The sequence below is a fragment of the Pseudomonas sp. Seg1 genome (genome assembly GCF_018326005.1).
Taxonomy (GTDB): Bacteria; Pseudomonadota; Gammaproteobacteria; order Pseudomonadales; family Pseudomonadaceae; genus Aquipseudomonas.
In genome coordinates this window covers 1,500,135-1,556,869 of record NZ_AP021903.1, presented here as the reverse complement: position 1 = coordinate 1,556,869, position 56,735 = coordinate 1,500,135, and the positions used below count along the sequence as shown (strand labels likewise).

The window sequence follows — 56,735 nt, the reverse complement described above, 5'->3', positions numbered from 1 at the left end:
GTCGGTAACATCCTGCGTCAAAAGGTCCCGTATTTACTGGCCTACGCGCTGATTCTGATCGGCATGATCTGGCTGTTCATGCGTATTCCTTCGTCCTTCCTGCCGGAAGAAGATCAGGGCGTACTGTTCGCTCAAGTGCAGACCCCGGCCGGCTCAAGTGCCCAGCGCACTCAGGTGGTCGTGGATGAAATGCGTGAGTACCTGCTGCGGCCGACCAAGGATGGCGGTGAAGGTGACACGGTAGCATCGGTGTTCACTGTAACCGGCTTCAACTTCGCCGGCCGTGGTCAAAGCTCGGGTATGGCGTTCATCATGCTCAAGCCATGGCACGAACGTGACGCCGACAACAGCGTGTTCAAACTGGCCGCTCGCGCCCAGCAGCACTTCTTTACCTTCCGTGATGCGATGGTGTTCGCCTTCGCCCCGCCGGCGGTACTGGAATTGGGTAACGCCACCGGTTTCGACGTGTTCCTGCAAGACCGCGCCGGTATTGGTCACGAAAAGTTGATGGAAGCACGCAACCAGTTCCTCGGCATGGCGGCGCAGAGCAAGGTGCTGTCGCAGGTGCGTCCGAATGGTCTGAACGACGAGCCGCAGTTCCAGCTCGAAATCGATGACGAGAAGGCCAGTGCCCTCGGCGTTACCATCAGCGACATCAACAACACCTTGTCGATTGCCTTGGGCAGTAGCTACGTCAACGACTTCATCGACCGCGGTCGGGTGAAAAAGGTGTACGTGCAAGGCCAGCCGGATTCGCGCATGAACCCGGAAGATCTGAAGAAGTGGTACGTACGCAACGCCAGCGGCACCATGGTTCCGTTCTCGGCGTTCGCCAAGGGCGAGTGGATCTACGGCTCGCCCAAGCTCTCACGCTATAACGGCGTAGAGGCGGTGGAAATCCTCGGTGCTCCGGCTCCGGGTTACTCCACGGGTGAAGCCATGGCTGAAGTCGAAGCCATCGCGGCGAAACTGCCAAAAGGTGTCGGTATCTCCTGGACCGGTCTGTCCTATGAAGAGCGTCTGGCAGGTTCGCAAGCCCCGGCCCTGTTCGCGCTGTCGTTGCTGATGGTATTCCTGTGTCTGGCGGCACTGTATGAGAGCTGGTCGATTCCGATTGCTGTCGTACTCGTGGTGCCGTTGGGGATCATTGGTGCCTTACTGGCGACCAGTCTGCGCGGTCTGTCCAACGACGTGTACTTCCTGGTGGGTCTGTTGACGACCATCGGTCTGGCGGCGAAAAACGCCATTCTGATCGTCGAGTTCGCCAAGGAGCTGCACGAACAGGGCGCCAGCCTGCGTGACGCAGCTATCGAGGCTTGCCGCATGCGTCTGCGTCCGATCATCATGACCTCGCTGGCGTTTATCCTCGGTGTGGTACCGCTGGCAATTTCCACCGGCGCGGGCTCAGGTAGCCAACACGCCATCGGTACGGTGGTAATCGGCGGTATGATCACCGCCACGATCCTGGCGATCTTCTGGGTCCCACTGTTCTTCGTCACGGTTTCGTCCATGGGCCAGCGTAAAAACGCCGACCAGGATGAAACTAAAGAAACTCCTAAAGAGGCTGGCCAATGAGCAAGTCGCTACTCTCCCTCGCAGTCGCCGCCTTCGTGCTGAGCGGTTGCTCGCTGATACCTGATTATCAGCAGCCTGAGGCTCCGGTCGCAGGCCAGTACCCGCAGGGCCCGGCGTATTCGCCGGCCCAGGCACCGGCGCAAGCCGCTGCCGAGCAGGGCTGGAAGCAGTTTTTCCATGACCCGGCCCTGCAACAGCTGATCCAGGTCTCGCTGGAAAACAACCGCGACCTGCGTGTCGCGGCACTGAACATCGACGCTTATGCGGCTCAGTACCGCATCCAGCGCGCCGACCTGTTCCCGGCGGTTTCGGCCAATGGCAGCGGCAGTCGTCAGCGTCTGCCGGCGCGTGCGTCGCAGACCGGCGAGTCGATGATCAGCAGTTCCTACTCCGCCACGGTCGGCGTCAGTGCCTACGAACTCGACCTGTTCGGTCGGGTTCGCAGCCTGAGCGAACAAGCGCTGCAACAATACTTCGCCACTGAAGAAGCGCGCCGCAGCACCCAGATCAGCCTGGTCGCCAGCGTCGCCAATGCTTACCTGACTTGGCAAGCCGACAAGGAACTGCTGAAGCTGACGCAAGACACCCTCGGTGCCTTCGAAGAAAGCTACAAGCTGACCAGCCGCAGCAACGAAGTCGGTGTCGCCTCGGCGCTGGATCTGGCGCAGTCGCGTACCTCGGTGGAAAACGCCCGTGCACAACTGGCCAAGTACACCCGCCAGGTGGCGCAAGACGAAAACAGCCTGACCCTGCTGCTCGGCACCGGCATCCCGGCCAACCTGCAAGCGGCCAAACCGCTGTCGGATGATCTGCTCAGCGACGTACCGGCCGGTCTGCCTTCGGACCTGCTGCAACGTCGTCCGGACATCCTCCAGGCCGAGTACAACCTGAAGGCCGCCAACGCCAACATCGGCGCCGCCCGTGCCGCGTTCTTCCCGAGCATCAGCCTGACCGCCAACGCGGGCAGCCTGAGCCCGGACCTGTCCGGTCTGTTCAAGGGTGGTTCGGGGACGTGGCTGTTCCAGCCGCAGATCAACCTGCCGATCTTCAACGCCGGCAGCCTGCGCGCCAGCCTCGACTACGCCAAGATCCAGAAGGACATTGGCGTGGCGAACTACGAAAAGGCAATTCAAACCAGCTTCCAGGAAGTCGCCGATGGCCTGGCCGCACGCCAGACCTACACCGAGCAGTTGCAAGCGCAGCGTGATTTCGTTCAGGCCAACCAGGATTACTACCGCCTGGCCGAACGTCGTTACCGCATCGGCGTCGACAGCAACCTGACCTTCCTCGATGCCCAGCGTCAGTTGTTCAGCGCGCAACAGGCGCTGATCACCGACCGCCTCGCGCAGCTGACCAGTGCGGTCAACCTGTACAAGGCCCTGGGCGGTGGCTGGAATGCGCAAACCGCGCAGAACGAACCGCTAAAAGAAGAAGCGCCGAAGATGAAGCTGTTCTGATCATCATCAGGTGAACACAAGGAGCCCACCGATTGGTGGGCTTTTTGTTGCCTGCCATAAAGTTGTATTGCCTGAACTGGCCCCATCGCTGGCAAGCCAGCTCCCACAGGTTTTGTGGTGTTCTCAATTTCTGCATCCAGCCAGATCACTGTGGGAGCTGGCTTGCCAGCGATGAGGCCCGCACAGCCGCCGCAAAATCATCATCAATCTTGGTTCGATAATCGCCCAGAACCCGCTTTCTCCGATTGAAACCACGCCTGCGCGCCCCGCACCATTCGTCCCACAAAACCAATAACAACAGGTTCGACACCATGCCCCCGCGCCCTGCCCTGTCCGGCTGATCTCTGCCGCCTCGTCCCGAATCTGCATAACCCTGTCTGCCCCGCAAACGGCGGCAACGGGACTCGTTCGACCCAAAAAAATAACAAAGAGATCCTGCGATGACACATCCCACTGCGCCGTACGCATTCCCCGGCCTGATCGCCCTGGCCCTCGCTGGCGCTGCCCTGCCCGCTGCCGCTGAAGAAGGCGGTTTTATCGAAGGGGCCAAGGTCAATCTCAACCTGCGCAACTTCTACATCAACCGCAACTTCACCAACCCGACCAAAGCCCAGGGCAAAGCTGAAGAGTGGACGCAGAACTTCATCCTCGACGCCAAATCCGGTTTCACCCAAGGCACCGTCGGTTTCGGCATGGACGTGCTCGGCCTGTATTCGGTGAAGCTCGACGGCGGCAAAGGCACCGGCGGCTCGCAGTTGTTGCCGCTGGATCACGACGGTCGCCCGGCGGACAACTTCGGTCGTACCAACGTCGCTTTCAAGGCGAAGCTGTCGCAGACCGAAGTGAAGGTTGGCGAATGGATGCCGGTGCTGCCGATCCTGCGTTCGGATGACGGCCGCTCGCTGCCGCAAACCTTTCGTGGCGGCCAGATCACCTCCAGGGAAATCGACGGCCTGACCCTCTACGGCGGCCAGTTCCGCGCCAACAGCCCGCGCGACGACAGCAGCATGAGCGACATGTCGATGTTCGGCAAAGCCGCGTTCACCTCCGATCGCTTCAACTTTCAGGGCGGTGAATACGTTTTCAACGAAAAACGTACGCAGATCGGTGTGTGGAATGCCGAGCTCAAGGACATTTACAGCCAGCAATACGTCAACTTGGTCCACAGCCAGCCACTCGGTGACTGGACACTGGGCGCCAACCTCGGTTTCTTCTACGGCAAGGACGACGGCAGCGCCCGCGCCGGTGATCTCGATAACAAGACCTGGTCCGGCATGTTCTCGGCCCGATACGGCGGCAACACCTTCTACGTCGGCCTGCAAAAGCTCACAGGCGACAGCGCGTGGATGCGCGTCAACGGCACCAGCGGCGGCACCTTGGCCAACGACAGTTACAACTCAAGTTATGACAACGCACAGGAACGCTCCTGGCAGGTACGCCACGACTACAACTTTGCCGCACTTGGCATCCCCGGTCTGACCCTGATGAACCGCTACATCAGCGGCGACAACGTGCACACCGGCACCATCACCGATGGCAAGGAATGGGGCCGCGAATCAGAACTGGGTTACACCGTGCAGAGCGGCACGCTCAAGGACCTCAACGTCAGATGGCGCAACTCGACCATGCGCCGGGACTTCAGCAACAACGAGTTCGATGAGAACCGCCTGATCATCAGCTACCCGATCAGCCTGCTCTAACCTCAATCCCCTGGAGCTGCCGCAGGCTGCGATCTTTTGATTTTGTTTTTAAGACCGAAAGATCGCAGCCTGCGGCAGTTCCTGCATAAAAGGTGATATCAGCGAGCCATCCGTCAGGAGCGCTGGCACTTTGTTCGACGTCGGGTAGAGTTGAAAAAACCTGAAGGACTCAGGCGTACGACCTCTCCCACTTCCGTTATCTGTTGATGTTGGTCCCCAAGACTTGAGCCAGGCTGTCATCGGAAGACAATGCTGATCACCAGAGGACCCCCTCATGATCACCCGACTCAATGTAGCTCCCGACTGGGACGCCAAGGCGTACCAGCAGTTTTCCCGTCTCAGGCAACGCCCGGTCAATGAATTGCTCGACCGTGTCGAACTGCACAACCCCAAACATATTTATGACCTCGGCTGCGGCACCGGTATTGCCACGCAGTTGTTGGCCCAGCGCTGGCCGCGTGCACAGCTGCAGGGCGTCGACAGCTCGCGACAAATGCTTGATGAAGCCCGCTGCCTGCCGATTCACGCATCGTGGAAACACTGCGATCTGCTCGAATGGCAGCCTGAACAACCGGCGGATCTATTGCTCGCGGCGGCCGTGCTGCATTTCATCGGCGACCACGACACCTTGCTGCCGCGCTTGCTCGGCCAGCTCAATCGCGGCGGCTGCCTGGCGGCGCACATGCCGGACTGGCGCGATGCGTTGTGGTATCGGCTGATGCTCGACACGCTGGACGATGCCGGCCCCGGCGGCACACCGCTGGGTTCGCCGCAATTGCGCCAACGCATGGCGGCGCGGCCGCTGTTGGCGCTGGAGGATTACTATCGCCTGCTCGCGCCGTTGACCGAATCGCTGGATATCTGGGAGACCGAGCAATTGCAGGTGGTCGACGGGAAGTCGCCGGTGTATGACTGGGTCAAGGTGTCGGCGTTGCGCCCGGTGATGCAGGCGCTGAATTCAGAGGAGCAGTCGCGATTTATCTATCACTACCTGATGCGGGTGCATGAGCATTATCCGCAAGAGGCGGATGGGCATACGTTGTTTGCGTTCAAGCGGATATTCATTGTGGCCACGGTGTGATGCATTACGGCGACTACCGCCATCGCTGGCAAGCCAGCTCCCACAGGTTTTTGGGTTGTTCACAAATTTTGGGTACACCCGAGAACACTGTGGGAGCTGGCTTGCCAGCGATGGCGTCAGCCCGGACAACACCTATTCCCGGGATTCGACACCCAGCTCATCCCACACCGATTCCGCCAGATGAAACGTCGCATTCGCCGCCGGAATCCCGCAATAAATCGCACTCTGCATGATCACTTCCTTGATCTCGCCACGGCTCACGCCGTTATTGGCGGCCGCGCGCAGGTGCAGTTTCAGTTCGCCCTCACGGTTCATGCCAATCAGCATGGCAATGGTGATCAGGCTACGGGTGTGCCGAGGCAAACCCGGGCGGGTCCAGATATCGCCCCAGGCGTGACGGGTGATCATCTCCTGAAATTCGCTATTGAACTCGGTGAGCGTGGTCAGGCTGCGATCGACGTGGGCATCGCCCAACACTGCGCGGCGCACCTGCATGCCGTCGTCGTAACGTTGTTTCTCGTCCACAGAAATCCCCTTATGAAGCGTTCAGAAACGCCAACACACGATCACTGAAATCGGCGCCGGCCTGCACGTTGGAAAGATGCGCCGCATAGAACTCGGCATACTCGGCGCCGCGTACATGCTCCTGAATGAAATGCCCGCCGGACGGCGGCGTGACCGCGTCTTCGCTGCCGGCAATCACCAGCAACGGCACGTTGATCGAAGCCAGTTGATCACGGAAATCGGCATCGCGTACCGCCGCGCAATTGGCCGCGTAACCTTCAGGCGAGGTCGCGGCGAGCATGTCGGTGATCTGCTTGGCCGCCGCCGGATGAGCCGCCGAGAAGTCCGGGGTAAACCAACGGGCAATCGAGGCATCACGCAGGGCAACCATTGCCGCCGGACCGTCGCGCAGCACGGTTTCGATGCGTGGATTCCACACTGACGGATCGCCGATTTTTGCCGCCGTGTTGCAGACGATCAGTTTGTGCAGGCGATGCCCGGCATTGATACCCAGCCACTGGCCGATCAATCCGCCCATCGACAATCCGCAGAAATGCGCGCGCTCGATGTGCAGCGCATCCAGCAGCCCGAGGACGTCATGGCCCAGTTGCTCGATGCTGTACGGCCCCGGCGTCACCAACGATTGACCGTGCCCACGGGTGTCGAAACGCAGCACACGAAAATTTTCGGTGAACGCCGGCATCTGCGCGTCCCACATGTGCAGGTCGGTGCCCAGCGAGTTGGACAGCACCAGCACCGGCGCATCGACCGGGCCTTCAATCTGAGGCCCTTGAATTTGATAGTGCAGTTCGCCATCGGCGAGTTGAACGAAAGCCACAGCCCTCTCCTTCAGACAGACAATGCGTGATGTTCGGCCACCGCACGCTCGACCCAGACTTGCGCCTGACCGAGGTAATGGGCGGGATTCAACAGATGATCCAGTTCGGCGCTGCTCAGTTCGGCGGTGACCGCCGGCTCATCACCGAGAACTGCGCGCAAGTGGCGTTGCTCGGCCACCGCGCGCTTGCAGCATTGTTCGAGCAGGTGATGCGCGGTATCGCGGCCGACCCGTTGCGCGAGGACGATGCTCACCGCTTCGGCCAGCACCAGCCCTTGGGTCAATTGGAGATTGCGTGCCATGCGTGCGGCATCGACTTCCAGGCCATCAGCCAGCAGGCGCGCCTGCTGCAGCGACCCCGAGACGACGCAGCAAATCTCCGGCAAGGTTTCCCATTCGGCATGCCACAGACCGAGGCTGCGTTCGTGCTCCTGCGGCATCGCGCTGAACAGCGTCGACACCAGCCCCGGCACTCGCGCTGCCGCGCCGATCAGCACCGCCGCGCCGACCGGGTTGCGTTTGTGCGGCATGGTCGAAGAACCGCCCTTGCCCGGCGCCGACGGTTCAAAGACTTCCGCCGCCTCGGTCTGCATCAACAGGCTGACGTCGCGGCCGAGTTTGCCGAGGCTGCCGGCGATCAAACCGAGCACCGCGCCGAACTCAACGATGCGATCACGCTGGGTGTGCCACGGTTGTTCCGGCAAGGTCAGTTGCAGTTCTTGCGCCAAGGCTTCGGCAATCGGCAACGCCTGCTTGCCAAGCGCCGCGAGGGTTCCGGACGCGCCGCCGAATTGCAGCACCAGCAGGCGCGGCTTGAGTTCGCGCAGACGCTGACGGCTGCGAGTCACTGCGCCAAGCCAACCGGCGATTTTCATGCCGAGAGTCACCGGGGTTGCGTGTTGCAGCCAGGTACGGCCGGCCAACGGGGTCGCGGCGTGACGTTGGGCCTGAGTCGCAAGAGCATCGGCCAGTTGTGCCAGATCGTTTTCGATCAGTTGCAGCGCCTGACGCAATTGCAGGACCAGCCCGGTATCCATCACGTCCTGACTGGTCGCGCCCAGATGCACATAGCGCTCGGCCTCGGCATCCGTGGCGGCGATCTGCTTGCCCAGGGCCTTGACCAGTGGAATCGCCGAATTGCCCGCCGTGGCAATCGCCTCGCCCAACGCGGCGAAGTCATACAAACCGGCGCGGCAGGCATTTTCAATAGGCGCCACCGCGTGTGACGGGATCACCCCGACCCGCGCCTCGGCCCGGGCCAGCGCCGCTTCGAAGTCGAGCATCGCCTGCACGCGGCCCTGATCGCAGAACACGTCGCGCATATCGCGGGCAGTGAAGTAGGCATCGAACAATTGATTGCCCGGTCGCTGAGTCATAAACAGTCCTTGCCGGCGCGGGCCATGACGGCCCGCGCGCATCGGTTTAGAGATCGTGGTGCAAATACGCCGCCTGTTTCGGCAAGCGCAAACTGAACAGGAACGCGACGGCCATCATCACCGTGACGTACCAGTAGAAGGCGTTTTCCATGCCCCCGGCTTTCAGGCTCAGGGCCACATATTCTGCCGAACCGCCAAAGATCGCGTTGGCCACGGCATAGGCCAGACCGACGCCGAGGGCGCGGACTTCCGGCGGGAACATTTCGGCTTTCACCAGACCGCTGATCGAGGTGTAGAAACTGACGATGGCCAGCGCCACGGTGATCAGCACAAAGGCCAGGATCGGACTGCTGACGCTTTTCAGGCTCAACAGGATTGGCACGGTAAACAGCGTACCGAGCGCGCCGAACCAGAGCATCGAGTTACGTCGACCGATCTTGTCGGCGAGCATGCCGAACAGCGGCTGCATGCACATATAAAGGAAGAGCGCGCCGGTCATGATGTAGCTGGCGGTCTTGGCGTGCATGCCGGCGGTGTTCACCAGATATTTCTGCATGTAGGTGGTGAAGGTATAGAAAATCAGCGAGCCACCAGCGGTGTAGCCGAGCACGGTGATGAACGCGGCTTTGTGGTCACGGAACAACGCACGAATGCTGCCGGCGTCCTTGTTCTCGCGCATTTCCTTGCTGGTGGTTTCTTTCAACGAACGGCGCAGGAACAGCGAGATCACCGCCGCGACCGCACCGACCACAAACGGAATCCGCCAGCCGTAGGCACGCAGTTCGTCTTCGCTGAGGAACTGTTGCAGGATCACCACCAGCAATACCGCCAGCAGTTGCCCGCCAATCAGCGTCACGTACTGGAACGAGGCGAAAAAACCGCGCTGGCCCTTGAGCGCGACTTCACTCATGTAAGTCGCGGTGGTGCCATATTCACCGCCGACCGACAGGCCTTGCAGCAGACGTGCAAACAGCAACAACAACGGCGCCCAGACACCGATGGTGTTGTAGGTCGGCAAGCAGGCGATGAGCAACGAACCGAAGCACATCATCAGCACCGAAATCATCATCGAGGTCTTGCGGCCCTTCTTGTCTGCCAGACGCCCGAAAATCCAGCCACCAATCGGGCGCATCAGGAAGCCGGCGGCGAACACGCCTGCGGTGTTGACCAGTTGCACCGTCGGGTTATCGGAAGGGAAAAACGCCGGGGCGAAATAGATCGCGCAAAAGGCGTAGACGTAGAAGTCGAACCATTCGACGAGGTTGCCGGACGAAGCGCCGACAATGGCGAAGATGCGCTTGCTGCGCTCTTCGCCGGTGTAATGGGAGGTGATGGTTGTCATTGTTTTTCACTCGATAGGGACAGTGAGAGTCTAGACATACTTTGCAACAGTCCCGTTCCACATCCTGTATTGATCGTTCCCACGCTCTGCGTGGTAACGCATCCCGTGACGCTCCGCGTCACACTGGACGCAGAGCGTCCATGGCGGCATTCCCACGCAGAGCGTGGGAACGATCAGTAGGCAGCGATCAATAATCGAAGAACACCGTCTCTGCGTCAGTGCCCTGCAAAATCACATTCCACTGATACACCCCCGCCGCATCCGGCTTCGCCAGCAAGGTCGCGCGGCGCTCGGCCGGCACACACTCCAGCAACGGATCATTCACGTTCGCCGGCTCCCCTTCAAAGTAAATCCGCGTCAGCAAATGCTTCACCAAACCCCGCGCAAACACCAACACCACCAAGTGCGGCGCCTGGGTCGAGCCCTTCAGGCCTTCAACCGTGCCCGGTTTGATCGTGGTGAAACGGAAACGCCCTTCGGCATCCACCGGTACCCGACCGAACCCCTCGAAGTGCGGGTCCAGCGGCTTGGCCTGCTCATCTTCCGGGTGGTCATATTTGCCGGCGGCGTTGGCCTGCCAGACTTCGAGCATGGCGTCGTTGACCACATCGCCGTTGCCGTCAACGACTTGGCCGGTGATCGCCACGCGCTCGCCGAGGGTTTGTTCGACCGCGAGGTTTTCGCGGTTCAGCCAGGTCAGACCGATGTGGTAGTACGGCCCGACGGTGTGGGACGTGGTGGCAGTCAGGGTCATCTTATTTCTCCATCGGCGTGGCGTCGCGGCCACGCAAGACGATGTCCCAGCGGTAACCGAGGGCGTAGGACGGAATGGTTTTTTCCAGATCGAAACTGGCGATCAGGCGTTCCTTGGCCGAAGTGTCCGGCACGCAGTTGTAGATCGGGTCGTAGGCCAGTAGCGGATCGCCGGGGAAGTACATCTGCGTCACCAAGCGAGTAAGGATGCTCGGCCCGAACAACGAAAAATGAATGTGCGCCGGGCGCCACGCGTTGTGGTGGTTGCCCCACGGATAGGCGCCGGGCTTGATGGTCTGGAACTGATACCAGCCATCGGCGTCGGTCACGGTGCGGCCAGTGCCAGTGAAGTTCGGGTCCAGCGGCGCGTCGTGCAGGTCGCGCTGGTGGTTGTAGCGGCCGGCGGCGTTGGCCTGCCAGATCTCCACCAGAATCCCCGGCACCGGCAGACCGTTTTCGTCGAGCACACGGCCGTGAATGATGATCCGCTCGCCCAACGGTTCGCCGCTGTGCTGCGCGGTCAGGTCATTGTCTTTCTCGGCGACGCGTTCGGCACCGATGGTCGGGCCGGTGATCTCCGACAACGAATGCGGCAGAAACACCAACGGCTTCGATGGCGAGCGCAGATTGGTGGATTGATACGTCGGGTGCAGGTACTCAGGCTGAGTGCCTTCCTGCGGACGACGGTAACCAGGCTTGTCAGACATGTCGCTTTCCTCTGTTCTTTTTCGTCACGGCTTGCGTCAGACGCGTTCGATGGCCAGGGCCAGACCTTGGCCAACACCGACGCACATGGTCGCCAGACCTTTCTTGCCGCCGGTCTTTTCCAGCTGATGCAGCGCGGTCAGCACCAGACGCGCGCCGCTCATGCCCAACGGGTGACCGAGAGCAATCGCGCCGCCATTCGGGTTGACCTGCGCCGCGTCATCCGCCAGCCCCAGTTCACGCAGCACTGCCAAGCCTTGGCTGGCGAAGGCTTCGTTGAGTTCGATCACATCAAAATCGCTGACCGCCACACCGAGACGCTCGGTAAGTTTGCGCACCGCCGGCACCGGGCCGATGCCCATCACCCGTGGCGCGACACCGGCGCTGGCCATGCCGAGCACTTTGGCGCGAGCGGTCAGACCGTGTTTTTTCACCGCTTCGGCGGATGCGAGAATCAGCGCGGCGGCGCCGTCATTAACCCCGGAAGCATTGCCGGCGGTGACGGTTTTGTCCGGGCCGTTGACCGGTTTCAGTTTGCTCAGCGCTTCGAGTGTGGTGTCGGCACGTGGATGTTCGTCCTGGCTGACCACGGTTTCGCCTTTTTTGTGGGCGATGCGCACTTCGACGATTTCTTCGGCGAAGTAGCCAGCGGCCTGCGCGGCAGCGGTGCGTTGCTGACTGCGCAAGGCGAAAGCGTCCTGATCCTCGCGGGACACTTCATAGTCATCGGCGACGTTGTCGGCGGTCTGCGGCATCGCGTCGACGCCGTATTGCGCCTTCATCAACGGATTGATGAAACGCCAGCCGATGGTGGTGTCTTCCAGTTTCATGTTGCGCGAAAACGCCGCGTCAGCCTTGCCCATCACGAACGGTGCGCGGGACATCGACTCGACGCCGCCGGCAATCGCCAGCTCCATTTCGCCGCTGGCGATGGCACGGAATGCGGTGCCGATCGCGTCCATTCCCGAAGCGCAGAGGCGATTGAGGGTCACGCCCGGCACGCTGTCCGGCAGACCCGCCAGCAGCAGCGCCATGCGTGCGACGTTGCGGTTGTCTTCGCCGGCCTGGTTGGCGCAGCCGAGAAACACCTCGTCGATTGCATTCCAGTCCACCGATGGATTGCGCTCCATCAGCGCCTTGATCGGCACAGCGGCCAGATCATCGGCACGAACGGCAGACAGTCCACCGCCGAAACGGCCGATGGGGGTACGAATCGCGTCGCAGATATAAACGTCACGCATCATGCTTCTCCCGGTGCCTGACCATGGGCCGCAGCGGTGCGCGCTTCGAGATCACGCAGTGCGGTCAACTCGACTTCCGTCGGTTCAGCGGTGGTGGCTACGTCATCGGCAAAACGGATCGCCCAACCGGTAGCGGCGACCACTTGCTCGCGGGTCACGCCTGGGTGCAGTGCGGTGACCACAAATTCGTGGGTGCCTTCTTCCGGCTCCATGATGCACAGATCGGTGATGATCCCGACCGGCCCGGCGCCCGGCAGGCCCAGACGTTTACGCGAATCGCCGCCCTCGCCATGACCGACCGAGGTGATGAAGTCGAGCTTGTCGACAAACGAACGCGCCGACTGTTTAAGGATGATCAACACGCTTTTCGCCGAACCGGCAATCTCCGGCGCGCCACCGGCACCCGGCAGACGCACTTTCGGCGCATGGTAATCGCCGACCACGGTGGTGTTGATGTTGCCGAAACGGTCGACCTGCGCGGCGCCGAGAAAACCGACGTCGATGCGTCCGCCCTGCAACCAATAGCGAAAAATCTCACCGGTCGGGACGACAGTGTCGGCGGTCTCCGCCAGTTCGCCGTCACCGATGGACAGCGGCAGTACGCTCGGCTTGGCGCCGATCGGGCCCGATTCGTAGATCAACACTACGTCCGGCGACGACGTCAGGCGTGCCAGGTTCGCAGCTTTCGACGGCAGGCCGATGCCGACGAAGCACACCGAACCGTTCTTCAGGCGACGGGCTGCGGCGACGGTCATCATTTCATTGGTGGAGTAAGTCATTATTTGGCCTCCGAAGCAGCGGCCAACTTGGCCTGAAACTCGCTGAAGTCAGCGCAGCCATGGATGTATTCGTTGATCCACGCGGTAAACGTCTCACGGTCGCGGGCGATCGGGTCCCACGCCTGATAGAAACGGTTGTCGCGTTCGGTGTAACCGTGGGCGTAGGACGGATGCGCACCGCCGGGTACATGGCAGACCGCGCTCAAGGCCCAGGTCGGCAGTACGCAGGCGTTCATCGGCGCGTTGAGGTTGTCGACGATTTCCTCGACGGTGACGATGCAGCGCTTGGCGGCCAGCGCCGCTTCTTTCTGCACGCCGAGAATGCCCCACAACAGCACGTTGCCTTGGCGATCGGCTTTCTGTGCGTGGATCACGGTCACGTCCGGACGCACCGACGGCACGGCCGCCAGCACTTCACCGGTGAATGGACAGGTGACGCTTTTGATCAGCGGATTGACCTTTGGCAGGTCGGAGCCGGCGTAGGCACGCAGCACCGCGAACGGCAGGCCGGAAGCGCCAGCTACGTAGGCATTGGCCAGATCGGCGTGGGAATGTTCTTCGATTTCCAGCGGGTGCGGCCATTGCTTCTCGACCGCGTCACGCAGACGGTGCAGCGAACCTACACCCGGATTGCCGCCCCAAGAGAAGATCAGTTTGCGAGCGCAACCGGCGCCGATCAGTTGGTCGTAGATCAGGTCAGGCGTCATCCGCACCAGGGTCAGATCTTTCTTGCCCTGACGAATGATTTCATGACCTGCCGCCGTAGGGATCAGGTGAGTGAAGCCTTCGAGCGCGACGGTGTCGCCGTCGTTGACGAATTGCTTCACCGCGTCGTGCAGCGAAAGGATCTCAGCCATGGAGCGGGCTCCCGTTTTTGTAATGAATCGCCAGTGATAAAAAGGCGCGAGGTTCAGCGCCGGAGTCACTGCAGATTAAGCCGCTGAAAATCACCAAACAATCCGATAATCGACTGAGTGTTCGTTTATCGAACAGATTGTTATCAACCTAACAATGATCGTTCCCACGCTCCGCGTGGGAACGATCATGCGCTGAAATTCAGGTGGCATCCGCATGACTGACCATGCCCTTGATCACCACCGCCGTAGTCGCTAACGCCGCCGGAATCACCAACGCCGTCAACACCTGCTCGAAATTCCAGCCCAGGCCCAACAACGTCGCGCCCATCCACGCCCCGAGAATCGCGCCGAACCGACCAATCCCGAGCATCCACGACACCCCGGTCGCTCGCCCCTGAGTCGGATAAAACCGTGCTGCCAGCGACGGCATTGCCGATTGCGCACCGTTCACACACATCCCCGCCACCAACACCAGGGTCGCCAGCAGCGTGATATTGCCCAGACTCTGCCCCACCGCGTAGGCAAACACCCCCGCCAGCAGGTAGAAAATGCCAATCACCTTGTGCGGATTGAAACGGTCCATCGCCCATCCCACAGCGACCGCGCTCAATACCCCGCCAAACTGGAACAACGCGCCAATGAACGCGGCCTGCTCCATGCTTGCGCCGCTGTCACGCATCAGCGTCGGCAGCCAACTGGTCAGCAGATAAACAATCACCAGGCCCATGAAATAGGTCAGCCACAGCAACAAGGTGCCGGTGCTGTAGGTGCCCGAGAAGATCACCGCAAACACATTGCGCGCCTTGACGGTTTTCTGTTCCGGCACGCTGAAGCTGGAAGCCTGAGCGACGGTGACCGGGTCAATCGGCGCGAGGGTCTTGCGCACTTTGTCGGTACCGCGGTTGCGCACGACCAGGTAACGCGCCGATTCCGGCAGCCAGAACAGCAGCACCACGGCGAGGATCAGCGGCAGGATTCCACCAATCAGCAACAAACTGTGCCAGCCGAACGCCGGAATCAGCTTCGCCGAAATAAAACCACCACCGGCCATGCCGAGGTTGAATCCACAGAACATGCTGGTCACCAGCAGCGACTTCTTGCGCTCCGGGGTGTATTCCGACAGCAGTGTCGTCGCGTTCGGCATCCCCGCGCCGAGACCGAGGCCGGTGAGGAAACGCAGCACCAGCAGTTGCTCGACATTGGTGCTGTACGCCGAGGCCAGACTGAAAGCACCGAACAGCACCACCGCCCCCACCAATACGACTTTGCGCCCGAAACGGTCAGCCAAGGGCCCGGAACCGAGCGCGCCGAAGACCATGCCGATCAGCGCGGCACTCATCACCGGGCCGAGGCTGGCGCGGTCGATGCCCCAGTCCTGCGACAGCGCCGGGGCAATGAAACCCATCGCGGCGGTGTCGAGGCCATCTAGGAAAACAATCAGGAAACACAGGATCACCACCCGCCACTGATAGCGCGAGATTGGTTGGGCATTGATGAAGGTCTGCACGTCGAGGCAGTTACCCACAGCGGACTGAGGCTGGTTCATTATTTTTATTCCACGCAAAAAAACGCAGTCGAACGGCGGCCGGCCAAAGAGCGGCACGGTCACAAGAATAGAAGGTCTGGATCAGGCGTTGCGCTGAACCCGGCAACAGGGGATGGGGCGGAGACAGTCGGGGAGCATGCGCATGGTGAGTTGCCTCTTGTCATTATTATGGGAGTCGACAATCCGGCGGGCTCATACAAATCAGCGCCGGATGACGCTGTCGCGACATTAATGATCCGAGGGTTTTAGCGTCAATTCGATAAACGCAACACTGTGCGTTTATCGAACAGCTTCATCAGGCGAACAATTGCGCACTAAGGTCGCGGCTGGCGCTGAGCAGGCCCGGCAGGAAGCGTTGTTCCAGCTCGGTACGACTGACGCGACCGGCGTGAGTACTGACGTTCAGTGCTGCAACCACTTGCCCGGAAGCATCGTAGACCGGCACGGCAATCGAGCGCAGGCCTTGCTCCAGTTCCTGATCGACGATGCACCAGCCTTGTTGCCGCACTTCTTGCAGGCATTCGAGCAACGCCTCGGGCGTGTGCAGGGTGCGGCTGGTCTTGGCAACCAGTTCAGCGTGGTCGAGGTATTCCCCCAGCGACGTGTCGTCCAAAGCTGCCAGCAGAATCCGCCCCATCGACGTGCAATAGGCCGGCAAGCGCCCGCCCACCGAAAGATCCACGGAAATCAGTCGCTGGGTGGTTGCCGAACGGGCGATATACAGAATGTCGTCACCTTCCAGCGTGGCCATGTTGCAGGCTTCGTGCAGTTGCTCGCTCATGCGGTCGAGGTACGGCTGCGCGGAGACGGCCAACGGTGTCGAGGATAGATAGGCGTGGCCGAGGGTCAGCACTTTCGGCAGCAACGAGTAGGTACGACCGTCAGTCGTGGCGTAGCCGAGCTTGATCAACGTGTGCAGGCAACGGCGCACGGCGGCCCGGGGAATTTCCGTACGGTGGCTGATCTGGGCGATGGTCAGATGACGCTTTCGCTCCTGAAAGGCCTGCACCACCGCCAGACCACGGGCTAGTGAGGTCATGAAGTCCGGATCACCGGTCAGCGCCTGGATCCGTTTGGCCGGCGAGGCAACAATCGGCGGCGCCACTGAGGTGAAGGAGTTGCGCATTTGATCGTTCATTTCTTGTCCTTGGTTCCGGCACGGATCAATGGCTATACAAGCGACTCCCGGGAAGATGCACAAGAGTGGAGACGCCAAGATTGGGCGATTATCGAACCGCCGACCGATTATCGCAATGGCTCCCGGCTGGCCGCTCGGGCGCCTTATTAGTGAGGATTGAACTTCGGTGCATCATTGGCTCTGCGCATAGTTGTTCGACTAAATGGCGCCAGAAACTGATCACCTGACAAACAAGGCAACACCCCACCGACAACTTCTGTTAAAAGTTGTGAGTCACAAAACAATCACACATTCGGAACCGTTTTTAACTTGGCAGAGATAGTCAATTCCAAATCGACCGCTATAATGCAAGTCAGTGGTCTGTCGTTTTTTCCTTGATAACGACGCCACCCGCTGCCGCGATGTCCATCGCGGTCAGCCCGGCCAGCGCCTGACGCTCATACTCATGCACCGCCAGCACGCTTGCTGATTACTGGAAACTGATGCTGCGTCAGTTTTAATCTGGTGACGTAGCCGCCTGCAACATGGAAGTCTTGAACGTTCTGCCGACACCACCAATGTCCATTCTGGCATTGAGCCTCGGCGGGTTCGCTCAATCGATTTGTTGCCGTGCGATTCGCCAGACATTTAACTCAACTCAAACAGGTAGCACTGTGACGAAAGACGAACTGCGCGCGGAACTTGAGCGCCAGGAACAACGTTACAAGGATGTTTACGGCGGGGAAGTCACCACCTACGCCGCTCAACCCGAACCGGAACGCAAGGCATGGCGGAAACGACCAACTGTTCAGGATCAGGTTTTCCAGCAAGAACTGAAAAAGATGGAAGAAGAACTCAAAACCGAAGAGCCATAAGTCACGGTTTTTGCTTCTTTGAAGGTTTGCGCCAGCACCGGCTACAAGCGCGGTGTAACGACGAAGCCTTGCGCGCCCGCTACCCGCGGGCAGCGGCTATCTCCCCAGCCGGCAGGCTGCAGGGACGATTCAGACAGGTTTCACAGATATTTCAGACAAGCGTTTGAACCCTTTACGTGCCTGCGAAACTCACGGGCTAGAAGGACTTTTTCCAAGTAATTCAATGACTTGAAAAACCCTGCGCGACGCTTGGTTTTAATGCGCTGCAACAAATTAAATCGAAGAAGAATGTTACCGATGAGCAGGTAGGGCATCGATTTCGAGACTTTTCTGGCATAATCGCGCCCCCTTACGACCGGGTCAGAAAACCTTCATGATCGATTTATTCAGCGGACTGGATGCTTGGGTGCTTGTGAGCCTCTTGCTCGCCCTGACGTTTGTCCTCGCCTTCGAGTTCATCAATGGATTTCATGACACCGCTAACGCGGTAGCCACTGTTATCTACACCAAAGCCATGCCGCCTCACCTGGCGGTGTTCTTTTCCGGTGTGTTCAATTTCCTCGGCGTGCTGCTGGGCGGGGTTGGCGTGGCGTATGCCATTGTCCACTTGCTGCCGGTTGAACTGCTGATCAACGTGAACACCGGCCATGGCCTGGCGATGGTGTTCTCGTTGCTCGCGGCGGCGATCACCTGGAACCTGGGCACCTGGTACTTCGGTATCCCGGCGTCGAGTTCCCACACCTTGATCGGTTCGATCCTCGGTGTCGGCCTGGCCAATGCCCTGATCAACGATATCCCGTTGGCCGACGGCGTGAACTGGCAGAAAGCGATCGACATTGGCGCTTCGCTGGTGTTCTCGCCGATGGCTGGCTTCCTGATCGCGGCACTGGTGCTGATCGGCCTGAAATGGTGGCGCCCGCTGTCGAAGATGCACAAGACACCGGAACAGCGCCGCAAGATCGACGACAAGAAGCACCCGCCGTTCTGGAACCGTCTGGTCCTGGTGATCTCGGCCATGGCCGTGAGCTTCGTGCACGGCTCCAACGATGGCCAGAAAGGCATCGGCCTGATCATGCTGGTGTTGATCGGTATCGTTCCTGCGCAGTTCGTACTTGACCTGAACAGCACGACTTACCAGATCGAACGCACCCGCGATGCGACCCTGCACCTGAGCCAGTTCTACCAGCGCAACTCTGATTCCCTCGGCGAGTTCCTGGCCCTGGGTAAAAGTGTAGAAGGCGACCTGCCGGAGAAATTCCGCTGCAACCCGCAGCAGACCGAACCGACCATCAGCGCCCTGCTCCACACCCTCAAAGGTGTAGCGGACTACCATTCGCTGTCGTCGGAAAGCCGCGTAGAAGTTCGTCGCTACCTGCTGTGCCTGGACGACACGGCGAAGAAAGTTGGCAAGCTGCCAGGCCTGGAAGCCCGTGAAAAGGCTGATCTGGACAAACTGCGCAAAGATCTGACCACCACCACCGAATACGCCCCGTTCTGGGTGATTCTGGCGGTCGCACTGGCCCTGGGCCTGGGCACCATGGTTGGCTGGAAACGCGTGGTACTGACCATCGGTGAGAAGATCGGCAAGCAAGGCATGACCTATTCTCAGGGCATGTCGGCGCAGATCACCACTGCCAGTTTGATCGGTATGGCCAACATCTTCAGCCTGCCGGTGTCGACCACTCACGTTCTGTCTTCGGGCGTGGCCGGGACCATGGTCGCCAACAAGAGCGGCCTGCAGGGTGGTACGGTTCGCACCATTTTGTTGGCGTGGGTGTTGACCCTGCCGGCGACTGTTGCGCTGTCGGCCGGGTTGTTCTGGCTGGCGTCTAAGGCTTTGGGTAGCTGATAGATAGCGGCACATGAGAAAGGCGCGATTCGAAGGGATCGCGCCTTTTTTTGTGTTTGGGGGTTTGGGGTTTGGGGGCATATCCGTTGCTGCGGTGATGGCTGCTTGGGATTCCGCCCTTACGGCGGGTCACTTTTTCCAGACGCCGAAAAAGTAACCAAAAAGGCTGCTCCCGGACGTACGGCACTTCGCTTAGGCTCAGTGTTCCCTCGCTACGGTGTCCATCCGGGGGCATCGCCTCCGGTTTGCTTCGCTGCACCTCCTCTCGATGTGTTTGGCTTCGCCAAACGGCGCTGCGCGCCTACCCCGGATGAACACCTCCGCTCGGCCTGCCGATGGGCCTGAAGATCAAGAGCAGGATCAAAAGCCAAAGCCAAAGCCAAAGCAGATCAAAAAATTGCAGCCTTCGGCAGTGCCTACAGGGCATGAGTACACCCGCCAGAGCTTGGTCGGCTGTCAGGCCGCCATCACTGGCAAGCCAGCTCCCACAGGGGTGGAGTACAACCGACATAAACAGGTCGGCTGTCAGGCCGCCATCACTGGCAAGCAAGCTCCCACAGGGGTGGAGTACAACCGACATAAACAGGTCGGCTATCAGGCCGCCATCACTGGCAAGCAAGCTCCCACAGGGGTGGAGTACAACCGACATAAACAGGTCGGCTATCAGGCCGCCATTGCAGGCAAGCCAGCTCCCACAAGAAAATGAGTACACCCCCGCACGCGGCGCATGCCGCCCCACTCAACACAATGAGCGTTAGCTCGAGTACCGATCTTGATCTAGAGCGCCCGTCGGCAGGCTGAGCGGAGGGATTGATCCGGGGGTGGGAGCGCAGCGACCGTTTGGCGCAGCCAAACACATCGAGAGGAGGTGCAGCGAAGCAAACCGGAGGCGATGCCCCCCGGATCGATCCCGCAGCGAAGGAACCCGAGCCACAGCGAGGGCCGTACGTCAGGGTAAAGCCTTTTTGGTTACTTTTTCGGCGTCTGGAAAAAGTGACCCGCCGTAAGGGCGGAACCCTAGGCGGCCATTACCGCAGCAACGGATATTCACAAAAAACACCCCAAGCATGGTCGGCCCACAGGCCGCCAAGGCAAAAAAAAAGGGCAACCGAAGTCGCCCAAAATGCCTTGCGTGCTCATCAAACCTGAAAGGAAATCAAGGCTTCTTGCGCTTGTTCGCATCCTTCCAGATAAAAAATCCAAACCCTGCAAAAAACAGAACCATGAGGCCAACAGTCAGCACCCCGGCAAACACCACGTTATCGAAAAACATGACTGGCCTCCTGGCCCCTGCTCTGCTGCGATGGAACTAAGTTACCAAACACACAGGCGCACAAATTGACCGGGATCAATACCAGCAACGAAGAGAGATAAAGGCGGGAAAATAACTGACCTGTATCAACGGATGCAGGGGGAGATCAACGCTTTTTCGGTTTGTTTTTCGACTTTTTCTTGGCTTTTCCCAACGGCATCGCCTGCTCGAAGGCATTGCGCACTTCATTCAGGCGCTTCTCTTTGATGTCGTGTACGCGCTTGGCACGTTCGGCATTGAGGTCAATCAGTGTGTCGTCTTGGCTCATGGCAACAGGCATCGCTTGAAATAATCACAACTGCCGCGTCAAAGGCAGGACTGCGCCAATAATGCAGCCTGACGCGAGCGCTGAACAGCCATCGGCATAACGCACCTTCAACAATTGATGTACCCGCTGCCGGATTTCCACGCACAATCGGCGCCTGGAACCAAGCCCCAAAGGATGTTTGCCGTGCCCTTGCACCAGGATCTGCCACCACTGATGGCCCTGCGCGCCTTTGAGGCCGTGGCGCGCCACTTGAGTTTCATCAAGGCTGCCGATGAGTTGTCAGTCACGCAAAGTGCGATCAGCCACCAAGTGCAAAAGCTTGAAGAATGCCTCAACCTGCGGCTGTTTGTCCGGCGCACACGGGCCATCGACCTGACGCCCGCCGGCGCGGCGTATTACCGACAGATCGAACCCGCCCTCGCCGCCATCGCACAAGCCACCCGACAATTGCGCGGCGAACAACCGGCCACCCTGCGCATCGGCCTGCTCGCCTCCTTCGCCACGTTATGGCTGGCCCCGCGACTGGCGGATTTCAACGCAAAACATCCGCACATCCATGTCGAACTGCTGCCCGCCGTGCAATTGGCCGATGTCGGCGGTGGTGAAGTCGATCTGGCTATCCGTTATGGCAAGGGCGGCTGGCCGAAAGTCCGCGCCCGGCGCTTCATGAGCGAAACCCTGACCCCGGTGTGCAGCCCCGCCGCCAAGGCGAAAGGTGTCAACAATGGACCGCTGCTGATGGCCAAGTCGCACCAGCCGTTTGAATGGATCGACTGGCAGCAACACAGCGGCATCGATCTGGCTCATGTGCCCAGCGTCATGCTGCACGACTACAACATCGTGGTCGAAGCCGCCGTCGCCGGCCAAGGCATTGCCATGGGGCGCCAGCGCCTGATCGAGCGTCGACTCAAGGAAGGTGCACTGGTGCCTGCCTTCGACACGCCGCCGATGCACAGTGAAATCGGATACTGGCTGGTCACTCCCGAACGTCCGCCTAGCCTGGCTGTACAGAGTTTCTGCCAGTGGCTGGAAGCGATTGCCGACGCATGAGTTATTTGGATACGTCGGATTAAATCTATCCGTTTGTCCGCCCTGCCACGGGGCAACATGCTGAAGCCCTCACTCCGGAGGACTTGCCATGACCGACTCTCTCAACCAACGCGTCCAGCAACTCGGCCTGCAATTGCCCGCACCGAGCCAGCCCATCGCCAATTACGTCAATCACGTCGTCAGCCAAAACCAGCTATTTATCTCTGGGCAGATTCCACTGCTGGACGGCAAACCCGCCTTCATCGGCCGACTCGGCGAAGCAATCTCCGAAGAGGAAGGGGTCAACGCCGCCGAACTCGCTGCTTTGGGCCTGCTCGCACAGCTCGGCGCTGCCTTGGGGGACGATCTGGGCAAACTGGTGCGCATCATTCGTCTCGGTGTGTTTGTTGCTGCCACGCCTGACTTCCAGCGTCAGGGCGCGGTCGCCAATGGCGCATCGAATCTGCTGGTCAATGCCCTTGGCGAAAAGGGTCGCCATGTGCGCACCGCGGTCGGTGTTGCCAGCCTGCCCAGTGGCGTGGCGGTGGAAATCGATGCGATTTTCGAGCTCCAGCCGTGAATGCTGAGGACATCGCGTTTCTGCGATCAAGAACCCCAGGTTGCAATAACGTCATCCATTTCAACCACGCCGGTGCCTCACTGCCGAGCCAAGCGACCCTAGACGCCGTGATCGCACAGTTGCAACGAGAAGCGCTCGGCGGGCCCATGGAAGTGGCCGACGGTCAGGTGCTGGAAAGGGCCAGAACCGCCGCCGCTGTCCTGCTCAATGCCCAACCCGAAGACATCGCGTTTGCCAGCAGCGGCTCGGCCGCCTGGAGTCAGGCGTTCAACGCGCTGGAACCGTGGCAACCGGGCGAGCGGATTCTGGTGGGCCGTCACGAATGGGCCGGCAATCTGGCCTGCATGGCTGAAGCGGTGAAGGCCGGCGCGCGACTGGAGGTGATTCCCTGCGACGCCAAGGGAGCCGTCGATCCACAGGCACTGGCGCAAATGATCGATCGCCATGTGCGCCTGATCGCCCTGACCTGGCTGCCCGCCAACGGCGGCCTGATCAACCCGGCGGCACAGATCGGTGCGGTCGCCCAGCGCCACGGCATCCCCTATTTCATCGACGCCGGCCAGGCATTGGGGCAGTTGCCCTGTGATGTTCAGGCCCTGCAATGCGATGTGCTCAAGGGCGCCGGGCGCAAGTTTCTGCGCGGTCCACGCGGCACTGCGCTGCTGTATGTCCGCGCGCAATTTTTGCAACGTTTGTTGCCGGTACAACGCGATGTGCTGTCGGCGCCGTGGGACGGCCAGCGCTTCACCTTGCGCAATGACGCCCGGCGTTTCGAGACCAGTGAAGTGTCGTTGGCCCTGCTGGCCGGATTGGCCAATGCACTGGAGGAACACAATCGAATCGGTGCGGTTTCGATTCGACGGCGCATCGAACAATCCAGCCGCCTCCTGCGTGAGCGCATGCAGGCGATTCCCGGCCTGACCCTGCGCAATCTCGGCGCAGCGCAGCAGCAATCCGGGCTGATCGCCTTCACGCTCCAAGGTTGGGACTGTGTTGCGCTCAAACAGGCACTGGCCGCACGCCGCATCAACATCGGCGCCAATGGCGTCGCCTACACACCGCTGGACATGCAGGCGCGCGGGCTGGACAGCATCGCACGGGTGGCGGTGAGTTATCTGAATACAGAAGAGGAAATCGAAGTGTTGCTGGCAAACCTGGCTGAACTGGCCGCTCAGCCTCAGATTTCGATGTCGACCCACAGGCCCTGACGCGGCTGATCTTCCATCAGCGGCACCACCGGCACGGTGTTGTCGGCATTCAGTTCATGACCCGGCACGGCGAGGTGCTCTTCGGGATCTTCATCAGCTTCGCGGCGACGGCGATCACGTTCCTGCTGACGGCGCTGTTCCTCGCGCGCCATCAGTCTGTCCTCTTCAGGATCGCGTTTTTGCAGATCGATCGTGCTTTCGTTGGAGCTTTCCTGCACCGGCACCACCGGAGGAATGTCCGGCCGCTGACGGATCGGATCCTGCTGGGAAGTGATCGGCACAGCGCTCAGGGGGAGCATCGGTGGCAACATATAAAGAGTCTCCTGTCAGCAGGCTATCGGCTTGGGCGATGGCGGCTTGAGCCACTGGTCGCAAACTTGTGACCGGGTTGGCACTCACGGGTGCCGCAAATCGTTCGAAAACTGACGGATGACTGCTTTTGTCTGCACTTGCAGCTTGTAGCTAAATGCTTGCCGCTGCGCCTAATCCTTTGGCCCTGAAGCCTGCATTCCGTTAAGATAGCCCGCTTTTTCAAGGTGGGAGTCAGGCAGCATGGCGCAGCAGTATCAACCGGGGCAACGCTGGATCAGTGACAGCGAAGCAGAGCTTGGTTTAGGCACCGTTCTGGCACAGGACGGCCGCTTGTTGACCGTGCTTTACCCGGCCACTGGCGAAACCCGCCAGTACGCGCTACGGAATGCGCCCCTCACTCGCGTGCGATTCTCGCCGGGTGACAGCATTACCCACTTCGAAGGCTGGAAGATGACCGTCCAGCAAGTCGACGACGTCGACGGTCTGATGGTCTATCACGGCCTCAACGCGCAGAACGAAGCCGTTACCCTGCCGGAAACCCAGCTGTCGAACTTCATTCAGTTCCGTCTGGCCAGCGACCGTCTGTTCGCCGGGCAGATCGACCCGTTGGCGTGGTTCTCGCTGCGCTACAACACCCTCGAACACACCAGCCGCCAGTTGCAATCTTCGCTCTGGGGCCTGGGCGGCGTGCGTGCGCAGCCGATCGCGCACCAGTTGCACATTGCCCGTGAAGTCGCTGACCGAATCGCGCCGCGCGTATTGCTGGCGGACGAAGTGGGTCTGGGTAAAACCATCGAAGCCGGTCTGGTGATCCATCGCCAACTGCTCTCCGGTCGCGCCAACCGCGTGCTGATCCTGGTGCCGGAAAACCTTCAGCACCAGTGGCTGGTCGAAATGCGCCGCCGCTTCAACCTGCAGGTCGCGCTGTTCGACGAAGAACGCTTCATCGAAAGCGATGCCAGCAACCCGTTCGAAGATACCCAACTGGCGCTGGTAGCGCTGGAATGGCTGGTCGACGACGAAAAGGCGCAAGACGCACTGTTCGCCGCCGGTTGGGATCTGCTGGTAGTCGACGAAGCCCACCACCTGGTCTGGCACGAAGACAAGGCCAGCCCGGAATACACCCTGGTCGAGCAACTGGCTGAAACCATTCCGGGCGTGCTGCTGCTCACCGCCACGCCGGAACAACTCGGTCAGGACAGCCACTTCGCCCGTCTGCGCCTGCTTGATCCAAACCGTTTCCATGACCTGGCCGCCTTCCGCGCCGAGAGCGAAAATTATCGCCCGGTGGCCGAAGCCGTTCAGGAGCTGCTGGACAAGGGTCGCCTGTCGCCTGAAGCGCACAAGACCATCCACGGTTTTCTCGGCAACGAAGGCGAAGCCCTGCTGACCGCGGTCAACGATGGCGACACCGAAGCCAGCGCCCGTCTCGTGCGTGAACTGCTTGACCGCCACGGCACCGGCCGCGTGCTGTTCCGTAACACCCGCGCCGCAGTGCAGGGCTTCCCGGAGCGCAAACTGCACCCGTATCCGCTGCCGTGCCCTGACGAATATCTGGAACTGCCGCTGGGCGAACACGCCGAGCTGTACCCGGAAGTCAGCTTCCAGGCCCAGCCGGACGCCAGCGAAGAAGAGCGCTGGTGGAAATTCGACCCGCGTGTCGAGTGGCTGATCGATCAGCTGAAAATGCTCAAGCGCACCAAAGTGCTGGTGATCTGCGCCCACGCCGAAACCGCGATGGACCTGGAAGACGCCCTGCGCGTGCGCTCCGGCATCCCGGCCACAGTGTTCCACGAAGGCATGAACATCCTTGAGCGTGACCGCGCCGCCGCCTACTTCGCCGACGAAGAATTTGGCGCGCAAGTGCTGATCTGCTCGGAAATCGGCAGTGAAGGTCGCAACTTCCAGTTCGCTCACCACCTGGTGCTGTTCGATCTGCCGTCGCATCCGGACCTGCTCGAGCAGCGTATCGGTCGTCTCGACCGGATCGGCCAGAAACACATCATCGAACTGCACGTGCCGTACCTGGAAACCAGCCCGCAAGAGCGTCTGTTCCAGTGGTACCACGAAGCGCTGAACGCGTTCCTCAACACCTGCCCGACCGGCAACGCCTTGCAGCACCAGTTCGGCCCACGCCTGCTGCCGCTGCTCGAAGAAGCCGACGACGGCGAGTGGCAAGCGCTGATCGACGAGGCGCGCACCGAGCGCGAGCGTCTGGAAGAGGAGCTGCACACCGGTCGCGACCGTCTGCTGGAGCTCAACTCCGGCGGTTCGGGTGAAGGCGATCAGTTGGTCGAGGACATCCTTGAGCAAGACGATCAGTTCGCCCTGCCGATCTACATGGAAACCCTGTTCGATGCGTTCGGCATCGACAGCGAAGACCATTCGGAAAATGCCCTGATCCTCAAGCCGAGCGAGAAGATGCTCGACGCCAGTTTCCCGCTGGGCGACGACGAAGGCGTGACCATCACCTACGACCGCAACCAGGCGCTGTCGCGCGAAGACATGCAGTTCATCACCTGGGAACACCCGATGGTGCAGGGCGGCATGGATCTGGTGCTGTCCGGCTCGATGGGCAACACCGCCGTCGCGCTGATCAAGAACAAGGCGCTGAAACCGGGCACCGTTCTGCTGGAACTGCTCTACGTCAGCGAAGTGGTTGCCCCGCGCTCGCTGCAACTGGGCCGTTACCTGCCGCCGGCAGCGCTGCGCTGCCTGCTCGACGCCAACGGCAACGATCTGTCGGCCCGCGTCTCGTTCGAAACCCTCAACGATCAACTGGAAAGCGTCCCGCGTGCCAGCGCCAACAAGTTCATTCAGGCCCAGCGCGATCAGCTGACGCCCCGGATCAACGCCGGTGAAGACAAGATCACCCCGCGTCACGCCGAGCGCGTGGCCGAGGCTCGCCGCCGTCTGGCGGCCGACACCGACGAAGAACTGGCGCGCCTGACCGCGTTGCAAGCGGTCAACCCGACCGTGCGTGACAGCGAACTGGTGGCGTTGCGTGAACAGCGTGAGCAAGGTCTGGCGATGCTGGACAAGGCTGCTTTGCGACTGGAAGCGATTCGGGTGTTGGTAGCGGGCTAAACCGCCCTGCTCCAGCGCTGAAAACAACAAGGCCCGCAGTGATGCGGGCCTTTTTGTTTGCCTGTTATTTATTAGCTGATGCTGATGGCCTCATCGCTGGCAAGCCAGCTCCCACATTGGATCTCCTGCGTGAACACAATCCCTGTGGGAGCTGGCTTGCCAGCGATAGCGGTTATGCAGTCGCAGCAGCAATGTCGGGCTCAACCACCGCCACCAAGCCCTCCTTCATCCGCTGCGCATCCCGCACAAAACACCGCGCCGCCAGAAACAGAAACACCATGGTCAGGAACAGCGCCACCGGGATCAGGTACATCGCATCATGCAGGCCGACAGCTTTAAAGGCTTCGGTCATCTGCTCCGCCCCCGCTGAAATCATCGCCGATTTGGCAAAGTGATCCGACAGCCCGCCAACCACCACCGGCCCCAATCCACCGCCCAGCAGATACAACCCGGCAAAGAACAACGCCATCGCTGTCGCCCGCAGGCGCGGTTCGACCACGTCCTGAATCGCCGTGTACACGCAGGTATAGAAGTTATAGGCAAACAGCCAACCGACGCTGAACAGCGCGACAAACACACCAATCTCGATGCGCCCGGCATGCAACGCCCAAGCCGTGCACAGCGTCGAAATAATCAGACTGAACGCCGCAAACAGCAGTCGCCCGTTGGCCACGCGCTGGTGAATCTTGTCAGCGATCCAGCCACCGAGGGTCAGGCCGATCAGCCCGGTCACGCCGACGATCAACCCGGTCGCCACCGCCGCTTCCTGCAACGGCATGAGGAAATAGCGTTGCAGCATCGGCACCAGAAACGAGTTGCAGGCATAGGTGGCGAAGTTAAAGCACAGCCCGGCCATCACCAGCCACAGGAAGGTCGGCACGGCGAGGATCCGGCGGATCGGTTTGTCGACTTTCTCTTGCGAGACCTGCACGGTTTCCGCTGCGCCGCGTTTTGGCTCCTTGATGAAAAACATGAAGATCGCGAGGAGCAGCCCCGGTACGGCGGCGATGAAGAACGGCGCGCGCCAGCTGTCGAATGCCTTGACCATCCAGCCAATGGTGAAGAACGCCAGCAGCAGCCCCAACGGCAGACCAAGCATGAAAATACCCATGGCCCGCGCCCGACGGTGGGCCGGAAACAGATCGCCGATCAACGAATTGGCGGCCGGTGCGTAACTGGCCTCGCCAATACCGATGCCCATGCGCACGAGCAAAAAGCTCCAGAAACTGCCGACCAGACCGTTGACCGCGGTCAGCGCACTCCACGTCGCCAGGCCCCAGCCCATCAGTTTGCTGCGTGAGCCGGTGTCGGCCATGCGCCCGAGCGGCAGGCCGGCAATCGCATAAACAATGGTGAACGCGGTGCCGACGATCCCTAGCTGAAAGTCGCTGAGGTGCCATTCCATGCGAATCGGTTCGATGATGATCGCCGGGATGGTGCGGTCGAAGAAATTGAACAGGTTGGCGAGGAACAGCAGGAACAGAATGCGCCAGGCATTCGCCGCTTGGGTCGAGTTCTGCATGGGTCCGTCTCTTTATTGTTATTAGGGCTTCACTGCCGACGCATCCGAGCCCGGAACCTGCAATCTAGTCAGGCCGGCAGAGGCTGTCTGTGATCATTCGTCTGCCTGATATCGGGCCATGGCCCTGTAACGAAACGTAAGCCCTTGATAACGCTGAAGTCCCCCGAAAACCGGGGCTTTCGCGGCAAAACCTTGCCACAAAAAAATAGTTTCGCGCCCCCCTTCCCAAGTTCGTGGCGAAGCCTAGAATGGCCGCCGGATCCGTCCGGATCTCCCGATCAATCCCTTTGATACCCGCCCCCATGTCCGAAGTCAGTCCGTGTCTGAATTGCGGTGCCTGCTGTTCCCATTTTCGCGTGTCTTTTTTCTGGGGTGAGTGCTCATCCTCCGGCGGTACGGTGCCCGATGAACTGGTGACGCAAATCAGCCCGAGTCGGGTGGCGATGAACGGCACCGACTGCAAATCGCCGCGCTGCACGGCATTGGTCGGTGAGGTGGGCAGCAACGTGCAGTGCTCGATTTATGAGCAGCGCGCCAGCCCCTGCCGTGAATTCGAATCGTCGTGGGAAAACGGCGAACAGAACGTCGACTGCGACAAGGCCCGCGCGCGCTTCGGCCTGCCACCCCTGCAACCCGACTGGGCCGAGATCCCTTTCGACAAGAGCGCCTGACCTTTAGCGCCAATGGCTATGAGGCTAATGCCGAAATCATTGGCATCAATGTGCTACCACGGCTTGCATCGCGAAAACCGCCTCTATACTCCAGACATTCGCCTGCGTTGACGACGCAGTAAGGACGACTTCAGAGACGGGGCATGCTATGGAGTGGCTTGGTTTGCAGTTTGTTACCGAGCTGCCGGAGAGCGGGCAGGTCATTCTCGATTGCACACACAACCCTTTACTGGTGCTGGTGGCCTATCTGGTCGCCTGCGCTGCGAGTTTCGCTACCCTCGACATGGCCGAACGCGTCGGCCACGCTGAAGACCCCGGCTCACAACGACTGTGGCGCTGGATCGGCGCGACCTGCCTGGCCGGCGGCATCTGGGCCATGCACTTCATCGGCATGCTCGCCTTTCAGGCGCCGATCGACATTCAGTACGACTTGCCGATCACCCTGTTTTCCCTGCTGATTGCCCTGCTCGCTTCGTGGCTGGCCATGCACACGCTGAGCGAGGCGCAACCCAGCCTGATGCATTACCTGAAAACCGCCATCGTCATCGGCTTGGGCATTGCCGGTATGCACTACGTCGGCATGGCGGCGATGCACTCGGTCGCCACGGCTTATTACCAGCCCTTATTGTTCGGCCTGTCGATCGTGATTGCCATCGTCGCCAGTTTCGCGGCCTTGTGGGTCGCGGGTTACTTGCGTGAAGGCAGCGGCATCGCTCATCAGATGCTCAAGTACGCCGCGGCACTGATCCTTGGCGCGGGCATTTTCAGCATGCACTTCACCGGGATGGCGGCGTTACGTCTGGTGTTGCCCGAGGGTAGTGTGCCGAGCCTTTCGGCGGAAAGCAGTCACTTGCAACTGGGCCTGACGGTGGCGCTGATCATTCTGTTGATCCTCGGTAGCGCGATCAGCGCAGCACTGGCCGACAAGAAGTTGCAGAACAAGGAGCACGACCTGCGCCGAGTGAACGCGCTGCTCAGCCAACTCGATCAGGCGCGCATGTCGCTGCAACAAGTGGCCAACTACGACGCCCTGACCAACCTGATCAACCGTCGTGGCTTCAACCAGATCTTCGCCGAGAAGCTCAGCCAGAAAGCCACCGAAGGCGGCATGCTCGCGGTGATGTTTCTCGACATCGACCACTTCAAGCGGATCAACGACAGCCTCGGCCATGACGCCGGCGACGCCTTGCTCAAGGTCATCGCCAATCACATCAAAGGCTCGGTGCGCAGCCATGAAGACGTGGTCGCGCGTTTCGGGGGGGATGAGTTTTGCATCCTGATCGGTCTGAATGACCGTGAAGAGGCGCGCGGCATGGCGCAACGGATCATGCAGAAAATGAAAGAGCCGATCGAACTCGCCGGACGCCGGATGGTGATGACCACCAGCATCGGCATCAGCCTCTATCCAGAAGACGGGACCACCTGCGAGGAGTTGCTCAAGCACGCAGATCTGGCGTTGTATCAGTCCAAAGGCGCGGGACGCAACGGCTTGCACTTTTTCAGCTCCAACCTGAAGACCCGCGCCAGCTTCGAGCTGCAACTGGAGGAAGAACTGCGCCACGCCCTGCGCGAAGAAAACGGCCTGATGCTTTATTACCAACCGATCTTCGAACTGAAAACCGGCCGGGTTACCAAGCTCGAAGCGTTGATCCGCTGGCAGCATCCGGTCCACGGCCTGCTGACCCCGGACCGCTTTATCAGCATCGCCGAAAACAATGGCCTGATCGCCGAACTGGACAATTGGGTCCTGCGCCGCGCCTGCAAGGATCTGGGTGAACTGTCGCGCCATGGCTGCGAAGAACTGAAAATCGCCTGGAACTGTTCACCGCTGAACCTCGCCCGGGAAGAACTGGCGGACGAAATCGAAAGTGCGCTGCGCACCGCTGGGGTGGCGCCGGAACGGCTGGAGCTGGAAGTCACCGAGAATGCGCTGATGGGCAACATCGCCAACACCCTGGTGCTGTTGCGCCAGATCCGCGCCCTCGGTGTGTCGCTGTCGATCGATGACTTCGGCACCGGCTACTCGTCGCTGGCCTACCTCAAGCGACTGCCGCTCAACACCCTGAAAATCGACCGCTCGTTCATCCTCGACATTCCCAAAGCCACGGCCGACATGGAGATCGTCCAGGCGATCATCGTCATGGCGCACACCCTGCATTTGCAGGTGGTCACCGAAGGCGTGGAAAGCCTGGAGCAATACGAGTTCCTCGAGCGTTCGGGCTGCGATTTCATTCAGGGTTACCTGCTCAGCCGCCCGGTGCCGCTGGACGAACTGCGTCCGGTGCTGGAAGAAATCAATCAGCGCAAACATTCACACACGGTCAATCCGTTGATTCTGGCGCGCGGTACATTTGCACCAGTGTCGCTGGATCCTGCGCCAAAAAGCCTTGCGCCCCATGCAGGCGCATCAGTTGTGCGGCCAATCCGCTGATCGGCGTGGCCGAGCCTTGTTCGCGAGAGAACTTCACCGCCGTATCGAGATCTTTGAGCAGCGTGCGCACGTGCCATTTGATCGGTTCGAAACGGCTTTCGGCCATTTGCGGAGCGAGGATCTGCAACGGTTTGGAGTCGGCAAAACCACCGGCCAACGCCTCGGCAATCAGGCTGGCATCGACGCCCGCCTGCTCGGCCAACGCCACCACCTCAGCAATCACCAGCGCATTGCAGGCGACGATCATCTGATTGCAGGCCTTGGTCACCTGACCCGCGCCAACGCCGCCCATGTGCGTGACGCGCTGTCCCAGATTGAGCAACACCGGGCGCACCCGCTCAACGTCTGCCACCTCGCCACCGACCATGATTGCCAGGCTACCGGCCTCGGCCCCGACCACGCCGCCGGATACCGGTGAATCCAGCCAGGCCATGCCGGTTTGCTCCAGCAACTGCGCGGCCATTTCACGCGTCGCCGTCGGCTCAAGGCTGGAAAAATCTACCAACAACTGGCTTTTTTTCGCTCCTTCGGCGACACCGGCCGGGCCAAACACGACTTCGCGCACCACCGCCGTATCGGCCAGACACAACATCACCACGTCGGCGTGTGCGCACAGTTCTGCGGGGCTCGCTACCTGCCGGGCACCAGCCTCGACCAGTGGCGCGCACTTGGCCGGGTTACGGTTCCACACCGCCAGCGGATAACCCGCTGCCAGCAGACGCCGGCACATTGGCAGGCCCATCAGACCGATTCCGGCGAACCCCAACGAAGGTAGCGTTGACATCATTTAGCCTCCTTTTGATTAAAGATCGCCGAATAATGGCCGATTCATCAACGATCAGGAAAGGATTCCCCCAAGCGACAGTCAGGCCAAGTCCCTGACGCTCGGGCTCAATTCGCGCAAAAAAAGACGCGAGATCTTATTCCGTGAGGTTCGCAGGCAACTGGCCCGCGAGCCAACCAGTCCAGGCATATGGCGCACAATGACTTCTAAAAACAATCCCGCCACCGCGGTATCCGATCTGACCTTGAGCCCCGCGGCGAACAGCCCGTCATCGTCGAAGCCATTGGTCCCGTCGCGCCCGCTGTCAACTCAGCAATACCTGTACTTCACCGAAACCAATACCGACCGTATCCTCGACAACCTCGATGGCCTGCGTGATCTGGTGTTCCCGCGTCCGCCGCACCTGGAAGGCGACAACGAACAGCACAACGATCAGGAATTCCCCTCGGTGTGCCTGATCGGCCTCGGTCGCTGCGGCTCCAACATCGCCCTCGACGTCGCGGAGCTGGTGTACAACGCGCGCAAGTTCTACCTCAACGAATTCAACAACGAAGATCGCCTGTCGCCGGACAAACGCTACGCCGAAAAGGGCTACAGCCCGGCCCAGTGGATCAAGAACAACCTGCGTATCGGCCCGAACAAATCCACCAAACCGGTGTTTCTGGTAGAGCCGCTGGTGATGCTCGGCGACCTCGACAAGGACATCGCCGGGCGCATCCGTTTCTCGCGCAAGGGCGAGAAAAGCGGCTTCCTGCGCGACTACAGCAAAATGAAGATCATGGACTTGTCCGAAGTCCACGCCGGTGGCGCCGGTAACGCGCCGATCCTCGGCCAGTATCTGGCGAAGATCATCCTCAACAAGGACACCCAGCGTTTCTCCAGCCCAGACTGGAAAATGATTCACTCGTACCTGATCGACAGCTGCGGCATCAAGGCCAACCAGTCGCGCCTGTATTTCTCGATCTTCAGTGCCGGCGGCGGTACCGGTTCCGGCATGGCCTCGGAATTCGGCCTGGCCCAGCAGCACTCGTACATGAACAAGACGTTCGACACCAAGCCGATGGACGAGCATGACGGCAAGAGCGGTCATTCGTTCGTGTTCGAGCCGATCTTCACCAGCGGCATCTGCGTGCTGCCGAACATTTCCGACCACCGCAGCGAAATGTCCGAGGCGCTGCACATCAACGCCGGTCGCCTGCTGTGCAAATACCTCTCGGAAGAATGGGATTTCTCCTACAACTTCGCCAACGAAGACAGCAGCGAAGCCAGCGTCATGGGCCGTATCCGCCCATGGAACGCGATGATGCTGATTTCCAACGACATCATGCGATACGCCGAAGAGAGCGATGACGGCAACATCCAGAACATTGATGTCAATGCGATGGAAAAGCACGCCAACCAGTACATCTCGCAGCAGATCTTCAACATTCTGACCGCGCAGGCCGTCACCACTGACTACGACCAGAACTACTTCCGTCGTGCCGGCATCGACATCGGCGAAACCATTCGCCTGGATGCCAACGACCTGTTCATGAGTCTGGCCGGCCCGGTGGCGATTGCCTACGCCGAATCGGTGGTGCCGGAAACGCCGCCGCCGAGCAGCGACAAGTTCAAGGTGTTCGATAAAGAGCCGCAGCGCCTGAACATCGACGATCTGTTTTTCCGCTCGATCGACCTGCCGCACTTCAACAAGGTCACCCAGGCGATCGAAGGCATCAGCCTGCTGCCGATCGAGTCCAAGCGCTATCGCGCCTCGCTGGAGCAGTACAAGAACTCCGGCTACGACGCTGCGGCGCTGCACGACCTGCACTTCTTCAAGAACTGCTCGTCGGTGGTCTCGATCGTCTCGCTGCCGAAAGACTACAAGCTGTCGTACATGGACCTGAACCGGTTGAAGACCCACCTCAACAGCCTGTTCCCCAACACCACGCTCAAGCGTTATGCGTTGGTGATCGGTGCTTCGGCCAACCTGTCGCTGACCACCCTGATCGCCAAGAGCCCGTGCCTGTCGGACGACTTCCTGACCCTGATCGTGGCGTTCATCAAGCGTTGCTTCGCGAAGAACCCGTACCGGTTCGACGAGACGCTGGATAACTCGATTCTCGACTTCATCATCAACGAGGAATTCGACGAAGACCGCATCGATGACTTGCTCAACGAATTCGAGAACCCGGCGAAGATCCTCGACACCAACTGGTACGCGATCAAGCCGATGTACGAGAAGAAGTATCGCGAGCTGATCAACGACAAAGACAAGTTTGTCTCGATCAATGACATTCGCCTGTCGCGCGATTGCGTGAAGAAAGCGATCAAGTACCTGCGCGAGATCTACCGTCACCGGATTGGCAAGACCAAGGTTATTTCCCTCAATAACCATACCGGCAAGTCGTTCTCGGTCTGATCACAGACCGGGTCGCCCCAATCGCTGGCAAGCCAGCTCCCACAGGTTTTCGGGTGTTCACAATATTGGTGTTCACCGCAAACCTTGTGGGAGCTGGCTTGCCAGCGATTGGGCCCTCAGATTCCCTGAAGATTTCAGCTTTTCCAATATCCAGAAACAATTAAGCAGCCGTTAGGCTGCTTACTAAACTGTTCCCGTTACGTTTACGTCACCGTGATGCCACCCTCGCTTGTGGTGTTTCTCTACGGCAACGTGCCATCACGCTACTCGGCTACACACTTTTCAACGATGCTGGCATGCACTACATCAGTGCAGGCATTCAGACCGCCGCCCTTTCCTGGATCAAAATCCACGGACTCACCACCACCGCCCACAGCTGTGGATCGCGCTCGAAAATATCCAGCGCCCGCGTTTCAGACAGCTTGGCGACCTTGTCTTCGGCCAGCCAGGCAGCGACTTTCTCGCCTTCATCCGACGCCACGGCCTCGGCAGCGGCGATCAAATCCAGCGCAGGGTCGACCCACAATAGGGCACCCCTGGCGAAGAACGGCTCCAACTCTTTCCAGGTAATAGATGCGGTCTCGCCGAGCAGCTTGGCATAGAGGGTGCTAGGTTCTTGATTCATGGGAACTGTCCGGAAAAGAAATCGACGCGAATGATAACGTCGGTGGTCCGCCAGAAAAACCCGGTTGCAAATGGCTGCACCGAACGAAAAGAGCAGGAACGCCAGGGAATGCTGATGATTGGGATATATGCCCACGAACGCCCCGCCGCAATTCTGTCTTTTTCATTCAAAAATGCGACACCCCCAAGTTTTGCCCCTCGGCGCCCGCTTCCCAGGCCAACAACCGGCGCTCTACACTGTACCGGTACAGTTGCCGGGGGCATTTCCGGAGGGTATCGCAAAGATATCTGACCCGGTTCTGCTGCTACGGCGCCAGAACTCAAAAAAATTACAACAGTAAGAGTGGAGCACTATGACTAAGGCTACTAAGCAGATTTCCAAACTGTTTGCCGCTATGGTTCTGGCCGGGGTTGCCGGCCATTCGTTCGCAGCTGACACCATCAAAATCGGTATCGCCGGCCCTAAAACCGGTCCTGTAGCCCAGTACGGCGACATGCAGTTCAGTGGCGCGAAAATGGCCATCGAACAAATCAACGCCAAGGGCGGCGTGGACGGCAAGAAGCTCGAAGCCGTTGAATACGACGATGCCTGCGATCCGAAACAAGCCGTAGCGGTCGCGAACAAGGTCGTCAACGACGGCGTCAAGTTCGTGGTCGGTCACCTGTGCTCCAGCTCCACTCAACCTGCTTCGGACATCTACGAAGACGAAGGCGTGATCATGATCACCCCGGCTGCCACCAGCCCGGACATCACCGCCCGTGGTTACAAAATGATCTTCCGTACTATCGGTCTGGACAGCGCCCAGGGTCCTGCCGCCGGTAACTACATTGCCGATCACGTCAAACCGAAAATCGTCGGCGTCCTGCACGACAAGCAGCAGTACGGTGAAGGCATCGCCACCGCCGTGAAATCGACCCTTGAGAAGAAAGGCACCAAAGTTGCCGTGTTCGAAGGCGTTAACGCCGGCGACAAAGACTTCTCGGCGATCATTGCCAAACTCAAGCAAGCCAACGTCGACTTCGTTTACTACGGCGGCTACCACCCGGAGCTGGGTCTGATCCTGCGTCAAGCCCAGGAAAAAGGCCTGAAAGCCAAGTTCATGGGCCCAGAAGGCGTGGGCAACGACTCGATCACCCAGATCGCCAAAGACGCTGCCGAAGGCCTGCTGGTAACCCTGCCGAAATCCTTCGACCAGGACCCTGCCAACATCGCCCTGGCCGATGCTTTCAAAGCGAAGAAGGAAGACCCGAGCGGCCCGTTCGTGTTCCCGTCCTACTCGGCGGTTGAAGTGATTGCCGAAGGCATCAAGGCAGCCAAGTCCGAAGACGCGGCCAAAGTGGCTGAAGCCATCCACGCCGGTACCTTCAAAACCCCGACTGGTGACCTGAGCTTCGACGCCAAGGGCGACTTGAAAGACTTCAAATTCGTGGTCTACGAGTGGCACAACGGCAAACCGAAAACCGAAGTGTCGCCTCAGTAAGGCACGGCCGGACTGACTGCCAATAAAGCCCACGGCGTGCCGTGGGCTTTGTTTTACGAATGTAAGGGCCGCGCTGGCGTGATCCGCCAGTCTCCCCACCTGAAAATCTCAAAACCGTCATCAGCGGTTCGCTGGCAAACCCCGGATTCGAAGTGGATATAGATCCACGGGGCCGGGCGGGAAAATGACTCCACCAGTGAAATGCGTATCAGGTTTTTAGGAGCGCTGTAATGCCTGACATCTATCACTTCTTCCAACAGCTGGTTAACGGCCTCAACGTTGGCAGCATGTATGCCCTGATCGCCATCGGCTACACGATGGTTTACGGCATCATTGGAATGATCAACTTCGCCCACGGCGAGGTGTACATGATCGGCTCCTACGTGGCGTTCATCGCCATCGCCGGGCTGACCATGATGGGACTCGACAGTGTCCCGCTGTTGATGACGGCGGCGTTCATCGCCAGCATCGTCGTCACCAGTTCCTACGGTTACAGCATCGAACGCATTGCCTACCGCCCGTTGCGCGGCAGCAACCGTCTGATCCCGCTGATTTCCGCCATCGGTATGTCGATCTTCCTGCAGAACACGGTTCTGCTGGCGCAAGACTCCAAGGACAAAGCAATCCCCAACCTGATTCCGGGCAACATTGCCTTCGGTCCAGGTGGCGCACATGAAGTGCTGATTTCCTACATGCAGATCGTGGTGTTCGTGGTGACCCTGATCGCCATGCTCGGCCTCACGCTGTTCATCTCACGCTCCCGCCTGGGCCGCGCCTGCCGCGCCTGTGCCGAAGACATCAAGATGGCCAACCTGCTCGGCATCAACACCAACAACATCATCGCCCTGACCTTCGTCATTGGTGCTGCGCTGGCAGCGGTTGCCGCTGTGCTGCTGAGCATGCAATACGGCGTGATCAACCCGAACGCCGGTTTCCTGGTCGGCCTCAAAGCCTTCACCGCTGCGGTACTTGGCGGCATCGGCAGCATCCCCGGCGCCATGCTCGGCGGGCTGGTGCTTGGGGTGGCGGAAGCCTTTGGCGCCGATATCTTCGGCGACCAGTACAAGGACGTCGTGGCTTTCGGCTTGTTGGTTCTGGTGCTGTTGTTCCGTCCGACCGGCATTCTGGGCCGTCCGGAGGTTGAGAAAGTATGACTAGGAATCTTAAACAGGCACTGTTCAGTGCCTTGCTGGTGTGGGCCGTGGCCTACCCGGTACTCGGTCTGAAACTGACCATCGTCGGCATCAACCTCGAAGTGCACGGCACCAGCCCGGCCATTCTGGCGACCATCGCCGTGTGCTCGGTGCTGATGTTCCTGCGGGTGCTGTTCAACCAGCAGATCAGCAAGGCGTGGAACTCCTCGCCGGGCCTGCCGCTGATCCCGGCCAAGGCCAGCAACTTCCTGACCCTGCCAACCACCCAGCGCTATTTCATCATTGCGCTGATCCTCATTGCGCTGGTGTGGCCGTTCTTCGGCTCGCGTGGCGCGGTGGATATCGCAACGCTGATCCTGATCTACGTGATGCTTGGCCTGGGCCTGAACATCGTCGTCGGTCTGGCCGGTCTGCTCGACCTCGGTTACGTCGGCTTCTATGCCGTCGGCGCCTACAGCTACGCGCTGCTGTCGCACTACTACGGCCTGAGCTTCTGGATCTGCCTGCCGATTGCCGGCCTGATGGCGGCGACTTTCGGCTTCCTGCTGGGTTTCCCGGTGTTGCGTCTGCGCGGTGACTATCTGGCGATCGTGACCCTCGGCTTCGGCGAGATCATCCGTCTGTTCCTGCGTAACCTGACCGATATCACCGGTGGCCCGAACGGCATCAGCAACATCGAGAAACCGACGTTCTTCGGTCTGACCTTCGAACGAAAAGCCGCGGAAGGCATGCAAACCTTCCACGAGTATTTCGGCCTGCAATACAACTCGATCAACAAGGTGATCTTCCTCTACCTCGTTGCCCTGTTGCTGGCGCTGGCAGCACTGTTCGTCATCAACCGCCTGCTGCGCATGCCGATCGGCCGTGCGTGGGAAGCGCTGCGTGAAGACGAAATCGCCTGCCGTGCGCTCGGTCTCAACCCGACGATCATCAAACTGTCCGCGTTCACCCTCGGTGCTGCCTTCGCCGGTTTCGCCGGTAGCTTCTTTGCTGCCCGCCAGGGTCTGGTGACCCCGGAATCGTTCACCTTCATCGAGTCGGCGATCATCCTCGCCATCGTCGTGTTGGGTGGCATGGGCTCGCAACTGGGCGTGATTCTCGCGGCCGTGGTGATGATTCTGTTGCCGGAAATGATGCGTGAGTTCAGCGAGTACCGCATGTTGATGTTCGGTGCCCTGATGGTGTTGATGATGATCTGGCGTCCACAAGGTCTGCTGCCGATGCAACGCCCACACATGGAGTTGCGAAAATGAGCCGCGAGATCCTTAAAGTCGAAAACTTGAGCATGCGCTTCGGCGGCTTGCTGGCGGTCAACGGCGTGGCCCTGACCGTGAAGGAAAAACAGGTGGTTGCACTGATCGGCCCGAACGGCGCCGGCAAGACCACCGTGTTCAACTGCCTGACCGGTTTCTACCAGCCCTCGGGCGGCAGCATCCTGTTGGACGGCGAGCCGATTCAGGGTTTGCCGGGGCACAAGATCGCCCTCAAAGGCGTGGTGCGCACCTTCCAGAACGTGCGGTTGTTCAAGGACATGACGGCGGTCGAAAACCTGCTGATCGCCCAACACCGTCACCTCAACACCAACTTCCTGTCCGGACTGTTCAAGACCCCGGCGTTCCGCAAAAGCGAGCGCGAGGCCATGGAATTTGCCGAGTACTGGCTGGAAAAGGTCAACCTCAAAGAGTTCGCCAACCGTACCGCCGGCACCCTGGCCTACGGTCAGCAACGTCGCCTGGAAATCGCCCGCTGCATGATGACCCGACCGCGGATCCTCATGCTCGACGAACCGGCCGCCGGCCTGAACCCGAAGGAAACCGAAGACCTCAAGGCGCTGATCAGCGTGTTGCGCGAAGAGCACAACGTCACCGTGCTGCTGATCGAACACGACATGAAACTGGTCATGAGCATTTCCGACCACATCGTCGTGATCAACCAGGGCACGCCTCTGGCCGACGGCACGCCGGAACAGATCCGCGACAATCCTGAAGTGATCAAAGCCTACCTGGGGGAAGCGTAAATGCTGCAGTTCGAAAACGTTTCCACCTTCTACGGCAAGATCCAGGCCCTGCACAACGTCAACGTCGAAGTCCGTCAGGGCGAGATCGTTACGCTGATCGGCGCCAACGGTGCCGGCAAGTCCACGTTGCTGATGACGCTCTGCGGTTCGCCGCAGGCGCACAGCGGCAGCATCCGCTACATGGGTGAGGAACTGGTCGGCCAAGACTCGTCGCAGATCATGCGCAAGAGCATCGCTGTGGTGCCGGAAGGTCGTCGGGTGTTCGCCCGTCTGACCGTTGAAGAAAACCTCTCGATGGGCGGTTTCTTCACCGACAAGGGCGACTATCAGGAGCAAATGGACAAGGTTCTCGGCCTGTTCCCGCGCTTGAAAGAACGCTTCAACCAGCGCGGCGGCACCATGTCCGGCGGCGAACAGCAGATGCTCGCCATCGGCCGTGCACTGATGAGCAAGCCGAAACTGCTGCTGCTCGACGAGCCGTCACTGGGTCTGGCGCCGATCATCATCCAGCAGATCTTCGACATCATCGAACAGCTGCGCAAGGACGGTGTGACGGTGTTCCTGGTCGAGCAGAACGCCAACCAGGCGCTGAAAATCGCCGACCGTGCGTACGTTCTGGAGAACGGCCGCGTGGTCATGCAAGGCACTGGTGAAGCGCTGTTGACCGACCCGAAAGTACGCGAGGCATACCTCGGCGGTTGAGTCTTTTCGCCCAACAAAAAACGGCCCTCGGGCCGTTTTTTTTATACGCACCAAAAATCTCGAACCCACCGAAAATCCCTTGTAGGAGTGAGCCTGCTCGCGATCGCGTCGAGTCAGGCACAGCTGATGTTGAATGACACAACACCATCGCGAGCAAGCTCGCTCCTACAGTGGAGGGTCAGTACGGATTGCAGTGCTGCGCTACCGCCGTGGCCTGATCGACGTAAGGCCGTGCCGGTTCAAGGTTCCACTCAGGCTTGTTCCTCACAGGTTTGCCGTCGAAAGTCGCCGCCAGATGACAGACCATCTGCCGCCGCAGTGACCCGCCATTGACGCTGTACTCCCGCCACTGCTGATCGTCTTTGTGCTTGTTGTACAGCTCGGCAAACATCCGGTCGGTCTGATCGTCCTTGATTGCACGACCGCAAGCAGTCGGCACCACGGATAGCGACCAGGTGTTCGGCCCCAGTTTCGGATCAGGCCGTTGTACCCAGGTGCTCGACTCGATGTACTTCTCGCAGAACTGTGGCGCCGCTGGCGTCGAGGTCTGGATGCATGAGAAAGAGGCCTTGGCGACCGGAGTTTTCGGGAAGTCGATCTTGATGATGTTGCGTTCCTTGCCGGTCTTGGCCTTGTAGTCGCGCTGGTTGGCCATCGCATCGTTCAAGCCACGCTGATCACTGTAGAAAAACGCCAGAATCGGCAACTCGTCAGTTTTCGGGTTGCCCAGACGCAGTTCTGTCTGAGTCTGAAACTCGCGGCTGTTGATGACTTTGCGCGCGCCCATGAAGTTGCGGAAGGCGTCGACGCGCTCATTGCTACTCATCGGATTGCGCATGTTGAAGCCGCATTGCAACTGGTCCTGTTGCCGATTGTTGTTGTACCGGGTGAAGTGCGCGACCCAGGCATTCGGACTCAGGATCGGTGGTTTCATGGCCTGGCAGACCGCTTCTGCCGGAGCAGTGTTTTTGTTGTCGCCACAGCCTCGGTCATTGCGAAAGTCAGTCCAGGCATCGTTGGGGAACGCGCAATAGACATGCACCGGGGTCTCGGGGTCGCGAACCAGATCTCTGGGGGTAATCAGATAGCCATTTTGCGTGCTCATGCCGGGGTCTTCATAACTGATGCCGTCGGCCCGCATGTACGAAGCGGCAAAAGTCCCCAGCTCCAGCGCTTTCGGGCTGGGATTCCAGACGTCCCATTTTTGCCCCTTGGCCGGGTCGGCGCGGTGCGTGCCCCGAACCAATAGCCCTGAACAGTCCGAGGCGGGATCCTGACCGCAGCTGTCGACGGTTTTGTTGTACAACGATTCGACCTTCCTCAGCGTCTCGTCGCATGACTCGGCATTGGCCCATGTCGCCTGCACCAGCAGCGGGAACATGAGCAATGGAGCGATCCTGTTCAAACGTTTTTTCATGGCTTGCATCTCCTTGATTAGCCAACACACACCCTCAACGCGGGACCGGGTTGCAACCCGCGGCCCGCGTCTCGTTGTCCGATAACGCCGGCCGGAAAGGTTCAAGATTCCACGGCGTTTTGTTGCGGTAATTGAGCAGGACGCAATTCAATTGCTGGCGCATGCTGCCGGCGGATTTTTCGTTGTCCCGCCAGTTGCTGTCCGCGCCTTTGAGCGCCAGCAGTTGGTCGTACAACGCCGCCACCTGCTCGCCGGGCAAGGCACGCCCCGCCGCTGTGGGCACCACGCTAAGGCTCCATTCATCCTTGCCGGTGCCGGGGTCGAAACGTTTGATCCAGTCGGCTGAGGCAATGTATTGCGGTGCCTGAACCGGCAGTGGATTGCAGCCCGCCCTGGCCGATTCCTGCGCACTGACATTGGGGCGGAACGGTTCCAGATTCCATTCGGTCTTGCCCGGATAGTTCTGGATCAGGCAGCTCAATTGCCCGCGCATGCTGCCCGCCGATTTCTCGTTGTCACGCCACTGGCTATCGGCGCCACGCAGGGCGAACAGTTCTTTGTACAAGGCCTCCTGATCACTGGCCTGAATCGCTTTGCCTTGGGCAGTGGGCATGATCTTGAGTGACCATTCGTTCCTCTTGCTGCCGGGATCGTAACGTTCGATCCAGACTGCCTCGGCGATGTATTTCTGCGCCGGTGGCGCCGGTGTCGGCTGCGCGCCGCCAGCCGCCGTCAGGTCTATTGCCTGGTCAGCGGCGACATAGCTGAAACGTTGTTCGGCAGGCTTGGTGAAGTCCAGCCGCAGGATCGGCACGCTGTAGCCCTGCGCCTGGAGTTTCTTCTGGAAGTTGCGTGCGCTGTTCAGGCCGTTTTCCGGTTTCGGCGGAGCCTGATCGCCACGGGTGGCGAAGTTCTGGGTGCTGTTGACGTTGTAGATGAAGGCATCGATGTACTTCATGTTTTCGCTGCCGTCGTTAGTCGCGGTAGCGTTCTTCAACATGAACTCGTTGACCTGGGCACTGTAAGCGAACGGGTCTTTGTTGGTGGTGGTTGGCCGGGACTCGTGAACCCGGATCATTGCGTGCCAGTCGCTGGGTTTCTCGGCGTTGAAGGAACACTGACCGTACTGGATCGGGCCCTTCATCAGCCCGGTGTATTTCTGTGTCCATTGCTCTGCTGTGGTGACTCCGGCTTCCGCACAAGTGCCGTAGGCCAGCGCGGCATTGCGGTTGTTCATCACGCCCTGAGCGGCACGCGGTGGCTCGCGACTGTCGAAGAATCCGCAGCCGTACCACTTGCGTTCCGGCCCGGTACCGCCATCGAACGCGTAGATGCAGGTAAACCCCTGCTCCTTGACTGGCAGGTTCAACGCCGCCGCATCGGTGGGGGTTCGCAGGATCAGACCGGCCGGGTGAATGAGAATCTTCGTACTCAGATCCTTGCGAATCCACGAGTAGGAAGTTGCGCCGATCTTGACCGCGTAGGGGCTGTAGTCCCACGGGTTGAAGGGGCCGTCATTGACCATGCGCAAGGTCACACCACTGCAATAGTAGAGACCACGGGGGGCGCCGGTATCCGGCTCCTGACACTCTTGCTTGAGGGTGTTGTAGTTGTGATTGATCCGCTTGAGCGTGTCCTGTGGATCAAGCAGTGGCTGCGCGGCGAGCGTACTGCACAGCAACGGCAGCGCGCACGCCAAAGCGAAAGATGAAGTCCCGCGCGATAGCACGCGCGAGTCTGAGCGCTCCATTTTCATGAGATACCGTCCTGGTAAATCGGCCTGTCGATGTGGCCGTTGAAATGACTATAGAACACTCAGGGTTTTGCATTTTTTTCTAAAAAAATCCGGCTGCGCTGTAACGCATCGCCATGTCGTTTCTCTAGAGGGACAAGCAAGCGCAAACCGCTTGTAAAACCCAAGCTCAATTCGGAGAAACATCATGACTGCTACCACCCGCACCCTGTCCGCCACTGCACTGGTTCTGGCCCTCGGTTCCGCTCTGAGTATGGCCGCCATATCGACCGTCCACGCCGCTGACGCCGACATGGAAAAATGCTTCGGCGTGGCAATGAAAGGTCATAACGATTGCGCCGCAGGTGCAGGCACCACTTGTGCCGGCACCGCGAAAATGGACTACCAGGCAAACGCCTGGAAACTCGTTCCGAAAGGCACTTGCACGACCACTGAAAGCAAAACCTCGCCGACCGGCTTCGGTCAGATGGAAGCGTTCAAAGCCAAGTCCTGACCTGCGGCCTGCCTGAGTGACGATCATGTTCACAATCAACAACCCTGCCCTCTCCGACACTCAGGCAGCCCTCACCGGGCTCCCTGCCCGCGCCGGGCTGGGGCTCAAGACCGGGCACTTCAGGGAAGTGCTCGGGTCCCGACCGGACCTCGGTTTTTTCGAAGTCCACGCCGAAAACTACATGGTGGCCGGCGGGCCGTTTCACCATTTTCTCGGATTGATTCGCGAGCAGTACCCGCTGTCGCTGCACGGTGTCGGGCTGTCCATCGGCGCTGACGGGCCACTGGATGTTCAACATCTCAAGCGTCTCGGTGCACTGATCGATCGCTATCAACCGCACGCCTTTTCCGAACACCTGGCCTGGTCCAGCCATGGCCCGGTGTTCCTCAATGACTTGCTGCCACTGGCCTATGACACACCGACGCTGCACCGCGTCTGCGAGCATATCGATCAGGTGCAGAACACCCTCGGGCGCCGCATGCTGCTGGAAAATCCGGCGACCTATCTGGCCTTTCAACGCTCGACCCTCGACGAAGCTGACTTCATTGCCGAAGTCATCCGCCGCAGCGGCTGCGGCTTGTTGCTCGACGTCAATAACGTTTACGTGTCGTGCATCAATCATCAGCGCGATCCATTGGCTTATCTCGATGCCTTGCCATTGCACGCGGTGGGCGAGATTCATCTGGCCGGTTTTGCAGAAGATAGCGACAGTCTCGGCGACCGTTTGCTGGTCGACGATCATGGTGCGCCGATTGATCAGGCGGTGTGGAATCTGTACCGCCAATTGCTGGAGCGCACAGGCCCGGTGGCAACGCTGATCGAACGCGACAATCAGGTGCCGGTGTTCAGCGTCTTGCTCGCCGAAGCGCGGCAGGCTGATGACTTGCTGATGCAAGCCGGGGGTCGATCATGAGCACGCAAGCGGCCTTCACGGCGGCACTGCTCGATTTGCAATCGCCCTGCCCCGAAGGCCTGTGCAGCGCCAACGGTGCTGATCCCGAGAGCCGTTTCGCGGTGTATCGCAACAACGTGCAGAGTTCGCTGATCAACGCTCTGGGCGACAGTTATCCGGTGGTTGCGCAACTGGTTGGCGAGGAATTCTTCCGCGCCATGGCGGCCGTGTTCATACAGGCTCGGCCACCGCACAGTCCGTTGATGAGCTTCTATGGCGAAGATTTTGCGGATTTCATCGAAAGGTTTGAACCGGCATTCAGCGTGCCCTATCTGGCCGATGTCGCACGTCTCGAGCACCTGCGTACCGTCGCCTACCACGCCGCCGATGCCAGCCCGATACACCCGGAAAAAATCACCGCCGCCCTGTCTGCACCCGACTCTTTGAGCGAACTGTGCTTAGGGCTTCACCCGTCGTTGCGCTTGCTCGACTCAAGCCATGCCGTTGTCGCGATCTGGGCTGCGCATCAACACGACGCAACGCTTGAAGCCATCAACATTCACCAAGCGCAGTACGCCCTGGTCTTGCGTAACCATCTGGACGTCGAGGTGTTTGCCCTCGAACACGGCGCCAGCGTGTTTATCCGTCTATTGCTCGATGGCCAGTCACTGCTGGCAGCGGCGCAAAACAGCCCGGCGTTCGACCTCAGTCAAACCCTGGCCCTATTGATCGCACACAACGCCATCACTCATCTGAACGACAAGGAATCGCCATGAACACGCTCATCCTCCGCGCCATCGCGCTGCTGGAGAAAATCCCCCACAGCCTGATAGCTTTCATCGCGCGTTTTTCGATTGCGGCGGTGTTCTGGAAATCCGGACAGACCAAGGTCGAGGGCCTGGCCATCGATCTGATTGACGGGACTTTTCAACTCGGCTGGCCGCGTCTGGCGGACTCAACGATTCCACTGTTCAAAAGTGAATACCACGTGCCGCTGCTATCGCCGGAAATCGCCGCGCACATGGCCGCGTTTGCCGAGCACTTTTTCCCGATGCTGATTCTGCTCGGCTTCGCCACACGCTTTTCTGCCCTGGCGCTGCTGGGGATGACGCTGACCATCCAGCTGTTTGTGTATCCGGACGCGTATCCGACTCATGGTACGTGGGCGGCGGTGTTGCTGTTTCTGATGGCTCGTGGCCCTGGCAGGCTGTCGATAGATCACTTGATCGCACGCCGCTTCGCAAAATAAACAAATCCCCTGTGGGAGCGACGTCAGCGCTGGAGGCGATCCAGCGCCTCGCCGCTGCGCTTGAACCAGCCAATCAGATAGTCCGCCAGTACCTGCGTGCGTTTCGGCAAGCCGCCTTGATAAGGATGCACCAGGTACATCGGCATGCGCCGGGTCTGGTAATCGCGCAGGAGCCAGCGCAGTCGACCATCGGCCAATTCCGCTTGCAACAGGTACGACGGCAATCGGGCGATACCGGCCCCGGTCAACGCGGCTTTCTTGAGCAAGTTGTAATGGTTGCTGGCGAACGGCCCCGATACCCGCACGCGCAGCAACTCATGTTGCTGGTGATACAGCCACTCCTCGCGACCACTGTAATGGCTATTGAGCAAACAACGGTGCTCGGCCAGCGCCTGCGGCGTCGCCGGCTCGCCGAAACGCTCGAGATACGCCGGGCTCGCGCAGGTCATTTCCTGCCAGGCCAGCAGCGGCTTGGCCACCAATCGCTCGTCATTGGCCACTTCACTGCGGATTGCCAGATCGAAGCCGTCCCGGGACAGATCGCGGTAGCTGTTATTCAGCTCCAACTCTATCTGCACCTCGGGATATTTCTGCGAAAACTCCAGCAGCAGCCCATCGAAGAAGGTTTCCCCCAGCGACACCGGCACCGTCATACGCACCGGGCCGGCCATGTCGTCCTTCAACCGCGCCAATGCCTGACGCGCCTTTTCCACCTGGACAACCAGTGCCTGGGCTTGCGGCAACAATGCCGCGCCTGCCGCGGTCAGGCTTAAGCGCCGGGTCGTGCGTTGCAACAACACCACGGAAAAGCTCGCTTCCAACTGACTGATGCGCTTGGACAACTGGCCCTTGCTGCAACCCAGTTGCTGCGCCGCCAAAGTGAAACTGCCGGCCTCGATCAGAACGGCGAACGCCGCGAGGTCATCCATCTCGCTCATGGATTGTTTCCATTTGAAAACCAAAGGTTGCCCATTAGTGCGCTTATCTACAAAAAAAAACCACTCTAGACTGAAACCTCGTTCAATCACTCGAGGCACAGCACGATGAAAATTCTGTTGATAGGCGCTGGCGGCACCATCGGTTCGGCCGTGGACAAAGAACTGTCGCAACGTCATGAAGTCATTCGTATCGGCCGCAACAGCGGTGATTTCAACGTCGACATCAGCGACAGCGCGTCCATCCGCAAGCTGTTCGAACAGACCGGCAAGTTCGACGCACTGGTCTGCGCGGCCGGTAACGTGACCTTTGCCCCGCTGGGTGAGATGACTGAAGACAGCTTCGCCCTGGGCCTCAAAGACAAGCTGATGGGCCAGGTCAACCTGCTGCTGATCGGCCGCGAATTCGCCAATGACGGTGCTTCGTTCACCTTCACCACCGGCGTCCTCAGTCATGACCCGATCCGCAGTGGTGCGTCGGCGGCGCTGGTCAATGGCGCACTGGACAGCTTCGTGCGCGCGGCCGCCATCGAACTGCCGCGTGGACTGCGCGTGAACTCGATCAGCCCGACCGTCCTGCTGGAAGCGATGGGCAGTTATGCGCCGTATTTCCGTGGTTACAAGCCGGTTCCGGCGGCGGATGTGGCTTTGGCCTACGCGAAAAGTGTTGAAGGCTTGCAAACCGGTCAGACATTTCACGTGGGCTAAACCCTTGTGATGAACGGTCAGGCTGCGTAACGTGGCGGCACTTGTCTGGAGAGCCGAAGATGCGTGTTGCCCGTTCGTTAGTCCTTGTTGCCTTGCTGCCATTGTTTGCCGCCTGCCAATTGTTCGATGGCCAGCGTGAAAGTGCCTCGCATGTCGGGCAGACGCGAATGCAGGGGCAACTGACGGCGGTCGACGGTAAACTGGTGTTCCAGCCGTGTCAGGATCAACGCCAATACGTGATCAACGACATCGGCGGCACCAGCATCCTGCAAGAGGCTGCGACCCTCGCCGATGAGCAGGGCAAACTGTTCGCCGACGTACGCGGCAAAGTCGCCGGCGACCGCCTCGACCTCACCCAGTTGTATCGCGTCGAGCGCTCCGGCACCGCGTGCGATGACGCCAATTTCAAACTGCTGATCCTGCGCGCCACCGGCCATGGCCCGGAATGGAACGTCAAAGTCAGCGGCAAAGGCATGGTCATCGACCGTGATGGCCAGCCACCGCTCGCCGTGCCTTATGTTGAAGAACAACTGGGCGACGGTCGCTTCAACCTCAGCAGCGAAGCCAACAACCAGCGCATCGAACTGTGGGTCGCGCCGCAACGCTGTGTCGACAGCAAAACCGGCAGCGTGCAGCACATGAGCGCCGAACTGCGCATCGACGGCCAGGTGCAGCGTGGCTGCGGGTATTTCGGCGGATCGCGCAACGACTGAGCGTTTTAGCCTCACCGGATCCGGCCTTTGCGGCTTATAATCGCGGCCTTCAAACGCCCTGGCGCAGTTGTGCGCCCCGCGAACCCGGATCCTCGCCATGTTACGAATCACTGAACTCAAGCTGCCAATCGACCATCCCGAAGAAGACCTGCGCGTCGCCATCGTGCAGCGCCTGGGCATCGCCAGCGATGACTTGCTCGATTTCACCTTGTTCAAGCGCAGCTACGACGCGCGCAAAAAATCCTCCGAACTCTGCTTCATCTACACCATCGACCTCGAAGTGCGCGACGAGGCCAAGGTGCTGGGCAAGTTCGCCGACGACCGTAACGTCAACGTGGCGCCGGATGTCAGCTACAAATTCGTCGGCCAGGCGCCGAGCGACCTGAGCCAGCGCCCGATCGTGGTCGGTTTCGGCCCGTGCGGGATCTTCGCCGGCCTGTTGCTGGCACAGATGGGCTTCAAGCCGATCATCCTCGAACGCGGCACCGAAGTGCGTCAGCGCACCAAGGACACCTGGGGCCTGTGGCGTAAAAGCGTGCTCAACCCCGAGTCGAACGTGCAGTTCGGCGAAGGCGGCGCGGGGACGTTCTCCGACGGCAAGCTGTACAGCCAGATCAAGGATCCGAAGTTCCTCGGCCGCAAAGTCCTGCACGAGTTCGTCAAGGCCGGTGCGCCGGAAGAAATCCTCTACGTCAGCAAGCCGCACATCGGTACGTTCCGTCTGACCGGCATGGTCGAAACCATGCGTGAAGAAATCCGCGCACTGGGTGGTGAAGTGCGCTTTCAGGAGCGCGTCACTGACGTACTGATCGACGACGGCCAACTGGTCGGCGTGCAACTGGCGAGTGGCGAAACCCTGCATTCGAAACACGTGGTCCTGGCCCTCGGCCACAGTGCCCGTGACACCTTCCGCATGCTCCACAGCCGTGGCGTGTTCATGGAAGCCAAGCCGTTCTCGGTGGGCTTCCGTATCGAACACCCGCAATCGCTGATCGACCGCGCGCGGCTGGGCAAATACGCCGGCCACCCGAAACTGGGCGCTGCCGACTACAAACTGGTGCACCACGCCAAGAACGGCCGCTCGGTCTACAGCTTCTGCATGTGCCCGGGCGGCACCGTGGTCGCGGCGACTTCCGAGCCGAACCGCGTGGTCACCAACGGCATGAGTCAGTACTCGCGTAACGAGCGCAATGCCAACTCCGGCATCGTCGTCGGCATCACTCCGGAAGTCGATTATCCGGGTGGCCCGCTGGCCGGCATCGAGTTGCAGGAGCGCCTGGAATCCCACGCGTTCATCCTCGGCGGCAGCGATTACAAAGCCCCGGCGCAATTGGTCGGCGACTTCATCAACGACATTCCTTCGACCGAACTGGGTGAAGTCGAGCCGTCGTACAAACCGGGCGTAGCACTGGGCGATCTGGCCCTGGCGCTGCCGGACTTTGCCATTGAAGCGATCCGTGAAGCATTGCCGGCGTTCGAGAAGCAGATTCGCGGTTACTCGCTGCACGATGCGGTGTTGACCGGGATCGAGACGCGCACCTCGTCGCCGCTGCGTATTACCCGTAACGAGACGCTGCAGAGCATGAACGTGAAGGGCTTGTTCCCGGCCGGTGAAGGCGCGGGTTATGCGGGCGGGATTCTGTCGGCGGGGGTTGACGGAATTCGCATCGCCGAAGCCGTGGCTCGCGACATTCTGGGCCTGGAAGCCTGATCAGCTAAATCTGCAACAACGCAAAAAACTGTGGGAGCTGGCTTGCCAGCGATGGCGGAAATTCAGTCAACATCAATGTTGAATCTGAGTCAGTCATCGCAGGCAAGCCAGCTCCCACATTTGATTCAGGTGTGTCAGATATTGGCGCGCAACACTGAAGTCGGCAGCGCCTCACCGCGTTCGGCAGTCGCCACTACCGCCGCGATCAACCCACTCAACTCATACCCCTGCACCTTGAGCCAGTCCTGATCGTAATAAGTGTCGGCATAACGTTCGCCGCCATCGCACAAAATCGCCACGATCGACCCCGACTCCCCCGCCACTTTCATCTGCTGCGCCGCCATCAGCGCACCGATCAGATTGGTCCCGCTCGACCCGCCGACATGCCGCCCCAGACGCTGCGCCAAATAGTGCATGGCTGCCAGTGACAAGGCGTCCGGCACCTTGACCATGGCATCGATCACTTTGGGCAGGAACGACGCCTCCACCCGTGGCCGACCAATACCCTCGATCCGCGAACCGCAATCCAGGCGCAGACCGGCATCGCCGGTCTGGTAGTAATCGAAGAACACCGAACGCTCGGCATCCGCGCACAGTACGCGGGTGCAGTGCTGGCGATAACGCACGTAGCGGCCGAGGGTCGCGGTGGTGCCGCCGGTACCGGGGCTGGAAATCAGCCAGCTCGGCTCGGGATACTTCTCGTAGCGCATCTGCTGGAAAATCGATTCGGCGATGTTGTTGTTCGCTCGCCAGTCGGTGGCGCGTTCGGCGTAAGTGAACTGGTCGATGAAGTGACCACCATGCTCGCGAGCCAGGCGCTCGGATTCGGCGTAGATCTGCGTCGGATCTTTCACCAGATGACTCTGACCACCGTAGAAAGCAATCTGGGCAATCTTCTCCTTCGACGTGGTCGCCGGCATGACCGCTATGAACGGCAGACCGAGCATGCGTGCGAAATAGGCTTCGGAAATCGCCGTTGAGCCGCTGGACGCCTCGATCACCGGCGCGCCGGGTTTGAGCCAGCCATTACACAGCGCATACAGAAACAGCGAACGGGCCAGACGGTGCTTGAGGCTGCCGGTCGGATGACTGGATTCGTCCTTGAAGTACAACTCGATGCCCGGGAAACCCGGCAGCGGCAAGGGGATCAGGTGGGTGTCGGCGCTGCGCTGGAAATCCGCTTCGATGATGCGGATAGCTTCGCGTGCCCACTGTCGGTTGTCGCTCATGGTCATGATTCTCATTGGATCGCGGCGGGAGATCAGCCTCCCTGGAAGGCTCATCCGTCAGCTTAGGAAAAATCCTGCAGCGCGCACAGATACAGCTGAGTCTCAATGTGTCAGGCAACTGCTAGGCTCAGCGTGACTTGAGCCGGACACCTTGTAACGACATATAACAAAAAAGAATATAACTTTTGTTTTAACAACTAACAGTACGGGTTAGGGTGTTCCACCTTTTTGACGATTCGATGGAGAGCGACCTTGCCTCTGCGTAGCACTTTCACGCGTTTCTTTCAGTTGGAAGCTGCCAGCGGTCTGTTATTGATCGCCGCGGCCATTCTGGCTTTGATTATCAACAACTCGCCCCTGTCGTGGCTGTACACCGGCCTGCTCGACACGCCAGTGGTAGCACAGATCGGCGCGCTGAAAATCGCCAAGCCCTTGCTGCTGTGGATCAACGACGGCCTGATGGCGCTGTTCTTCCTGCTGATTGGCCTGGAAGTGAAGCGCGAAGTCCTCGACGGTCAGCTGTCCAAGCCATCGCAGATCGTGTTGCCTGGCGCGGCCGCTATCGGCGGCATGCTGGTGCCGGCGCTGATCTACTGGTTCCTCAACCGCGACAACCCGGCAGCGCTCGACGGCTGGGCCATCCCGACCGCCACCGACATCGCCTTCGCCCTCGGCGTGCTGGCCCTGCTGGGCAAGCGTGTGCCTGTGTCGCTGAAGCTGTTTCTGATGACGCTGGCGATCATCGACGACCTCGGCGCCATCGTGATCATTGCGATCTTCTACTCGGGTGAATTGTCGACTCTGTCGCTGGGTCTGGCGGCGGCGTGTATAGCGGCGCTGGTGGCGATGAACCGGCTCGGCGTGGTCAAGCTTGGGCCGTACATGATCATCGGCCTGATCCTGTGGGTGTGCGTTCTCAAGAGCGGTGTCCATGCGACGCTGGCCGGCGTGACCCTGGCCTTCTGCATCCCGCTGCGGACGAAAAACGCCGAACCTTCGCCACTGCTGACGCTGGAACACGCGCTGCATCCTTGGGTGGCCTACGGCATTCTGCCGCTGTTCGCCTTTGCCAACGCTGGCCTGTCGCTGAGCGGTGTCACCGTCGAAAGCTTTACCCACCACGTACCGATGGGCATCGCCGTCGGCCTCTTGCTGGGCAAGACCGTCGGCGTGTTCGGCCTGACCTGGCTGGCCGTGAAGATCGGCATCGCTTCCCTGCCCCAGGGTGCCAATTGGGGTCAGGTGTTGGGCGTGGCGATCCTCTGCGGCATCGGCTTCACCATGAGCCTGTTTGTCGGTTCGCTGGCGTTTGAACCGGGCGTGAGCGACTACGCCGGCATGGATCGAATGGGCATTCTGACAGGATCGTTGTTTGCCGCGTTGATCGGTTATGCGGTGACGGCGGCGGCGAGTCGCAAGAACACAGCCTTATCGGCATAGAACCGTGTGGTGAGGGGGGTTATCCCCTTCACCACCGTTCAGTTCCAATCAATACATAGCGAACAATCCTACGTCTTTAGAGACGCGTCCTACAGCCACATCTTTCGCGCTTCGTTAACGTCGCACAGCCCTTTCAAGGGGCTGTCGATGGATAAGCGAAAGGACGATCAGTGGCTCGCAACAAGGACATTCCCCGGGTTCCCAACCCACCGGAGGGCGACGGGCACCACGTCACTCACCGATACATGACGGCCAGCGAACTGGCCGCTCGCGAATCCAGACAAAACGCTTATGACGCCATGTTGGCGCGGCAGGAGGCTTTTGAGCGCACCCGCGAAGTGGCTGCGAAAAAGTCTGAGGTCCCGCGCGCTGGGTGCGTGTTCGCCAAGTCCTGCAAGTTGCCGGACGCCATCATCGACTACTCGAATCCTTCGGGCATGGTGCCGACCGACAGCCTGAAGGATTACGGTGAAATTGCGTGGCTCGGCGCTCGCGAAGTCGATGCCGCGGGCGTGCTGAATCTGCAAGCGATCAGCGGCGACACGGTTTCCCTGGGCGTCGGGCGCATCGCAATACGCATGCCCGCCCTCACCGCTAGCACTATCACATCACTTGGCGCGGTGGGTGCTGCCGCTCTCTCGGCGGTGGTCGCGCTGTTCTGGACGCCCACCCTCGGCGACAGCGCGCTCTACACCGAAGATCAACTGCGTGCCCTGAAACAAGCCCGTACCCGCGTGCGCCTGCGCGTTGAACAACAGGCCGACGGCAGCCTCAAGGGCTACGGCTTTTACACCGGCAAGAACCGCGATTGGGAAATGGTCGATGTCGTGCAGTTCAGTGCGCGTGGCAGCCAGTTCATCGCGGATCTTGGTGAAGGCGTCGAGCTGATCTGGACACCGGCGGTGGATGGCTCGGACATCCTCGGCATTCCTGCCTTGGAGGCTGCACCGCAGGCGCCGCACATCTGGGTTTATCCGCCGACGAAAGCGGCGGACGGGATTCTGGTGAATCCGGTTTATCCGCCGGAGTATCGGGATTTTATTCTGGTCTTTCCGGCGAGTTCGGGGGTTAGGCCGGTATATATAGTCTTAAACGTCCCTAAAGATTTCAAATACCACCCCGCCCCTGTTTCGCTGCCGGCGTTTCCAGACGTGAAACCTGCACCACTAAAAACCTCCGTTCGCGGTGGAGGGAAAAAGCGAAGACGTTGGAAAGATGCATCGGGGAAAATTTACGAATGGGACTCTCAGCATGGCAAGGTTGAGATGTACACCAAGCAAGGAAAACACCTTGGAGAATACGACCCGAAAACAGGGAAACAAACAAAGCCTGCCGATTCCACAAGGAGAGTAGAAAAATGAAGCATGTAATAGAGGTATTCGATCGAAAGACTGAGGATTTGCTCCTAAGCGTGGAGATCGCGTCGCATCACGAGGAAGCATTGAAGGTGCTGATGAACTGGCAACATCCTGAAGATGAGTTCGATGGCTCTGATTTAGACGAAGAGCAGATCAGAGTTTTGGAGGACTGGACTGGTGAAAAGCTCTTGGACGCTACTCATATAGTTCAGTTGGTGTGCATCGAATGACTTATGGCAACTTCAAGCTGAAACACACCATCGAGGCATTTAATAAACGCACAGCTCGGTTAGTTTTCGAGATCCCAGTTCCCGATGGAAACATTGAGCGGCTCAGAATAATCATGCATTGGGTCAATCCCGAAGACGAAATCTTTGGTTATGACCTCGACCAAGAGCAGATAAAGCAATTGGAAGCTTTAATCGGTCGAGCTTTCTACGACTCTAAATACGATTTTCAAATGGGTTGTCATGGAAGCGAGTAAATACCTTAAAAAAACCCCGACCAGTCACCTGATCGGGGTTTTCTTTACCCTAAATCCCGCTTAGTGCGAAACGCGGCTGGTCCCGCCAACGGTGGAGATGCGTACACGTTCACCAACGCGGAACACTTCATTCTCCTGAACCTGCTGCACATAGGCGCGCATGCTGCCGTCGTCTTCGCGCACGGTGATTTCCACGCCTTGGGTACGGGTCAGGCCTTCTTCAGTAGCCGAGCCGATCAGACCGCCCGCCACTGCACCGATGACCGCAGCCACGATGCTGCCTTTGCCGCCACCGATGGCGCTGCCGCCGACACCGCCGACCACTGCGCCTGCAGCGCCGCCGATTGGGGTTTTGGTGCCTTCGATCTTGACGGGACGCAGGGATTCGATGGTGCCCATGCGAATCGTCTGCACGCGACGCGCTTCGTCACGGGAGTAGGAGTCACCGGTCAGGCTCGATTGGCAGCCGGTAAGCAACATCGCCATCGTGGAAAAGGAAGCAACCAGCAGAACAGACTTACGCATAGCATCAACTCCAAAGAAACATATATTCATTAAACTCCGTGGCTTGACGCCTGTCACGACACCGCCCGGACAAATTGGCTTTCATTCAGGCGCGGTACAGACACCTGCTTTACCAGAGGTAGCCACTACAGTAGCGCCAAATTACCGATTCTGCGCCACGGACACCAAGGATTTTCATGGATTACTTCATCATTGCCGTTACCACCGTCGCCGGTTTGTACTTCCATGGGTGGCTGTACGTACGGATCAAACGCTGGATAGATCGCGATCTGGCGTTGTCACTGGCCGGCAAGGACGAAGGTAAACGCGCCTTCATGCTCGAACAATTGGCCCGCGCTCAGGCGCAGAAGATCAAGCGTCGAGACCTTTCTAAGTGGCTTGAGGCCGCTGCGGCAGGCTATCTCGCTCGGTAGACTGCTTAAGGTGCCAGACGTTCAAGAATCCAGTCGGCGCCCTGCACACGGTAGTTGAGGCGATCGTGCAGACGGCTCGGACGGCCCTGCCAGAACTCGATGCGCTCGGGCAGCAAGCGGTAACCGCCCCAGTGTTGCGGGCAGTCAGGCTGGGTGTCGCTGAAACGTTGTTCGGTCGCCTTGAGCAGATCTTCCAGCTCTCCCCGCCCGTTGATCACCCGGCTCTGCGGCGATGCC

General features: G+C 59.8%; 54 protein-coding genes (2 of these 54 cut by a window edge). 31 read left to right on the top strand and 23 right to left on the bottom strand.

Going from position 1 to position 56,735, the window contains the following annotated elements; genetic code table 11:
* The 4 genes from emhB to KI231_RS06800 all read left to right on the top strand — a co-directional run.
* Positions 1-1,575, top strand: partial view of an efflux RND transporter permease subunit EmhB gene (emhB, locus tag KI231_RS06815; RefSeq protein ID WP_213027790.1) — the 3' end only. 1,590 nt of this gene lie to the left of the window's left edge; 1,575 of the gene's 3,165 nt are visible here — the last part of the coding sequence; the start codon falls outside the window, past its left edge; the stop codon is at positions 1,573-1,575.
* Positions 1,572-3,032: an efflux RND transporter outer membrane subunit EmhC gene (emhC, locus tag KI231_RS06810; protein ID WP_213027789.1), complete on the top strand. Its 1,461-nt coding sequence runs from the start codon at positions 1,572-1,574 to the stop codon at positions 3,030-3,032. Before emhB ends, emhC begins: the two co-directional genes overlap by 4 nt.
* 440 nt (positions 3,033-3,472) lie before the next feature.
* The gene (locus KI231_RS06805; RefSeq protein ID WP_213027788.1) at positions 3,473-4,732 is read left to right on the top strand and encodes an OprD family porin; all 1,260 of its coding nucleotides are present in this window, start codon (positions 3,473-3,475) and stop codon (positions 4,730-4,732) included.
* Between the two features lie 274 nt (positions 4,733-5,006).
* Entirely contained in the window at positions 5,007-5,813 is an 807-nt protein-coding gene (locus KI231_RS06800) for a methyltransferase domain-containing protein (protein WP_213027787.1), read from the top strand.
* A 132-nt stretch (positions 5,814-5,945) separates the two neighbouring features.
* Here the strand turns inward: KI231_RS06800 and pcaC are convergent, their stop codons facing one another.
* The 11 genes from pcaC to pcaR all read right to left on the bottom strand — a co-directional run bounded on the left by pcaC (position 5,946) and on the right by pcaR (position 16,892).
* Positions 5,946-6,338 (bottom strand): 4-carboxymuconolactone decarboxylase, encoded by a 393-nt coding sequence (gene pcaC, locus KI231_RS06795; protein ID WP_025110738.1) that lies wholly within the window; start codon positions 6,336-6,338, stop codon positions 5,946-5,948.
* A gap of 10 nt (positions 6,339-6,348) precedes the next feature.
* A complete protein-coding gene (gene pcaD / locus KI231_RS06790; protein WP_213027786.1) occupies positions 6,349-7,155 on the bottom strand; it encodes a 3-oxoadipate enol-lactonase in 807 nt (268 codons plus the stop codon).
* 11 nt (positions 7,156-7,166) lie between these two features.
* Positions 7,167-8,531 (bottom strand): 3-carboxy-cis,cis-muconate cycloisomerase, encoded by a 1,365-nt coding sequence (locus KI231_RS06785; protein WP_213027785.1) that lies wholly within the window; start codon positions 8,529-8,531, stop codon positions 7,167-7,169.
* 46 nt (positions 8,532-8,577) lie between these two features.
* The gene (locus KI231_RS06780; RefSeq protein ID WP_213027784.1) at positions 8,578-9,873 is read right to left on the bottom strand and encodes an MFS family transporter; all 1,296 of its coding nucleotides are present in this window, start codon (positions 9,871-9,873) and stop codon (positions 8,578-8,580) included.
* Between the two features lie 187 nt (positions 9,874-10,060).
* Complete coding sequence (gene pcaG, locus KI231_RS06775; protein ID WP_213027783.1) at positions 10,061-10,627, bottom strand: protocatechuate 3,4-dioxygenase subunit alpha; 567 nt, start codon at positions 10,625-10,627, stop codon at positions 10,061-10,063.
* A 1-nt stretch (position 10,628) separates the two neighbouring features.
* On the bottom strand, positions 10,629-11,333 hold the full coding sequence (gene pcaH, locus KI231_RS06770; protein ID WP_213027782.1) for a protocatechuate 3,4-dioxygenase subunit beta: 705 nt from the start codon (positions 11,331-11,333) through the stop codon (positions 10,629-10,631).
* 36 nt (positions 11,334-11,369) lie between these two features.
* A complete protein-coding gene (pcaF, locus tag KI231_RS06765; RefSeq protein WP_213027781.1) occupies positions 11,370-12,575 on the bottom strand; it encodes a 3-oxoadipyl-CoA thiolase in 1,206 nt (401 codons plus the stop codon).
* A complete protein-coding gene (locus tag KI231_RS06760; RefSeq protein ID WP_177431468.1) occupies positions 12,572-13,354 on the bottom strand; it encodes a CoA-transferase subunit beta in 783 nt (260 codons plus the stop codon). The genes pcaF and KI231_RS06760 overlap by 4 nt, the downstream gene beginning before the upstream one ends.
* Positions 13,351-14,208: a CoA transferase subunit A gene (locus KI231_RS06755; protein WP_103307044.1), complete on the bottom strand. Its 858-nt coding sequence runs from the start codon at positions 14,206-14,208 to the stop codon at positions 13,351-13,353. Before KI231_RS06755 ends, KI231_RS06760 begins: the two co-directional genes overlap by 4 nt.
* A 199-nt stretch (positions 14,209-14,407) precedes the next feature.
* Positions 14,408-15,754, bottom strand: coding sequence for a 4-hydroxybenzoate transporter PcaK (gene pcaK, locus KI231_RS06750; protein WP_103307045.1), 1,347 nt, complete (start codon positions 15,752-15,754; stop codon positions 14,408-14,410).
* A gap of 295 nt (positions 15,755-16,049) precedes the next feature.
* Positions 16,050-16,892, bottom strand: a complete 843-nt coding sequence (gene pcaR, locus KI231_RS06745) for a pca regulon transcriptional regulator PcaR (RefSeq protein ID WP_123465317.1) — start codon at positions 16,890-16,892, stop codon at positions 16,050-16,052.
* Positions 16,893-17,545: 653 nt separating this feature from the next.
* Here pcaR and KI231_RS06740 point away from each other — a divergent pair.
* The 3 genes from KI231_RS06740 (at position 17,546) to KI231_RS06730 (ending at position 20,301) form a co-directional block, all read left to right on the top strand.
* Positions 17,546-17,746: a hypothetical protein gene (locus KI231_RS06740; RefSeq protein ID WP_103307048.1), complete on the top strand. Its 201-nt coding sequence runs from the start codon at positions 17,546-17,548 to the stop codon at positions 17,744-17,746.
* A gap of 373 nt (positions 17,747-18,119) precedes the next feature.
* Positions 18,120-19,595, top strand: a complete 1,476-nt coding sequence (locus KI231_RS06735; RefSeq protein WP_103307050.1) for an inorganic phosphate transporter — start codon at positions 18,120-18,122, stop codon at positions 19,593-19,595.
* A gap of 310 nt (positions 19,596-19,905) precedes the next feature.
* Complete coding sequence (locus KI231_RS06730; RefSeq protein WP_213027780.1) at positions 19,906-20,301, top strand: hypothetical protein; 396 nt, start codon at positions 19,906-19,908, stop codon at positions 20,299-20,301.
* Positions 20,302-20,751: 450 nt separating this feature from the next.
* Here the strand turns inward: KI231_RS06730 and ccoM are convergent, their stop codons facing one another.
* Together ccoM and KI231_RS06725 are read right to left on the bottom strand one after the other, a co-directional pair.
* Complete coding sequence (gene ccoM, locus KI231_RS30135; RefSeq protein WP_007959205.1) at positions 20,752-20,868, bottom strand: cytochrome c oxidase subunit CcoM; 117 nt, start codon at positions 20,866-20,868, stop codon at positions 20,752-20,754.
* Positions 20,869-21,013: 145 nt separating this feature from the next.
* Positions 21,014-21,175 (bottom strand): hypothetical protein, encoded by a 162-nt coding sequence (locus KI231_RS06725; RefSeq protein WP_177431474.1) that lies wholly within the window; start codon positions 21,173-21,175, stop codon positions 21,014-21,016.
* Positions 21,176-21,358: 183 nt separating this feature from the next.
* Here KI231_RS06725 and KI231_RS06720 point away from each other — a divergent pair, with 183 nt between their 5' ends.
* The 3 genes from KI231_RS06720 (at position 21,359) to KI231_RS06710 (ending at position 23,992) form a co-directional block, all read left to right on the top strand.
* Positions 21,359-22,225, top strand: a complete 867-nt coding sequence (locus KI231_RS06720) for a LysR substrate-binding domain-containing protein (RefSeq protein WP_103307219.1) — start codon at positions 21,359-21,361, stop codon at positions 22,223-22,225.
* A gap of 88 nt (positions 22,226-22,313) precedes the next feature.
* On the top strand, positions 22,314-22,784 hold the full coding sequence (locus KI231_RS06715; protein ID WP_213027779.1) for a RidA family protein: 471 nt from the start codon (positions 22,314-22,316) through the stop codon (positions 22,782-22,784).
* On the top strand, positions 22,781-23,992 hold the full coding sequence (locus KI231_RS06710; RefSeq protein WP_213027778.1) for an aminotransferase class V-fold PLP-dependent enzyme: 1,212 nt from the start codon (positions 22,781-22,783) through the stop codon (positions 23,990-23,992). The genes KI231_RS06715 and KI231_RS06710 overlap by 4 nt, the downstream gene beginning before the upstream one ends.
* Here KI231_RS06710 and KI231_RS06705 read toward each other — a convergent pair.
* Positions 23,962-24,303, bottom strand: coding sequence for an aspartate-semialdehyde dehydrogenase (locus KI231_RS06705; protein WP_103307214.1), 342 nt, complete (start codon positions 24,301-24,303; stop codon positions 23,962-23,964). The two genes, KI231_RS06710 and KI231_RS06705, sit on opposite strands and share 31 nt — an antisense overlap.
* A 241-nt stretch (positions 24,304-24,544) precedes the next feature.
* Here KI231_RS06705 and rapA point away from each other — a divergent pair, with 241 nt between their 5' ends.
* Complete coding sequence (gene rapA / locus KI231_RS06700; RefSeq protein ID WP_213027777.1) at positions 24,545-27,391, top strand: RNA polymerase-associated protein RapA; 2,847 nt, start codon at positions 24,545-24,547, stop codon at positions 27,389-27,391.
* 172 nt (positions 27,392-27,563) lie between these two features.
* Here rapA and KI231_RS06695 read toward each other — a convergent pair whose 3' ends face one another.
* Entirely contained in the window at positions 27,564-28,913 is a 1,350-nt protein-coding gene (locus KI231_RS06695) for a spinster family MFS transporter (protein WP_213027776.1), read from the bottom strand.
* Positions 28,914-29,215: 302 nt separating this feature from the next.
* On the opposite strand from KI231_RS06695, the gene KI231_RS06690 reads away from it, so the two are divergent.
* Positions 29,216-29,584, top strand: a complete 369-nt coding sequence (locus KI231_RS06690; RefSeq protein ID WP_103307211.1) for a YkgJ family cysteine cluster protein — start codon at positions 29,216-29,218, stop codon at positions 29,582-29,584.
* A gap of 148 nt (positions 29,585-29,732) precedes the next feature.
* Positions 29,733-32,015 carry a putative bifunctional diguanylate cyclase/phosphodiesterase gene (locus KI231_RS06685; RefSeq protein ID WP_103307210.1) on the top strand — a complete coding sequence of 761 codons (2,283 nt, stop codon included), beginning with the start codon at positions 29,733-29,735 and terminating at the stop codon, positions 32,013-32,015.
* Here KI231_RS06685 and KI231_RS06680 read toward each other — a convergent pair.
* Entirely contained in the window at positions 31,906-32,802 is an 897-nt protein-coding gene (locus KI231_RS06680; protein ID WP_213027775.1) for an NAD(P)-dependent oxidoreductase, read from the bottom strand. The genes KI231_RS06685 and KI231_RS06680 overlap by 110 nt on opposite strands.
* A gap of 196 nt (positions 32,803-32,998) precedes the next feature.
* Here KI231_RS06680 and KI231_RS06675 point away from each other — a divergent pair, with 196 nt between their 5' ends.
* Positions 32,999-35,200, top strand: a complete 2,202-nt coding sequence (locus KI231_RS06675; RefSeq protein WP_103307209.1) for a hypothetical protein — start codon at positions 32,999-33,001, stop codon at positions 35,198-35,200.
* 319 nt (positions 35,201-35,519) lie between these two features.
* Here the strand turns inward: KI231_RS06675 and KI231_RS06670 are convergent, their stop codons facing one another.
* The gene (locus KI231_RS06670) at positions 35,520-35,825 is read right to left on the bottom strand and encodes a DUF2288 domain-containing protein (protein ID WP_103307208.1); all 306 of its coding nucleotides are present in this window, start codon (positions 35,823-35,825) and stop codon (positions 35,520-35,522) included.
* A 352-nt stretch (positions 35,826-36,177) separates the two neighbouring features.
* Between KI231_RS06670 and KI231_RS06665 the strand changes: the two genes are divergently transcribed.
* From KI231_RS06665 to KI231_RS06645, 5 genes are all read left to right on the top strand, one after another.
* Positions 36,178-37,305 (top strand): branched-chain amino acid ABC transporter substrate-binding protein, encoded by a 1,128-nt coding sequence (locus KI231_RS06665; protein ID WP_213027774.1) that lies wholly within the window; start codon positions 36,178-36,180, stop codon positions 37,303-37,305.
* A 230-nt stretch (positions 37,306-37,535) separates the two neighbouring features.
* On the top strand, positions 37,536-38,459 hold the full coding sequence (gene livH / locus KI231_RS06660; protein ID WP_103307207.1) for a high-affinity branched-chain amino acid ABC transporter permease LivH: 924 nt from the start codon (positions 37,536-37,538) through the stop codon (positions 38,457-38,459).
* Positions 38,456-39,712, top strand: coding sequence for a high-affinity branched-chain amino acid ABC transporter permease LivM (locus KI231_RS06655; protein WP_103307206.1), 1,257 nt, complete (start codon positions 38,456-38,458; stop codon positions 39,710-39,712). The genes livH and KI231_RS06655 overlap by 4 nt, the downstream gene beginning before the upstream one ends.
* The gene (livG, locus tag KI231_RS06650; RefSeq protein WP_016986595.1) at positions 39,709-40,476 is read left to right on the top strand and encodes a high-affinity branched-chain amino acid ABC transporter ATP-binding protein LivG; all 768 of its coding nucleotides are present in this window, start codon (positions 39,709-39,711) and stop codon (positions 40,474-40,476) included. Before KI231_RS06655 ends, livG begins: the two co-directional genes overlap by 4 nt.
* The gene (locus KI231_RS06645; protein WP_103307205.1) at positions 40,477-41,178 is read left to right on the top strand and encodes an ABC transporter ATP-binding protein; all 702 of its coding nucleotides are present in this window, start codon (positions 40,477-40,479) and stop codon (positions 41,176-41,178) included. It begins immediately after the preceding gene.
* A 178-nt stretch (positions 41,179-41,356) separates the two neighbouring features.
* Here KI231_RS06645 and KI231_RS06640 read toward each other — a convergent pair whose 3' ends face one another.
* Both KI231_RS06640 and KI231_RS06635 read right to left on the bottom strand, forming a co-directional pair.
* On the bottom strand, positions 41,357-42,595 hold the full coding sequence (locus KI231_RS06640) for a DUF2599 domain-containing protein (protein ID WP_213027773.1): 1,239 nt from the start codon (positions 42,593-42,595) through the stop codon (positions 41,357-41,359).
* A gap of 34 nt (positions 42,596-42,629) precedes the next feature.
* Complete coding sequence (locus tag KI231_RS06635; RefSeq protein ID WP_213027772.1) at positions 42,630-44,351, bottom strand: DUF2599 domain-containing protein; 1,722 nt, start codon at positions 44,349-44,351, stop codon at positions 42,630-42,632.
* 184 nt (positions 44,352-44,535) lie between these two features.
* On the opposite strand from KI231_RS06635, the gene KI231_RS06630 reads away from it, so the two are divergent.
* The 4 genes from KI231_RS06630 to KI231_RS06615 are packed head-to-tail and all read left to right on the top strand — an operon-like array spanning position 44,536 to position 46,982.
* Entirely contained in the window at positions 44,536-44,841 is a 306-nt protein-coding gene (locus KI231_RS06630) for a BufA1 family periplasmic bufferin-type metallophore (protein WP_213027771.1), read from the top strand.
* A 25-nt stretch (positions 44,842-44,866) separates the two neighbouring features.
* Entirely contained in the window at positions 44,867-45,754 is an 888-nt protein-coding gene (gene bufB / locus KI231_RS06625; RefSeq protein WP_213027770.1) for an MNIO family bufferin maturase, read from the top strand.
* Entirely contained in the window at positions 45,751-46,509 is a 759-nt protein-coding gene (locus KI231_RS06620; RefSeq protein WP_213027769.1) for an HvfC/BufC N-terminal domain-containing protein, read from the top strand. The genes bufB and KI231_RS06620 overlap by 4 nt, the downstream gene beginning before the upstream one ends.
* On the top strand, positions 46,506-46,982 hold the full coding sequence (locus tag KI231_RS06615; protein WP_213027768.1) for a DoxX family protein: 477 nt from the start codon (positions 46,506-46,508) through the stop codon (positions 46,980-46,982). The genes KI231_RS06620 and KI231_RS06615 overlap by 4 nt, the downstream gene beginning before the upstream one ends.
* A gap of 23 nt (positions 46,983-47,005) precedes the next feature.
* On the opposite strand, the gene KI231_RS06610 is transcribed toward KI231_RS06615, so the two are convergent.
* Entirely contained in the window at positions 47,006-47,920 is a 915-nt protein-coding gene (locus KI231_RS06610; RefSeq protein WP_213027767.1) for a LysR family transcriptional regulator, read from the bottom strand.
* Positions 47,921-48,025: 105 nt separating this feature from the next.
* Between KI231_RS06610 and KI231_RS06605 the strand changes: the two genes are divergently transcribed.
* The 3 genes from KI231_RS06605 (at position 48,026) to KI231_RS06595 (ending at position 51,049) form a co-directional block, all read left to right on the top strand.
* The gene (locus KI231_RS06605) at positions 48,026-48,625 is read left to right on the top strand and encodes a short chain dehydrogenase (protein ID WP_103307197.1); all 600 of its coding nucleotides are present in this window, start codon (positions 48,026-48,028) and stop codon (positions 48,623-48,625) included.
* 59 nt (positions 48,626-48,684) lie between these two features.
* On the top strand, positions 48,685-49,338 hold the full coding sequence (locus KI231_RS06600; protein WP_103307196.1) for a COG3650 family protein: 654 nt from the start codon (positions 48,685-48,687) through the stop codon (positions 49,336-49,338).
* 97 nt (positions 49,339-49,435) lie between these two features.
* Entirely contained in the window at positions 49,436-51,049 is a 1,614-nt protein-coding gene (locus KI231_RS06595) for an NAD(P)/FAD-dependent oxidoreductase (RefSeq protein WP_213027766.1), read from the top strand.
* A gap of 134 nt (positions 51,050-51,183) precedes the next feature.
* On the opposite strand, the gene KI231_RS06590 is transcribed toward KI231_RS06595, so the two are convergent.
* Positions 51,184-52,278, bottom strand: coding sequence for a PLP-dependent cysteine synthase family protein (locus tag KI231_RS06590; RefSeq protein WP_502937290.1), 1,095 nt, complete (start codon positions 52,276-52,278; stop codon positions 51,184-51,186).
* Positions 52,279-52,530: 252 nt separating this feature from the next.
* Here KI231_RS06590 and nhaA point away from each other — a divergent pair, with 252 nt between their 5' ends.
* From nhaA to KI231_RS06570, 4 genes are all read left to right on the top strand, one after another.
* Positions 52,531-53,718, top strand: coding sequence for a Na+/H+ antiporter NhaA (nhaA, locus tag KI231_RS06585; RefSeq protein ID WP_213027764.1), 1,188 nt, complete (start codon positions 52,531-52,533; stop codon positions 53,716-53,718).
* A gap of 170 nt (positions 53,719-53,888) precedes the next feature.
* Positions 53,889-55,079, top strand: a complete 1,191-nt coding sequence (locus tag KI231_RS06580; protein WP_213027763.1) for a colicin E3/pyocin S6 family cytotoxin — start codon at positions 53,889-53,891, stop codon at positions 55,077-55,079.
* Positions 55,076-55,306: a DUF7683 domain-containing protein gene (locus tag KI231_RS06575; protein ID WP_213027762.1), complete on the top strand. Its 231-nt coding sequence runs from the start codon at positions 55,076-55,078 to the stop codon at positions 55,304-55,306. Before KI231_RS06580 ends, KI231_RS06575 begins: the two co-directional genes overlap by 4 nt.
* Positions 55,303-55,560 carry a DUF7683 domain-containing protein gene (locus tag KI231_RS06570; RefSeq protein ID WP_249412104.1) on the top strand — a complete coding sequence of 86 codons (258 nt, stop codon included), beginning with the start codon at positions 55,303-55,305 and terminating at the stop codon, positions 55,558-55,560. Before KI231_RS06575 ends, KI231_RS06570 begins: the two co-directional genes overlap by 4 nt.
* 60 nt (positions 55,561-55,620) lie before the next feature.
* On the opposite strand, the gene KI231_RS06565 is transcribed toward KI231_RS06570, so the two are convergent.
* Entirely contained in the window at positions 55,621-56,085 is a 465-nt protein-coding gene (locus KI231_RS06565; RefSeq protein ID WP_007969461.1) for an outer membrane lipoprotein, read from the bottom strand.
* Between the two features lie 176 nt (positions 56,086-56,261).
* Here KI231_RS06565 and KI231_RS06560 point away from each other — a divergent pair, with 176 nt between their 5' ends.
* Positions 56,262-56,498 (top strand): hypothetical protein, encoded by a 237-nt coding sequence (locus KI231_RS06560; RefSeq protein WP_213027761.1) that lies wholly within the window; start codon positions 56,262-56,264, stop codon positions 56,496-56,498.
* Positions 56,499-56,503: 5 nt separating this feature from the next.
* Here KI231_RS06560 and pdxH read toward each other — a convergent pair whose 3' ends face one another.
* Positions 56,504-56,735: the 3' portion of a pyridoxamine 5'-phosphate oxidase gene (gene pdxH / locus KI231_RS06555; protein WP_213027760.1), read on the bottom strand. 416 nt of this gene lie beyond the right edge of the window; the window shows 232 of its 648 coding nt (coding positions 417-648); its start codon lies beyond the right edge, outside the window — the gene reads right to left on this strand; its stop codon occupies positions 56,504-56,506.

What these genes read in the sequence shown, in the direction of transcription:
- KI231_RS06690 (WP_103307211.1), top strand. Translation starts at nt 29,216, where the DNA reads ATGTCCGAAGTCAGTCCGTGTCTGAATTGCGGTGCCTGCTGTTCCCAT.
- KI231_RS06715 (WP_213027779.1), top strand. Translation starts at nt 22,314, where the DNA reads ATGACCGACTCTCTCAACCAACGCGTCCAGCAACTCGGCCTGCAATTG.
- KI231_RS06630 (WP_213027771.1), top strand. Translation starts at nt 44,536, where the DNA reads ATGACTGCTACCACCCGCACCCTGTCCGCCACTGCACTGGTTCTGGCC.
- KI231_RS06645 (WP_103307205.1), top strand. Translation starts at nt 40,477, where the DNA reads ATGCTGCAGTTCGAAAACGTTTCCACCTTCTACGGCAAGATCCAGGCC.
- KI231_RS06570 (WP_249412104.1), top strand. Translation starts at nt 55,303, where the DNA reads ATGACTTATGGCAACTTCAAGCTGAAACACACCATCGAGGCATTTAAT.
- KI231_RS06595 (WP_213027766.1), top strand. Translation starts at nt 49,436, where the DNA reads ATGTTACGAATCACTGAACTCAAGCTGCCAATCGACCATCCCGAAGAA.
- ccoM (WP_007959205.1), bottom strand. Translation starts at nt 20,868, where the DNA reads ATGTTTTTCGATAACGTGGTGTTTGCCGGGGTGCTGACTGTTGGCCTC.
- KI231_RS06695 (WP_213027776.1), bottom strand. Translation starts at nt 28,913, where the DNA reads ATGCAGAACTCGACCCAAGCGGCGAATGCCTGGCGCATTCTGTTCCTG.
- KI231_RS06730 (WP_213027780.1), top strand. Translation starts at nt 19,906, where the DNA reads ATGAACACCTCCGCTCGGCCTGCCGATGGGCCTGAAGATCAAGAGCAG.
- KI231_RS06670 (WP_103307208.1), bottom strand. Translation starts at nt 35,825, where the DNA reads ATGAATCAAGAACCTAGCACCCTCTATGCCAAGCTGCTCGGCGAGACC.
- KI231_RS06755 (WP_103307044.1), bottom strand. Translation starts at nt 14,208, where the DNA reads ATGGCTGAGATCCTTTCGCTGCACGACGCGGTGAAGCAATTCGTCAAC.
- pcaF (WP_213027781.1), bottom strand. Translation starts at nt 12,575, where the DNA reads ATGATGCGTGACGTTTATATCTGCGACGCGATTCGTACCCCCATCGGC.
- KI231_RS06635 (WP_213027772.1), bottom strand. Translation starts at nt 44,351, where the DNA reads ATGAAAATGGAGCGCTCAGACTCGCGCGTGCTATCGCGCGGGACTTCA.
- KI231_RS06805 (WP_213027788.1), top strand. Translation starts at nt 3,473, where the DNA reads ATGACACATCCCACTGCGCCGTACGCATTCCCCGGCCTGATCGCCCTG.
- KI231_RS06590 (WP_502937290.1), bottom strand. Translation starts at nt 52,278, where the DNA reads ATGAGCGACAACCGACAGTGGGCACGCGAAGCTATCCGCATCATCGAA.
- pcaG (WP_213027783.1), bottom strand. Translation starts at nt 10,627, where the DNA reads ATGACCCTGACTGCCACCACGTCCCACACCGTCGGGCCGTACTACCAC.
- KI231_RS06655 (WP_103307206.1), top strand. Translation starts at nt 38,456, where the DNA reads ATGACTAGGAATCTTAAACAGGCACTGTTCAGTGCCTTGCTGGTGTGG.
- KI231_RS06560 (WP_213027761.1), top strand. Translation starts at nt 56,262, where the DNA reads ATGGATTACTTCATCATTGCCGTTACCACCGTCGCCGGTTTGTACTTC.
- livH (WP_103307207.1), top strand. Translation starts at nt 37,536, where the DNA reads ATGCCTGACATCTATCACTTCTTCCAACAGCTGGTTAACGGCCTCAAC.
- KI231_RS06780 (WP_213027784.1), bottom strand. Translation starts at nt 9,873, where the DNA reads ATGACAACCATCACCTCCCATTACACCGGCGAAGAGCGCAGCAAGCGC.
- KI231_RS06620 (WP_213027769.1), top strand. Translation starts at nt 45,751, where the DNA reads ATGAGCACGCAAGCGGCCTTCACGGCGGCACTGCTCGATTTGCAATCG.
- KI231_RS06605 (WP_103307197.1), top strand. Translation starts at nt 48,026, where the DNA reads ATGAAAATTCTGTTGATAGGCGCTGGCGGCACCATCGGTTCGGCCGTG.
- pcaH (WP_213027782.1), bottom strand. Translation starts at nt 11,333, where the DNA reads ATGTCTGACAAGCCTGGTTACCGTCGTCCGCAGGAAGGCACTCAGCCT.
- KI231_RS06685 (WP_103307210.1), top strand. Translation starts at nt 29,733, where the DNA reads ATGGAGTGGCTTGGTTTGCAGTTTGTTACCGAGCTGCCGGAGAGCGGG.
- KI231_RS06705 (WP_103307214.1), bottom strand. Translation starts at nt 24,303, where the DNA reads ATGTTGCCACCGATGCTCCCCCTGAGCGCTGTGCCGATCACTTCCCAG.
- KI231_RS06725 (WP_177431474.1), bottom strand. Translation starts at nt 21,175, where the DNA reads ATGAGCCAAGACGACACACTGATTGACCTCAATGCCGAACGTGCCAAG.
- KI231_RS06600 (WP_103307196.1), top strand. Translation starts at nt 48,685, where the DNA reads ATGCGTGTTGCCCGTTCGTTAGTCCTTGTTGCCTTGCTGCCATTGTTT.
- KI231_RS06615 (WP_213027768.1), top strand. Translation starts at nt 46,506, where the DNA reads ATGAACACGCTCATCCTCCGCGCCATCGCGCTGCTGGAGAAAATCCCC.
- bufB (WP_213027770.1), top strand. Translation starts at nt 44,867, where the DNA reads ATGTTCACAATCAACAACCCTGCCCTCTCCGACACTCAGGCAGCCCTC.
- KI231_RS06675 (WP_103307209.1), top strand. Translation starts at nt 32,999, where the DNA reads ATGACTTCTAAAAACAATCCCGCCACCGCGGTATCCGATCTGACCTTG.
- rapA (WP_213027777.1), top strand. Translation starts at nt 24,545, where the DNA reads ATGGCGCAGCAGTATCAACCGGGGCAACGCTGGATCAGTGACAGCGAA.
- KI231_RS06680 (WP_213027775.1), bottom strand. Translation starts at nt 32,802, where the DNA reads ATGATGTCAACGCTACCTTCGTTGGGGTTCGCCGGAATCGGTCTGATG.
- emhC (WP_213027789.1), top strand. Translation starts at nt 1,572, where the DNA reads ATGAGCAAGTCGCTACTCTCCCTCGCAGTCGCCGCCTTCGTGCTGAGC.
- KI231_RS06565 (WP_007969461.1), bottom strand. Translation starts at nt 56,085, where the DNA reads ATGCGTAAGTCTGTTCTGCTGGTTGCTTCCTTTTCCACGATGGCGATG.
- KI231_RS06785 (WP_213027785.1), bottom strand. Translation starts at nt 8,531, where the DNA reads ATGACTCAGCGACCGGGCAATCAATTGTTCGATGCCTACTTCACTGCC.
- livG (WP_016986595.1), top strand. Translation starts at nt 39,709, where the DNA reads ATGAGCCGCGAGATCCTTAAAGTCGAAAACTTGAGCATGCGCTTCGGC.
- pcaK (WP_103307045.1), bottom strand. Translation starts at nt 15,754, where the DNA reads ATGAACCAGCCTCAGTCCGCTGTGGGTAACTGCCTCGACGTGCAGACC.
- pcaR (WP_123465317.1), bottom strand. Translation starts at nt 16,892, where the DNA reads ATGAACGATCAAATGCGCAACTCCTTCACCTCAGTGGCGCCGCCGATT.
- KI231_RS06640 (WP_213027773.1), bottom strand. Translation starts at nt 42,595, where the DNA reads ATGAAAAAACGTTTGAACAGGATCGCTCCATTGCTCATGTTCCCGCTG.
- KI231_RS06800 (WP_213027787.1), top strand. Translation starts at nt 5,007, where the DNA reads ATGATCACCCGACTCAATGTAGCTCCCGACTGGGACGCCAAGGCGTAC.
- KI231_RS06575 (WP_213027762.1), top strand. Translation starts at nt 55,076, where the DNA reads ATGAAGCATGTAATAGAGGTATTCGATCGAAAGACTGAGGATTTGCTC.
- KI231_RS06610 (WP_213027767.1), bottom strand. Translation starts at nt 47,920, where the DNA reads ATGAGCGAGATGGATGACCTCGCGGCGTTCGCCGTTCTGATCGAGGCC.
- KI231_RS06735 (WP_103307050.1), top strand. Translation starts at nt 18,120, where the DNA reads ATGATCGATTTATTCAGCGGACTGGATGCTTGGGTGCTTGTGAGCCTC.
- KI231_RS06665 (WP_213027774.1), top strand. Translation starts at nt 36,178, where the DNA reads ATGACTAAGGCTACTAAGCAGATTTCCAAACTGTTTGCCGCTATGGTT.